Origin of the sequence: Gimesia maris (assembly GCF_008298035.1) — a bacterium.
GTDB lineage: Bacteria > Planctomycetota > Planctomycetia > Planctomycetales > Planctomycetaceae > Gimesia > Gimesia maris.
This window is the reverse complement of the sequence record NZ_CP042910.1, coordinates 5,760,626-5,818,296: the sequence shown is the minus strand read 5'-3', so window position 1 is coordinate 5,818,296 and position 57,671 is coordinate 5,760,626. Positions and strand designations below refer to the sequence as shown.

Below are 57,671 nucleotides of genomic sequence, written 5' to 3'. Positions count from 1 at the left end.
TGGATTCTGCGATTCCCTGCTGAAGTTTGCCATTCCGGAAAGAAGTCCAGTTTCCTGCTTCTCTGGAGTCATCCGTTGCTGGCGAGCCCGGCTTGTCTGAAACATCTGATTTTTCAGCAGCGGTGACGCTATGGATTGAGCAGACCAGGAGGAGCAGGATCGAAACGTACCAGCAGTGTGTGAATCGGGAAGCAGTTAAAACGCGCATTCGTACAAATCCCTAAGTGAGGATTGATCGACGGGCCGAGGGTTAAAGTTGCCGGTCCATTGTCGGGATGCTTCTTCCGCCAGCTGGTCGACCAGATTCAGGTCGACTTCACACTCTGAAAGAGTGGTTGGCGCACCGGCCAGCGAAACCAGTGATTGAAAGTGTTCGGCCAACAGGCCTGCGCCAGCGGGGTCCTGTGGATCGCAGAGACCAATGTCGGATGCCAGCAGCGAATACTGTGAACCTACCAGTTCTGCATTAAAACGAATGACATGGGGCAACATAATCCCGATGGCAATGCCATGCGTGAGGCCGAAATGCGCAGAAAGCGGGTTGGCCAGGGCATGCGTGGCGCCCAGCATCGAGTTTTCAATCGCGGCGCCGGCGAAGTGGGCCCCCAGTTGCATGTTTCCCCGGGCGGTCAGGTCATTGGGGGAGTTGAGTACCTGGGGAAAGCTGTTGGCGAGCAGAGTCCAGGCGCGACGGCTGAAAAGCTGGGAGATTTCGTTGCGCGGTTTCGTCACGAAAGTTTCCAGTGCGTGACTTAGTGCATCGATGCCGGTGACATGTGTGACCGAGCGGGGCATGGTCAATGTGAGTTCGGGATCAAGAATCGCGACGCGGCAGGCTGCTTTTTTATCGCCGCAGGCCATTTTCATGTGAGTTTCAGGATGGGCGATGACAGCGAACGACTGTGCTTCACTGCCCGTTCCTGCGGTTGTGGGGACAGCGATTAAGGGAAGCATCGGTTTGCTCGCTTTACCGACGCCCCAGTAATCTTCCATTTTACCGCCATTGGTCAGCAGGAAATTGATGCCTTTGGCGCAGTCCATACTGCTGCCTCCCCCCAGACCGACGATCAGGTCGATCTGATGTTGTCGGGCGACCTGCAGACCTCGTTCGACGTCTACTGTTGTGGGGTTGGCATGGACGTCATCAAAGATCGTGATCTCAATTCCGCTATCCTCAAGCGATGCGACGGCCCGGGCTTCGTGGCCGGCGGCCGCCAGTCCTTTGTCGGTGACCAGCAGGACGCGCCTGGCATTTTCTGCAACAGCGAGTGCTCCCAGTCGGTTCAGTGAACCACTGCCGAACACAATGCGTGTTCGGGGTTCGTAATCAAAGGCTGAAAGCGAGGCTCCTTCTTCCAGTTCTGTATTGAGTTTTGTTGTAGATTTCGAATCCATGACAACCATATTTTCCTTACGATTTCTGTCAGGTTGGTCAGGCCGAGTGATGAGTCACACTGACAGGTATATTTTTTAATCCGATTCTCTGATGGTGTCGCTGTTGAACAGGATCAAAGTTGTCTCAATAATATCTGGTGAGATTTTCAGGCAGGTTTCAGTGGGTAGTCAATTTCTACAGGCGGGTGATCCATTCCCGGATTGTCTCCATTTAACACCGACATCTTACAGCAGGCATCGAATTAAATGCTCAATCGCGATCCTGCTTCCTAATTCTGATCAAAACCGACGGGAATTTCCAGTAGTCAGCACTATTTATAAGAGTTCCTCTCTCATAAACGAAGTGAAATTATTAGTTTAGAGAAATCTTACTCTAAATATAGTCTGTTATTGTGGATATAAACTTCGACGGAACGGGGCGTCATATAGCGGACACTTCTATTTTCATGAATTCGCTGCCGGAGATCGGTGGATGAGATCTCGATACCCGGCATGGTGACCCAGAAGATTTTCCGGTCGATGGCTGCACCGAATTTCTGCTTCAGCTCGGTCAGGTCTGGTAGACTAATGTTAGGGCGATTGACGCCGATCAGGCTGGCCAGTTCCAGAATGGCTTCCGGTTCGCGCCAGGTATGCAGGTCTCTGACCGAATCCGCACCGATAATCAGAAAGAACTCGTCCTGCGGGTGCAGAGCCTGCAGTTCCTGCAGTGTGACGACTGTATAGCTGGGACCTTCGCGGTGCAGTTCCAGATCTTTGATCAGAAACGCGGGGTGGCCGGCGATCGCGAAATCGAGCATTTCCCGGCGCTGTTTGCCGGAAGTGACATTTTTGCCTTCTTTGTGCGGCGGGTTTCCGGCGGGGATGAACCAGATCTGATCCAGTTCACATTGCTCGCGGCACTGTTCTGCCATCAGGAGATGCGCATTGTGCACAGGGTCAAACGTTCCGCCTAGTATTCCAATACGCATTGATTGATCGTTTCTATCCCGAATTCTGCTTCAGGCGGCGGTTCCGGTTCGCCATGAAGGAGGTCGAGGAATCTTTTGTCGCGAAAACTCGATAGTCGAGTTTGTTTGTTGAGTTCAGCAGGGGAAAGAGTTACAAAACAAAAGAACCCTTTCCCCTAGTATATCCAGCTGGCGTGATGAGTAAACCGAAGCAACAGAGCCTGTTTGAAGAAGAGGAACTTCCCGAAAACCCGATGCCCTGGGAGCGGGAGTCGGCCCAGGATCTGTATCTGGCGGAAATCGTCCTGAATCGCCCGGTGGATCGCGTCTTTCATTACAAAGTACCGGAAGAGCTGAGACCGCTGTTGCGGGCGGGACATCGCGTACAGGTTCCCTTTGGCAGAGGAAACCAGCTGGCGCCCGGGTATTGTGTGGGGGTGGGACCTGGCGATGAGAATCTGCCCAGTGTGCGTTTGAAGTCGGTCGAAGCCATTCTGGACAGTCGCCCGCTGTTCAATGCCAAAATGCTGAAACTCACGCGCTGGATTGCTGACCGGTATCTGTGCAGTTGGGGACAGGTCCTGGATTGCGTGGTTCCCGCGGGAGTCAAAAATCAGGCCGGGACCCGGATGGTGACAGTGTTTGAAGTGGTGCCTGTGCCTGGGGAAGCAGAACAGAACGAAATCATCGAGAAACTGCCAGCGAAACAGCGTGCCGTTTATGATGCACTCAAGTCTGCTGCCCGTCCGCTGACGTTGGATGAACTGACGCAGGCGGCAGAATGCGGGTCCGGCCCGGTGAATTCGCTGAAAAAGAAAGCGGTAATCAGCAGTCATCAAAAACGGATGCAATATTTTGAAAATGACGATGACGTCGTGCATGCACATATTCAGAAACAGGATGACCTGAAGCTGAATCGGGATCAGCGACTGGCTTTGGATCAGATTCTGACTGCCATTCGTGGTCAGCAGAGTGAGACATTTGTGTTGCACGGCGTGACCGGGAGTGGCAAAACCGAAGTTTATATTCAGGCGATTCGCGAAGTGGTGAGTTATGGACAGCAGGCGATTGTGCTCGTTCCGGAAATCAGCCTGACGCCCCAGGCGATTCAGCGGTTTCGTTCCCGCTTTGATTCGGTCGCGGTATTGCACAGCCATTTAACGGACAGTGACCGACACTATCACTGGCAGAATATCGCCGCCGGCAAGGTGCAGGTGATTGTCGGTGCCCGCAGTGCTGTCTTTGCGCCGGCACCGCATCTGGGTTTGATTATTATTGATGAAGAACACGAAACATCCTTCAAGCAGGAGACCGCGCCCCGCTATCATGCACGCGAGGTGGCCCGCAAGCGATCTGAACTGGAACGGGTTCCCCTGATTCTGGGCTCCGCGACTCCGACGTTGAATTCCTGGTTACGGGTGATCGAGAAAAAAGACACTTTGATTTCCATGCCGCGACGCGTGAATGATCTCCCGATGCCAAATGTGAATATTATCGATGTGCGGAACGATGTGCAGATCAGGCGGAATGAATCGATCGGCCGGGTGTTATTTACCGGTATGCAACATGCGCTGGGAGCGGGGGGGCAGGTGATCCTGTTTCTGAATCTGCGAGGTTACTCTCCCGCGCTATGGTGTAAGGGATGCGGGAACTCGGTGAAGTGCCCGCACTGTGAAATTTCGTTGACGTGGCATCGCGATAAGAATCTGGCAGTTTGTCACAGTTGTGATTTTTCTGCCAAGCCACCGACGAACTGCCCGGGCTGCGGCGCGCCGGGACTTCGTTTTGTGGGGGCAGGAACGCAGCGACTGGAAGAAGAGGTCAAAGCCAAGTTTCCCGGTTATTCCTGTCAGCGAATGGACAGTGATACGATGCGCGGGGTGGGCAGTCATGCGCGTGTGTTGAATGCCTTTGCCGGCGGTGAAGTGGATATTCTGCTGGGAACCCAGATGATCGCCAAGGGCCTCGACTTTCCGAATGTGACGCTGGTGGGAGTCGTGGATGCGGATACGATGCTGCATCAGCCCGATCTGTTCGCTTCCGAACGCACGTTTCAACTGATTGCGCAGGTGGCAGGTCGCACGGGGCGGGGGATGCAGGGGGGGCGTGTGTTTGTGCAGTCTGCTTCTCCCACCGAACCTGCGATTGTGAAAGCAGCGGACCATGATTTTCTCGGGTTTGCCCGGCTGGAGCTGGGACATCGCAAAGAGATGCTGGCACCACCCTTTTCCCATTATGCACGCGTGATTTTACGCGGTCCCCAGGAAGAACACGTGGAGCACTTTGCCCGTCAACTGGCAACAATTTTAAGTGATGCAGCAAGCGAAAAACAGTTGCAGGTGCAGATTCTGGGACCAGCGCCGGCTCCCATCATCCGGCTGAAAAAGTATTTCCGTTATCATTTTCAACTGGCGGCCCTTGAGGTCGACCAGATTCTGCAGCTCTGGCATGAGGTGGAAGGAAAACTGCCTCGCGAAAAAGGAATTGAGTACATCATTGATGTCGATCCGGTTAACATGCGATAACCGGTTTGATCAATATAGATTCCGTTTCCGCAGTGAATGCGGGAGTTTCGCAATTGCATTTGCCAGTCCCGCAAGGTTGAATAGTAGCAGTGTATTATAAGCCCTCGAATCCTGCGAAACGTCCTGACGAACGACGAATGAGGAAATTCTGAAATGTCAGCCCCTGAGAATAAGAATCGTTTGGATGTCTGGTTCCTTTTTTCTGCGGTGCTCGCCTGTTTTGTGATCCAGGTTACAGCGATACACGCAGAGGATTCCCGTTTTGGTCTGGAAAAGCGAGTCCCCTGGACCACGTCGCGTGTCAAAGGCACTCCCGACCCGGCGTTGCCTTACGAAACGGAGCGAGCCTTTCCCCAACTGAAATTCAATCAGCCCCTGGCGATTGCGACGGCTCCGGGAGAGAAACGGTTCTTCGTAGCGGAGCGCAAGGGGAAAATCTTTTCGTTCCACTATGAAGATCAACAGCGTTCAGAGGCCGATCTGTTTTTGGATCTGAAACTCAAAGAACCGGGATTGAATGAAATTTACGGGATCACATTCCATCCCCGGTTTGCCGAGAATCGCTATGTCTATATCTGTTATGTGCTGAAACCCGAACTGCCGGAAGGGACCCGCGTTTCGAGATTTAAAGTGCTGGATACCGATCCGCCACGTTGTGATCCCGATTCGGAAGAGATTCTGATCGACTGGTTATCGGGGGGACACAATGGGGGCTGTCTGAGATTTGGTCCGGATGGTTATCTATATATTTCGACGGGTGATGGCGGACCGGCTTCCCCTCCGGATATCCATAATGCGGGCCAGGATGTCAGCAATCTGCTCTCCTGTATCTTGCGCATTGACGTGGATCATGCCGGGAAAGAGAAGCCTTATTCGATCCCAGCCGACAACCCGTTTGTGAATCAGCAGAACGTGCGACCTGAGATCTGGGCGTTCGGATTTCGTAATCCCTGGAAGATGTGCTTTCATCCTGAGAACGGTGATTTGTGGGTGGGGGATGTGGGCTGGGAGTTGTGGGAACTCGTTTATCGTGTGGAAAAAGGAGGCAATTACGGCTGGAGTATTCGGGAAGGAATGCAACCGGTTAAACCGGGTTTGAAGCCGGGACCTACGCCGATCCTGCCGCCAACCGTGGCACATTCGCATCGGGAAGCACGTTCGATCACGGGCGGCTATTTCTATCAGAGTCCGCGTCTGAAAGAGTTAAACGATACCTATATCTACGGCGATTACTCGACGGGAAAACTCTGGGGACTGAGGTATTCCGACAAGCGGGTGAACTGGCATGAAGAGCTGGCTAACTCCACCTTGAAAGTGACGGCGTTTGCCGTCGATGATACGGGGGAAGTTTATATTGTCGATATTGAAGGGGGCGGTTTTCATCGCCTGGTGCCGATTAAGGAATCGGAACACAATCCCGAGTTCCCGACTTTGCTGAGCCAGACCGGTCTGTTCCAGGATACTGCAAAACATGAGGTGGCTCCCGGCGTCATTCCCTACAGCATCAATGCGCCGGCCTGGGCTGACTATGCCACCGCAGAACGATTTGTGGCGCTCCCTGATGAGACGACTATTGATGTCGTCAAGAAAAAAATCTGGAACTTCCCCAAAGACAGTGTGCTGGTGAAAACGATTTCCATTGAAACCGAACGGGGAAATCCCGCAAGCGCGTATCGTCTGGAAACTCAGTTAATGCATTTTAACGGGGCCCGCTGGCTGGGTTATTCTTATCGCTGGAATGAAGACCAGACCGATGCGACACTGGTTCCAGCGTCAGGAGACCAGATCAAACTGGCGATCGCTACTGGTGAGCCTGCAGAGAAAACGATTTCTTATGAGTGGCCGATTCCCAGTCGGGCTGAGTGTGCGGTCTGTCATACGCCTTACCAGAACTATCTGTCGATCCTGTCATTTGAAGAACCCCAGTTAAATCGAAGTCAGAAGTACGGTGCGACGGTCGATCATCAACTGAGATCACTGGCACATATTAAAGTACTGCCGGAATCGGTGTGGACCGATTCGAAAGGGGCCAATGCCAATTACCTGGTCGATCCTTATGATACGGGCGAAGCCTTGAATTCCCGGGCACGTTCGTATCTGCATACCAACTGTCGACACTGTCATCGGAGTAATGGGGGAGGCGGGGCGACAATTGAACTGGGTGCGACATTGGACATTGATGCCATGAAAGTCATGGGGGTGAAACCGACTCAGGGAACGTTTGGAATTCACGATGCGCAGGTGATTGCTCCCAGCGATCCCTATCGTTCGGTGCTCCTGTATCGCATGAGCAAGCTGGGAAAAGGTCGCATGCCTTATTCCGGTTCCTCCTGTGTCGATACCCGGGGGACACGACTGGTACGTGACTGGATCGAAAGTCTGCCGGGAATATCCGGAGACTCTACCTTTGAAGTCTCTCGCTTGAGAAATCGCCAGGGACAACTGTTGTCAGATGCCGTCCAGATTGAGGATCAGGAATTTGTAAGCCAGAAAATTCAGGAAGTCCTGGGTACTACCAGCGGCGGTCTGATGATACTCAGGTCATTGGATGATACGCCGATTTCCGATCAGATGCGAAGACTGATGATTCAACTGGGGACCGAACATCCCAGCGCACAGATAAGGGATCTGTTCGAACGATTTCTGCCTGAGGAGCAACGGGTGAAACGCCTGGGCGTGAAGATCGATTCTGCTGCACTGGTTTCGATTCCAGGAGATTCGCGTGAGGGAAAAAAACTGTTTTTCGAAATGGCAGGACTGCAATGTCGCAATTGTCATCGCGTGCATCAGCATGGGAAAGAACTGGGGCCCGATCTGACACAGATCGGCAAGAAGCTTTCCCGTCAGGAACTGCTGGAAAATATTATTGAGCCTTCTCGAAAGATTGACGAAAAGTATTTCACCTGTGTTGTCGTGTTGCGTTCCGGCAAGGTGATCAGCGGGCTGTTACTGAAAAAAGATGAGACAGTCGTACGACTGAAAGACGCGAAAAACGAGGTACAGGAAATCGCTCCGACTGAGATCGAGAGTCTCACCATGCAGAAAAAGTCGATCATGCCCGACCAGTTATTACGGGATCTGACTGCCGAACAGGCCGCGCATCTGCTGGCATATCTGGAATCATTAAAATAACTGGTCCTGAAATCTGAGTGATCCGGACAGAGAGGACGAAAACTCTCTGGTTTTTCGTAGTCAAATCCTTATAATTCCGTTCAGTCGCGCACTAGTTCCCTACCGAAGCTGCCACAGCTGATTTCCGGATGATTGAACTCTTTCTTTCAGGCTCAATCCGTTTTTCAATAATTTATTATTCACTGAGTTAAACAATGGCGATTCAGTTTGATTGTCCTTTTTGTACGTCCACATTAAAAGTTCCTGATTCGACCGCAGGAAAGCAGGGAGACTGTCCCCGGTGTGGCACAAAACTGGTGATTCCCAATCCGTTTGCAGCGGAGGGCGGCACGCCGTCTGCTGATCCTGCTGCTGCTCCTGACTCTGCGGTTTCACCTTCACAAGATACACCCACTCCGCCTCCTGCCAGCCAGACTCCGGAATCAAGCCCTGTCATGCCGCCCGTGAATGTGGTGGCTCCACAACCTCGATCGAGTGCCACGGCCCAGTATTTAAGGAAGCGACGAAAATCGAATGCCGGGGGAGTGATTCTGTTTCTGTTTTTCTTTGCGGTGATGGTGGGAGTCGCCGGGTACTTTTACTGGAATTTTGGACTGCGTCTTGAAGGTAATCTGGTCGCGGCGCGGATTTCGTCTGAAGCTGCCAAGGTGGAACAGCGACTCAATCCTGCGAATGCGGGAGTGTCGGAAGATGTGATCAAGGCGGTCAATCAGAATCTGCTGGAAACGCCCCGGCGAGTGCAGAGTGATCTGATGGATGTGCTGTTTTACGGTCTTGAAAAGGGGGGATTGGAAGTCCGCTTGAAACCGGGAGCAAAAACCGAACTGGTGCGTGTCGATCTGACAGGCGATCCGGCGCTGATGGATTATATCAGCAAACAGGGTGCACAACTCGATCAACCACGTGTTGCCGAACTGCAGAGTTCGTTGAAGAATTTTTACACCGACTGGAATGCATTTTTGCAGACACAAGGCGTGATGCCCGACCTGCTGCATTACCGGAATACCGTCTGTCTGAATTCAATGCTGGGTGGATTAGGTTATTTCATGGAAGCCCGCGTGAATAACAAAATCTATCCCTGCGTGCATGAAGATTTTAAAGGGGGGCTCTATTTTCTGGTACCGAAAGGAACGTTGCAGTTCAACATTCTGGGACGGGAAATGGAAAATGGCTGGAAGACATTTCCGGGAAAATATGAAGTCCAGGTGACCCAGGTCTATGAATCGCAACCCTGAAGTTCCGGTTCATAAAAAATCGACAACGATGGAATCGGCGAGCAGACAACCAGCCGAGGTCAGTTTCAGATGGGTGTCCGTCTCTTCCAGTAAACCGGCTTCGAGGTTTGTGCGGATAGCCGTTTCCGCCAGCTGATGCAGATCAAATCCGTAGCGTTCCTGAAACTCACGTCGATTGATTCCTGCGCGGCGTCTTAAGCCGAAGATGATCGCTTCGCGTGCGCGTGCTTCGGGTTCCAGTTCTTCCTGATCCACAATCGGAGATTCTCCGGCTTGAACTCTTTTTAACCAGGTGATCACGCTGCGATGGTTCTGGCGTCGAATACCATCCAGGTAACTGGCGGCACCGGGACCAAAGCCAAAATAAGGATAGCCGGTCCAGTAGACCTCGTTGTGACGACATTCGTAACCGGGGCGGGCGAAATTGGAAATTTCATAATGCTGCAGGCCCGCTTGATCCAGAAACTCCAAAGCGTATTCATACATGTCTCCGGCTAGATCATCTTGAGGTAGATCGAAGAGACCGGCTTTCTCCCGGCTCCAGAACGAAGTCCCCTTTTCAATCGTCAGACCATAAGTTGAAATGTGGGGGATGTTGAGTTGTACGGCATTCTGCAGTGTCTGTTTCCAGCCTGCCAGGCTCTGGCCGGGAACGGCAAAGATCAGGTCGAGGCTGGTGTTGCTGATCCGGGACTGCAGTGACTTCACGATTTCAAAAATCTGATCTGGCTGATGGTCGCGTTCCAGAAACGTGAGGATCTCTGAATCGAACGACTGGACTCCCAGGCTGACCCGGTTGACTCCCGACTGCTTGAGAAACTCAATTTTTTCACTGGTCAGATTCAACGGGTTGGCTTCGATACTGAATTCATAATCTGCGGCCAGTCGAAAATGAGAAAAAATGCTCTCGAACAAATGGGAAAGCTGTTCAATACTGAGATGCGTCGGCGTGCCACCCCCCAGAAAGAGTGTTTTTAGTTCGATTCCCTCGCCCAGTTCAGACATCTGTTTCGCCATCGCATCAAGATACGCTTCGATGAGATGATCTTTTTGCGCGACAAGCGTGAAGTCACAGTAGCCGCACCGGTGCTGACAGAAGGGGACATGAAAATAAGCAGAGCTGGGAAAACTCGGGTTTAGCACAATCAGGAATCCGCTGGCTGAGTCAGCTTGTTTCCGGGAGTGATTCAGCATCTCGACAAGAGTATTGAGAGACCACTTCGCTGAACGGGGCATCACTGAAACTCAAGGCAGCCAGTATATGAGCCAGTGTCAGGATTGCATCACAGGTGGGAACTGCATCCCTGAACCAATGATATCCGGATTGGCCACCTGCGTAAACGGCCTGCTGCTGCATCATCTGAAAATAGCTGTCTGCCAGGGTGCCTGCGTGTGTGGAGATGTTCCAGCCGGCGGGAACATCATTCCACTCTGCCTGACATGTCTGATCGAGCAGGAAGTTGCGGGAAGACTGTTCCCGGGAAAGTGCCTGCATCAGAAAGCGGGATACTTTTGCATTCGACAGGAGTGTGCCGCTTTCCGTGAAAAAAGCACAGCGACGACTGTCATCATCAATAATCAGTCCGAGATCAGCAGAATCTGCCTGCAGCTGTTTCTGCATTTTTTGCACATCGTTGTCTGGGGGATTGAGCAGATCCCGTCTCTGATGTGGAATGTCGACCCAGGTGAGTTCGCAGGGCAGTTTTTCAAAGAGTGCATTCAGGGTTTCCCTGACCAGCCTCAGCGAGCAGGCGATTTTGATTTTGAGCGGTCGCAGGGCATGAAAGTATTTCTGGAACTGGGCCCGATAGGCTTCCATGGGATGAAAGGTTCGCTGCGATCCCGGTTGCCGGGAAGCGCGACCAAAGCCGCGCAGTGAAATCTGTTCGATGTTTTCCAGACCCCGTCCTGCTGAGACCGGCTGCGAATGTTCCAGCAGGAAATCAAGTCCGGTATAAGAGGGACCAAATTGAGCGCCGGTGACCATGATTGCGCCGTGCGCCTGCAGGTGGTTTGTTGCAAACGAGAGGATGGAGGGCACCGTCAATCCCAGGTCGATGACCCGACAGCCGTTGCGGCGGAGTGCACTGGCCACACCGGTAATGATGTCTGGAGAGGCAGGACGTTCATCAAAACCGATGACCACACTTGGTCCTCGACTTTGTTCCTGGCTGGCAGAGGATACAGCAGTTGCAGACTCGGGAGTGCCGTAGGAAATCGATTTTTTGGGTGCAACACCTTTCAACGGGAGCGCTTCCCAGAGGATCGTGGAAAAGGCCCCGGCGATATGAGCGGCCTGGGTCCGGTTGATCTGATTCAGATAGACGCCGCGAACGCCTTCCGTTGTATACGGGTGTTGTTCAGAGGCACGGCTGCGTTGTGTCTGCTTTAAGCGTTCGATGATCTCAGGGGACAGGTTTCCGGTATGTCCCTTATGCGGACACTCGCGACATTTGGGGTAAAAAGCGGCCAGCCGGGACAGGTGGATGGCTTTCGAGATCGGGTAGTCTTCACCTGGACACTGAAAAAAGACTTCTGACGACTCCAGCAGTGCAGGTTGTAAAATTCGGGGGAGCGGGGGCAGAATCTCAGCTTTGATCTCAGGCAGAGGTTTCACTTGTGATTCTGGTTTCGATGAAATGGGAATGTGCTCCATGAGGATTTTTAGTTTTTACGGGATCCGCGGGTAGCATCTCTCGAAATCAAAGCATAAATCGATTGTAATGAGAGACAGGAAAGTTCCCTGAATTTTCATGTCATCTCAAATCTGAGGGAGTCAATGTACGTCATCCCACTGATTTTGGTCAATAAGAGTTATCTATGAGCCAGCACGTTACCGAATTTCTGCTGAATCCTGCCGCCAGTGAGTTTGGGCCGGTTGTGGTCCTGTATGGCGACGATCGTTATATGAAGCAGGAAGCGATCAAGGCGATCGAACCGCTTGTCCTGGGTGAAGAGGAGGACACCAGTATCACCCGCTACGACGGTAAACGACTCGAAAAAGAGCTGCCCCCCTCGACCCTGTTTGATGAATTGAAAACAGTCTCCATGTGGGGAGATAAACGCCTGGTCATCGTGGATGATGCGGAGAAGTTTGTGAGCGCCTTTCGTGGGAAACTGGAGAAATATCTGGAGGCCCCTTCGAAAAGCTCATTTCTGATCCTGGATGTAAAAAGCTGGAGTAAATCAACGCGACTGGCCAAGCTGGTCTCAAAAATCGGGCTGGACCTGGAGTGTAAAGAGCTCAAAGGGGGGGCTTTAGCAAAATGGATTTGTGATACCGCCGGTCAACTGCATCAGAAGCAGATTTCCAGGGAAGCCGCTGCTTTGCTGGTCGAACTGGTGGGCACGCATTGTGGACAGATCCATCAGGAACTGGAAAAGCTGACGACTTTTGTGGGAGATCAGCCCCGGATCAGTCCAGATGATATACGTGCGGTTGTGGGGGGCTGGAAAGCGGAAACAACCTGGGCGATGACGGATGCGGTCCGCGATGGCAATATCGGGGATGCCTTGCATTACCTGGATAATCTGCTGGTGGCGGGTGAAGCGCCGCAGAAGATCCTGGGGGGGCTGAACTTCGTCTGGCGAAAATACTTTAAGGCGACACAGCAGGCAGTGCAGGGAACCCCATTAAAACAGGCGATTAAGCAAGCGGGTGTATTTCCACGTGATATCGATTCAACTGAACGCTATCTCAGGCGACTGACCCGAAAAAGGGCGGAAAAAATCTGTCACTGGCTGTTAGAAACCGATCTGAATCTGAAAGGAAAGAGTCGTTTGACGCCTCGCCTGGAACTGGAGCGATTATTGTTTCTGTTGAGTGGTTGTATCTGATCTTTTAATAAATATATTCCGATTCACCACTTAAAGCGTGCACGTATCTTCATAAACTTCCTTTCAAAATTATCGAAATCTGCGTGAAATGAATCTTGCCTTGGATTTCGGGGAGGGGTATAAATCAGAGTTGATAAGGTTTATACGAAACTCATTGACGCTGTTTGAACCTTGCAGCGATTGGCAAAGTTTCGTGCTCTATTGGGATCTCAGACGCACATTGAGGTGAAGCATGTCGTCGGAACTCTTGGATCCAGAGGAAGTCGCCAGCATCTATGAGGAAGCCCCTCTGGAAGCGGATCGGCACAAATGGATCGAAAGCCAAAAGAATGGCTGTGATCTGGGCAAGCTTGCTATCTCTGACTGGTATGCAAATCACTGGTATTATTTTTGCATCGGTAAGAAGATAGAGCATCTGTTAGGAAACAGGTGCTGGCAGGAATTCAGTGACACTCGATTTGGTTTTTTGAAGTCACTGCAGCTTGAACATGATCTGTTAGCAGACCGGATTCTCGATCGGATTTTCTGGCTGCGAATGGAGAATCTGGATATTATCATCTGGGCGCGCGAGTGGAGTTTGCCACTTGACCGTGTGCTGGAAATTCTCGAATTGATCGACATTAATTCCGCACGCCTCGAACCCGTATTATCCTGATTCAATTAGTGTTTCATGGATGAATCTGCTCCACCTGAAAATGCCTCAATCAAACAATCACAGGTGGCTGCTGCAGAGAATACGCGCAAACTGTTCTCGGGACTCCGGGTTGTCAGTCTGCTGACTTTGCTGAGTCGCATTCTGGGGATGGTCCGCGATATCGGCATGGCGACTCTGTTCGGCAACGGACCGATCATGGACTCTTTCTCGGTCGCCTTCAAGCTGCCGAACCTGATGCGTCGACTCCTGGGAGAAGGCGCGCTTTCGACCGCTTTTCTGCCTACTTTTATCCGGGAACTGGAAAATCAGGGCCGCGAATCTGCGTGGAAGCTGGTCACCGCTGTTTTATTCTGGCTGATGCTCTTCTCTGTGATGATCGTAGGAGCCGGAGAGATTCTGCTGATCTTTCTGAGCAGCCTGGAGTCGGCCAGCCCGGAAGCCCGTCTGCTCTACTGGCTGACAGGTTTACTGTTACCCTATCTGATTCTGGTCTGCATGGCGGCACAGGTGAATGCCACGTTGCATGCCTTGAATCATTTTTCGATTCCCGCGTTGCTGCCTACGATTCTCAATCTGTTCTGGATGGGGGGGATCTGGTTGATCGCTCCTTTTTATCCAGATGCCTCTGCCAAGATTACCATCGTCTGTCTTGCGATTCTGGCCGGTGGCGTTTTGCAACTGATTTTACCCTGTCTGAAATTGTTTTCGCTGGGTTATCGCCCCCGTCTGGACTGGCAGGGAGGATTGACACAGATTCAGACGATTGCGGCGAGTATGGCACCGATTGTTGTGGGCCTGTCGATTACTCAGTTCAATACCCTGATCGACAGCGTACTGGCATGGGGACTGGCACGACCGGAAGATATCGCAAGGACAGGGGAGGTTCCGATCTGGGAAATCTTTGAATCCGGGACGGCCTCCGCGCTCTATTTTGGTCAGCGGATGTATCAGTTTCCCTTGGGAGTATTTGGGGTCGCATTGGGGACGGTGCTTTATCCCCGACTCTCGCGGCATGCGGAACGCCAGGATGGTGAACTGTTAAGGCAGGATCTGCTGTTGGGATTACAACTGGTGATTGGAGTGGGATTACCGGCCAGTCTGGGGCTGTTTCTGATGGCTGAACCGTTAGCGACGCTGTTGTTTCAATATGGAGACTTTGATGTCTTCGATGCACGCCAGACAGCAGAGATGATACGTTATTACGGGGTCGGGGTCGTTGCTTTTATGGCAGTCTTGATTCTGAATCGAGGATTTTACGCCGTGGGAGATACCAGGACCCCCGTCAGGATCGGGGTGGTGATTGTATTCTGCAATCTGCTGTTAAACCTCGCCTTGATCTGGTGGATGAAGGGGAAGGGACTGGCTCTGGCAACTTCCTTAGCAGCGATGATCCAGTCTGCCCTCAGTCTGTGGCTGATTCGGGAAAAGACAGGAGCATTGAATCTCAGGCAGTTGGCCAGTACATCGCTGCGTGCTGGGATGGCCACCCTGGTGATGTCTGTTCTCATTGGGGTTGAGCTATCTCTGCTGCCTGTCTCAGACCAGTTTCTTGCTCGGCTGATTCGCGTGCTGGTGCCCGTTATTTCTGCTGTGCTCAGCTATTTACTGCTGGCACGGTTGCTGGGATTGAATGAAATCATGACCTTGATGAAATCGGGTAGAAAACCGCCGGAGAACACAGAGTCTTGATCGCGTTCAAAACGGGAAAAACAGACAGGCCCTCCGGAGATCCCGCAGGGCCTGTGTTTATCCTGACGATGCGAAACGCCTTTTAAAATTCGCCGATCACTTCACCGCCACTGCGGGTGCTGAGTGCACGATAGGTGTTCAGATCGATGTTTTCGCTGAGCGAGCGAACAGATCCGTCCATCAGCAGGGCATGTACGATCCCGGTGTGATAGCTGCGTGCGGTGACGGCGGCATAGGTCGGGCCAGTACAGCTCTGGGCTTCCCGGCAGGATGTGTAATCGCCGGCATCGATGGCTCCGGTGGCTCCGGGTACGACGACTTTGGTATTAGGAGGCAATGTCGTCGTAAAACCGGTTTGATGCACGCGTCCGTCCACCCATTCCGTGTGTCCGCTGTTTGGTTTATCAGAACCACCGCCAGCGATTAAAGCTTCTACTCCCCCGGCAGTACTGGGGATAGATGAAGTACCCGCATCGCCGTCCCGGTTATAAGCGGTAAACGCTTTGACTTCTGCGAAGCAGAGTGTATTCGTTGTCCCGTCAGTAAAATCGCGTGGTCTGGTTTTACTGTTCGGATAAAAAGCTCCATCGCCTCCACTCAGGCTGGAGTTGGTGAAAACACGCCAGGTGCCTCCATTGTAACCGTAGCTGACTGGATAATGTTCAGGGGCTCCGGAAGAGTCAGTTCGCATTTTATCGTTCACTTCGCTGGGGCACATGAAGAACGGGATACGGGTATAAGCGATACTGGGATCAGTCTGGCCTGAGTAATTTTTCGTGAAATCAATATTGTTGAACAGGTTGGCCGCGTCTCCAAAAGGAAGAATGCGAGCATGAATGGACCATTGCCCGCCTGGGGTATAGCCACTGCTGCCGTTTGGGCTCACACAGAAAGCAGGAGGAAAGGCAGTGTAGGCGGAAAGGTAATTGTGTAGTGCCAGTCCAAATTGCTTGAGGTTGTTCTTGCATTGACTGCGGCGGGCTGCTTCACGTGCCTGTTGTACTGCAGGCAGCAGTAATGCAATCAGGATGGCGATGATGGCGATCACAACCAAAAGTTCAATCAGTGTGAACCCTCGTTTGTGCTGACCGTGGGTTTGGCGGGAATCTGAGTGTTGCCCCATTTCTCTTCTTTCTGGTGAAAAGGTGAAGTGGCAACGTGCTCTCAGGTATGCATTCTTGCAACGTGCATACAGATTCCGGCGGGTATCTGAAAATAAGCCGTCTTGCCGATAATTCAGGAAAATCTAAGAGACTTGGTGTCAGGTCTTAGTTGACACTGAGTCTCAGGATCATTATGTTATCGGTCAGTCGAGCGAGTTGCAAGGTTCCCTTAATCGTTTTTTCGCATTTCCAATGCAAACAGATCATTGGGGAACTGCTGTTCAAGCGGCAGCCCTTTCGGCTATGCGGAAATAAATTTAGAGCATTTCAATAGGTAATGGTGGGTTTTCACGATTGCCTGGGGCGTATTGACATGCGATTTTTGAAATCTCTTAATTTTGGTACGTATTTTACTATGAGCGAACAAGAAAACATGGAACGCCCGTCTCCAGCATCTATCCCTTCCACTGAGCTTCCAGCAGAGGTGATCGGTTCAGACACGATCCTGCAAGGCAAACAGGAAGTATTGATTCAGCATGGGGAGACCACATACCGTTTGAGAATTACTCAGAACGGGAAACTGATTCTCTGCAAATAGCACTGAGTGGGGACCCGGCAGAGAATTGAGCACAGGACAGCAGAAATGTCTGCATGATCACGTTATTTGGAAAATGCGATCTGCAGACTTTCCAGCATATCCTGTTCCAGGGCAGGGTCTCTTCCCAGTGGGATCCAGCCGACCGGGTTGCTGTGATCCTGGACCAGATTCAAGTCGCGACGCAAACTCAGATCCTGTTGAAATGTTGCTCCGCCTGGCGCAGTGGAGAGATTTGTGTTTACGTCTTCAATTTCTTTGAAGGCTTCGACTCCCAGCAGATAACCCCCTTCCACAGGTGTTACGCTGATAAAGGCGCGGCGGCGGATCGATTGCAGACTGCTTTCCAGTCGATTATCAAATCCGACCGTATCTCCATGCCAGGGTTCGAGGAAGTTCGCACCAACTTTGTACTCGGTCTCTATGCGACCATCCAGCTTGTTTTCGCGCGCGATGCCAAATTTGTAGTTGTGAATCGTATCGACCACGCGTTCCCAGACGACATCCTGATTGGTTCCCGAAATCTGAATCGGATTGCTCACGGCGACAGGCGCAGGTTGATTCCCGCCTGTGACACAGCTTGTGAACAGGATGCATAACATCAGCAATTTGATAAGGTTACAAGTCATTTACGGATGCCGTCAGTCAGACTGCATTTTGATCATTTTGTAATAGACAGGCACGATGAGAGTGGTTTCTCAGTGGTCAAATTTGATGGGACGGGGATAGGGATTGCCTTGAGGTTTCCTCAAACAGCTGCCAAGTTTCCCAGATTAATAAATCTGAGGCAAGATCACTTTGAAAATCCATTTGTAATGTTTGTTCAATAACTTCTGCAGGCTACTCTCCCTATTGGTTTCTGTTTAGAATCGTCGTTTGAAGTGATTGATTTACAACGTTTTAACCTCAATACAGGTAGCACCATGGAATACTTTGCAGACGTCCCGAAAATTGAGTACGAAGGTCCCCAAAGCAAAAATCCACTCGCCTTCAAGCATTATTGTCCCGAAGAAGAAATCGAAGGCCAGACGATGCGGGATTTATTCCGCTTCAGTATCTGTTACTGGCATACGTTTCGGGGAACCGGCAGTGATCCCTTTGGTGCCGGCACGCTGCAGCGTCCCTGGGATGATGGTACCGATTCCGTCGAAAACGCGCTCAAACGTGTCGACGTGGCTTTCGAATTTTTTGAAAAACTTCAGGCTCCCTACTACTGCTTCCACGATAAAGACGTCTCCCCCGATGGTGCGACCCTGAAGGAGGCCAACGAACATTTCGATCGGATCGCCGACAAACTGCTGGAAGCCCAGGAACGAACGGGTATCAAGCTGTTATGGGGGACTGCGAACATGTTCTCCCATCCACGTTTCATGCACGGCGCAGCGACCAGCCCGAATGCAGATGTTTTTGCTTACGCAGCCGCCCAGGTCAAAAAAGCAATGGAAGTAACACATAAACTGGGGGGAGAAAATTATGTGTTCTGGGGGGGACGCGAAGGGTATATGAATCTCTTCAATACGGACATGAAACGGGAACTCGATCACCTGGCCCGTTTCATGCATATGGCGGTTGAGCATGCTCAGAAGATCGGCTTTAAAGGACAGTTCCTGTTCGAACCCAAACCCAAAGAGCCCACCAAGCATCAGTACGATTTCGATGCGGCTGCCTGTCTGAATTTCCTGCGGGCCTATGATCTGCTGGACCATGTCAAACTGAATATTGAAACCAATCACGCAACACTCGCCGGTCATACGATGATGCACGAACTGGTTTACTCTTCGATTCAGGGTTCACTCGGCAGTATTGATGCGAACACAGGCGATCTGCTTCTGGGCTGGGATACCGATCAATTCCCGACCGATATTTATCTGACCACGCAGTGCATGCTGGCAATTCTGGAGCAGGGTGGACTGGCGCCGGGGGGAGTCAACTTCGATGCCAAGGTCCGTCGCGAAAGCTTTGAACCGATCGATCTGTTCTATGCACATGTCGGCGGCATGGATGCGTTTGCCCGGGGCGCAAAAATCGCTGCCCGGATTCGCAAAGATGGCGTCCTCTCCGATTTCGTAGCCAAACGTTATGCCAGCTATGATGAAGGCATCGGGAAACAGATCGAAGCAGGGAACGTTTCTTTTGCTGATCTGGAAACCTATATGCTGGAAAAAGGAGATTCCGCTGCGAATATGAGTGGCCGTCAGGAGTGGATCGAAAATGTGATCAACGATTACATTTAAAACGGTGACCAGATTCAATTTCGAACTGAGGGCCCCCTGTGTTTCTGAGGCACAGGCGGCCCTCTGCATTTCGTCCCGAAGATTGGGAAAATTCAGAAAAATTCTCCCCGGCTGTCATCCATGAAGTATGCTTGATGCGGGACTCTCTTTCATAAAGCGACAGTTCGTTTTTTTGATTGCTGCTGAAAGTCTGCGCGACAATCGCGGAAGTTCCCATTGTCAAAAGATCACTGGTTGATGATTTTCAAGAGAGGTGCACAATGGTGGAAACAATTCAGGATACCTGGCGTGAATATTCCACTTTTTATATCAGCTATTTGAATAAACGGTGGGATAATATCTCGCCCATGGAATACGGGATTGTGCTGGTTTCCATCGCAGTGGTTGGCTGGCTGTTGATGCGAAGTGGTGCCAGAAAAGCCTGAGCATCCGGCTGTGCCCGCGATGCAGAAACCCCGCTGACAGTTTTTGTCACACCCCCAACGCGTGAAAATTCTTTCCCGTGGATTCCTCTTGCCCCCATTCCGGAAATGATTAAGATCTCCCCTCCTGCTGCGGGGGACCCGTTCTCCGGCAGATCACAAGACCGGCTGTTTTTCCTTTTTTTTGAAAAACGAGGCAAACAGTCAGGCCTGTGAATGCCGATGAATTTTACAACCTGCGTCAGGCAGTGATTATTTTAGCTTCAATACCCGTGTCATCGTGAATTTTTTGTTTTGATTTAATTCACCCATCGACGAGTGTATTGACGATGCATACAATGAAATCAGTATTCTGTCGTATCAAATTCCGTCGGAGGATCCTAAACCTTAGCATGGACCGGAATCATTAGTGGTGAGTGCCAGGCACTACCCGATTCGCCGTCCTTCTTGCAGCGACCCCACCGTCGCAATGTTATGACAGCAATACGATGAAAGTCGTGACCTCTACAGAGGCGCGGCTTTTTTTATTGCGCGGACCGGAATAAAATCGTTGTTCACTGCAACGGAAGGTCAGTGTTGAATTTTGAATAAATCGGCTTCAATTCTTGCTGCCAGGCGGTTTTCATGTCACACTTTAGTATTCTTTGAATTAATCGCACCACTCCAGATTCTGATACTGTTTCATGAATATCTCGAAAAGCTCACTGGGCCGCTCATTTTCTCATTCAATTCTGAAATCGTTTTCGCGCTCCCGACTGTTTTCCAAGGGGAGCATGTGGATCTGGCCGATTGCCGGCACAATCCTGCTGCTGATTCTGGGGTTCATCGTGCGCTCTGTTGTGGAAGAATCCGCCAGAGAAACGGTTGCAAATAACCTGCAGACCATTCTGGATGCAGATGTTGCGGCCCTTGAGATCTGGCTGGAGCGGGAAGAATCCCTGGCAGAAGTGATGGCGGAAGAACCGCGGGTGCAGAAGCTGACCGCAGAACTCGTTGCCTTGAATCAGCAGAAACCCGATGACCGCGAGGCATTACTGCATTCCAGGGCGCTTGTGGAACTGCGACAGGAATTCGAATCGGAACTCGAACATCTGAACTACCTGGATATCGGGCTGTTCAGCCTGGAAGGCCGGGTATTAGCGTCTGCCCGCGATGAACCGATCGGCCGTGCAGATTTACCGATTCAGGAGTCGGCGCTGGAAGCAGTGAGACAGGGTAAGGCCACCGTGACGCGTCCCTTCGAAAGTGTGTTCGTCCGCAAAGATCAATCGGGGGAAATCAAGTCTGGATTACCTACGATGCTGGCAATGGCGCCGGTGAATAATGCCGACGGGAAACCGATCGCCGCGCTTTCCTTGTTGATTCGTCCGGAAGTTAATTTTACACGAATTCTCTCGATCGCCCGTGCCGGGAAAACCGGGGAAACCTATGCGTTCGATAAAGCAGGCGCGATGTTATCCCAGAGCCGTTTCGACGATGACCTGAAAATGATCGGACTGATTCCTGATCGTGCCGATGCACAATCGATTCTCAATGTGCAGATCCGTGACCCGCAGGTCAATATGACGGAGGGCAAGCGCCCCGCATTAAGACTGGCGGATCGCCCTTTAACCCGCATGGCAGCCTCGGCGGTGCAGGGAGAAGCCGGCATTGATGCGAACGGTTATCGCGATTATCGAGGCGTGCCCGTAGTCGGTGCCTGGGTCTGGCTGCCTGAATACGATTTAGGAGTCGCCACTGAGATGAACGCAGCAGAAGCATATCGACCACTCTATCTGTTGCGATACAGTTTCTGGGGACTGTTCGCGCTGCTGGTTCTGGGGGCGATCGTGATTTTTGTCTTCACGATCATCGTTGCCCGCAAAGAACAGGATACCCGCCGTGCGGTGATCAAAGCCAAACAGCTCGGGCAGTATGCACTCGAAGAAAAACTGGGAGAAGGGGGGATGGGCGTTGTCTATCGAGGACAGCACGCCATGCTCAGACGGCCGACGGCGATCAAGTTACTTGATATCGAGAAAACCACTGATGAAGCCGTTGCCCGCTTTGAACGCGAAGTGCAGTTGACCAGCCAGTTGAATCATCCGAATACGATTGCCATTTATGATTATGGCCGCACCCCGGAAGGTGTATTCTATTATGCGATGGAACTGCTGGAGGGCATCAACCTGGATGATCTGGTGAAGCGGTATGGCCCGCAGCCGGAAGGTCGGGTGATCCATCTACTGAAACAGATCGCAGGTTCGCTGGCAGAAGCGCATCAACTGGGCGTCATCCATCGTGACGTGAAACCGGCGAATATTTTTCTGACGCATCGTGGCGGCGTTTACGACTTTGTCAAGCTGCTCGATTTCGGTCTGGTCAAAGCCGTCGATGGCAGAGAGCAGGCCTCGTTAACCTCTACCAATTCGATGGCGGGCACGCCGATGTACCTCTCTCCGGAAGGCATCAATCATCCGGACGTCGTGGATGGTCGCAGCGATCTCTATGCGTTGGGAGCGGTGGGCTATTATCTGCTGACGGGAACGACGGTATTTGACGGGGAGTCAATTATCGAGATCTGCATGAAGCACGTGCAGGAACAGCCGCAAAGTCTCTCGGAACGCTTGGGGAAACCGGTCTCAGCGGATCTGGAACAGATCGTGATGCAGTGTCTGGAGAAGGACCCGGAGAAACGACCGCAGACTGCGCATGACGTGATTCTGGAACTGTCGAAATGCCAGTCCGACGGCAAGTGGTCCATCTTCGATGCCAGCCAGTGGTGGGATGAACGGATGCCAGGCCAGACCACTCAAGGTCAGGCGACTCAGATCCAGTCCGGCGTTCAAGGCAAGACATCATCCAGCTCCGTCGCCGATGCGACACTGATTGTGAATCTGTCGCAGGACGAGTGACCGTAATTTCGTTTGACATGGATCTCTGGCCTGCCTGGATGTTGGACCGCTATTTTCCTGAAAAGCGATTTGCTTTTCGTTTTTTCTGTAAGTCCTCCTCTGTTCAAGTTACTAATACTTGTGGAAAGGAGAGTCGACTTGCTGAACGAAGAACAGAAGACGCTGTTCATGCAGTGGCTGGACGAGCATGGCTCGGCGGTCATGAAGGTAGCACGCGCCTACACTCGCACCAGTGAAGAGACGCAGGACCTGGCACAGGAAATATTGCTGCAGGCCTGGAAATCCTTACCCCGGTTCGAACAGAAGTCGAGTGCCGCGACGTGGTTTTATCGCGTGGCACTGCAGACCGCGATGAACTGGCAACGCAAAGAGAAGCCGCGGCGGATCATTCAGAAGCCGCTGCTCGAAGTTCATACCGTCATCACAGCAGGTGCGAATTCAGCCGAAGCGGCACAGCAGCGGGATACCGTCGAACAGCTGTACCGCGCGATTCGTCAGTTACCGCAGGCGGACGCCGCTCTGGTGCTGCTGTACCTGGATGAATTGAGTTACCGCGAGATGTCCGACGTTCTGGGGATCTCGGAAAATAATGTGGGTGTGAAACTGAACCGGGCGAAACAACGACTGAATGAACTGATGAAAGGGGAATCCGATGGCTCCTGATGAATTTCAGCAAGCCTGGCAGGCACAGGCATCACAGACACGCGTCACCATCGATGCAGATCTGCTGCGTCAGGAAGTCCGCCGCGATCAGCAGGCGTTCCGCACGGTGATTCTGTATCGCGATTACGGCGAAGTCGCTGTCGCACTGCTGCTGATTCCCTTCTGGTTCATTCTGGGGGCGGTGACAGAGTCGCCGTGGACATGGTATCTGACCGTGCCGGTCCTGATCTGGATGGCCGGGTTCATGCTCGTCTATCGTCGACGCCATCGACAGGAACCGGGGGAACCCGACGAACCGCTGCTGCAGTGCGTGCAGCGTTCGATTACCGAGGTGGAAGATCAGATCTGGCTGTTGCGGAATGTCTTCTGGTGGTACCTGCTGCCCCCCAGCATTTCGATTCTCATCTTCTTTGCGCATGTGTCCTGGCAGTCGCGTGCGGGAGGCTGGGTGTTTGCCCTCATTTTCTTTCTGTTTCTGGCCGGGTTTTTAGTGGGCGTTTATACCTGGGTCTACTTTTTAAATCAGCGGGCCGTGCGTCTGCAGTTGATCCCGAAACGCGAAGAGCTGTTAACACTGCAGGCCAGTCTGCAGGAGGAAGGGACCGGGGAAGGGACGCAGGATCAGATCGCTCTGCCGGGTCTCCCGTTTTCCAAACAGGAGCTCTCCACATCGTGTCATTCACCGGTGCGGATCATTCTCGGCCTGATCGGGCTCTTCCTCATCATGCTGCTCGCGGTATTTCTGATCGAGACGGCTCGGAATTCAGACGACGAACCAGCGCATGGCCAGAAGTCCCCCTTCGCGGCGGTACGCTGGCAGGAATCCCAGCCGGAAGTCAAAGTACAGGAGGAATGGTATCAACTCGTGTCGTTGAACGGCATCTCTGCCTCTGAGATCGTGGATTTCAGCAAGCAGACCTACGACGACAAGTGGCAGAAACGGTTCGAAGAGGACCTCGTCGAACTCCTGACCCGCATGGGCCATCCCCCTGAAGACCGGGTGACGCTGGAAATCCAGTCGCTGGATTCAGCCGAAAAAAAGACGCTGAAAGAGGTCCCCATGACCTACGAAAACCGCCGGACCATCCGCAACGCAGCGCGAGAGCGGGAGGGATCGAAGCCGTGAGATTTGCGCCGGCTACGATCAGCAAACGATGCAAAACGTAAAAAAGATTGTTCGTGGTCGATTGGAACGGGTATTATCAACAGAGCCGAATTGGATAAAGGCAGGAAGCTGAAATAAAGAGACCTGTGTTTTCCTTTAGTCCAGACACAAAACACGCCGGGTGCCACAGTTGGCTTGGCCCACTCATCAATCGCTCCTTTTTATTGAGATTTAGATTCGACCATGATTCAACAAACCAGATGGAAACGTGTCCCCGCATTATGGATTCTATCTCTGATCGTTGTCTTTTTTGATTGCTCGCTGCTCCCTGCGGAATGGAAGCAGGCCCGTTGTCTGGTTGCTGAGAACGGTCATGCCAACATTCCGATCGTGGTCTCAGAAACCGCCTCTGCGCAGACGCGAGGCGCTGCCGATGATCTGGCTCACTATCTTTCAGAAATCACGGGCGCTCCCTTTTCAGTGAAAACCGGTAACGGCTCAATGGGCCTGGCAGTGGGATTACTCAACGATTATCCCCAGCAGAACGCCGCCCCTGACTTGGATGGGAGCAACTTCACAATTAAAGATCGTGAAAAGTATTGTATTCGCTCCCATGAAAAGGGCATTTACCTGCTCGGCCTTACAGACCTGGCCGTTGAACATGCGGTCTGGGACTTCCTCCATCGACTTGGATATCGCCAGTATTTTCCTGGTTCGCACTGGGAAGTGATTCCACGTCAGAACACGTTACAAATTAATCTCAATGTGATCGAGGCTCCCGATTATCAGAATCGAGTCATCTGGTATGGATTTGGGCCCTGGGATTATGCAGCCGAACCGTACCGGCGCTGGTGTCAGCGGAACCGTGCTACTTCAGGAATGGCACTGAAGACCGGCCATTCCTATGGACAATTCATCCGCAACAATCAGGCGGAATTTGACGCGCACCCTGAATATTATGCATACGTTGATGGCCGCCGCGATGTTCGTGCCCAGGCAAAGTTTTGTATCAGCAATGCGGGATTGCAAAAACTGATTGTGGACTCGTCATTACGCTACTTTGCAGAAAATCCAGAGGCCGACAGCATTTCACTCGACCCCAGTGATGGCGGCGGCTGGTGTGAATGCGAGGCATGTCAAAAGATGGGCAGCATCAGTGATCGCGCATTAACCCTGGCCAATCAGGTTGCAGCAGCCATCAATCAGCCGCAGGCAGACGGTGATACGCGGCAACGATATGTGGGGATGTACGCGTACGCGTATCATTCTCCGCCGCCTGCCATCAAAGTCCATCCCAATGTCATTATCAGCGTGGCCACCGGATTTATACGTGGTGGCAACACACTTGACGAAATTATCAGCGGCTGGTCAGAACAGGGAGCCCGGATCGGTATCCGTGAATACTACAGTGTCTATACCTGGGATCACGATCTGCCCGGTCTTGCCCGTGGTAGCAGAATTGATTATCTGAAATCGACGATACCTCAATTTCATCGACAAGGTGCCCAATACATGTCAGCCGAGTCGAGCGATAACTGGGGGCCCAATGGTCTGGGGTATTATCTGGCAGCACGCATGTTATGGAACCTTGACGAAGCCCGGCAGACAGATCAGCTGACAGACGATTTTTTAACACGTTGCTTTGGTAAAGCCAAACCGCCTATGGCTCAATTCTACGAGCAGCTGGACGGCTCGCATTCCCACCTGGTGGTCAGCGATCAATATGGTCGCATGTTTCGCTCCCTCGCGGCAGCAAAAAAACTGGCTGAGTCACCTGAAGTCCATGCGCGGCTGGATGATCTGATTCTATATTGTCATTATGTAGATCTGTATGAGCGCTATCGCCAGGCATCCGGCGCACAACGGCAGCAGGCATTTGAACAACTGATTCGCCACGCTTACCGCATGCGAAAAACGATGCTCGTTCACAGTAAGGCCGTCTATCGCGACGCCGTCAATCGGGATAAACAGGTGAGCATTCCGGAAAATGCGCAATGGCATATCCCCGAACCGCAAAATCCCTGGAAGGAAAGCACGCCGTTTTCAAAAAGTGAATTACAGCAGTTTCTTGAGGAAGGGATCGCAGCATACCCACTCACAGAACTTGATTTCAAGCCTGTCACTTACTCTGACGAACTGGTTCCCGCTGGAAAGCTCATTTCTCCTGATCAGCAACCGGGGGTTTTACAAAGTGGCCGTGGTGTGCAGACTTTTTATACATACGTGTCAGACACGGCAACGCCCATCGAATTAGAGGTGACGGGAGGGTTGATCGCCCATTATCGGGACCGGGGTAACGTGAAAATCGAACTCTGGAAAATTGGCGGGGCCAGTCAGACGGGAGAACGGGAGACGTTCGTGATGAAAGATCAATCGGTCCCGCCCGATGGAAAAACACGTACGGTTCGATTGCCAACCAGAGAGACGGGCATGTATCGCATTACGGTATCTGATGGAGGTGATAGAACGAGCGTGAATTGGAAAGCCGGGCAACTGATGGTAATGCCTTCCAGCCTGGACGAACCAATTGTGACATCGGGACGCTGGTCACTTTATTTTTACGTCCCTCACGGTACGAAAGTGATTGGCGTTCACGGAGGAGATCGCGGCAGTATTCAGGATCCGACGGGTAAAGAACAGTTCTCGTTCAAGGATCGCAAAGCGAATTATTACAGCATCCCCGTCCCAGCCGGATCGGACGGCAAATTGTGGAAAGTAAACCAGGCATCCGGCCCCATTCGTTTATTAACGGTCCCCCCATACTTTATCAGGTCTGCAACGGAGTTATTGCTACCGCGTGAAGTACTGCAGGCAGACAGCGGTTTGGATGAGTAATAAGGGGGACAGGGGGCATGTAATCGACTCCTGACCCATTCAATGAACACCTTGTTTACGTCCAACTTAAAACGGACCAGGCAGATTCAGCAAACTGATCGTTTTTAGAAATATCAAGACAGTCTTTCAGGCAAGAGACAATCCACGCTCCTGAATCAAGATCGAATTCATCTAAGGGTTTCGTAACATTGTAAATAACCTTTGCCACATTTTCTGCTAGATAAAGAAGATTTAAAAGTTCTTTTTGCTTATGTGAAATACAATCTGATTGTTCTAATTCTAAGGAAGAAAAAAGGGGTCAGCGACTGTCTTGGATTATGTCAAGAAGCAAGAAGATTTTGATCCCACGTCTGATTGTTTTTCATCATGGAATTCAGGATGGTGATAAACTTTCTCATGCAGGCTGTGATGGCCAGCTTCTTCGGTTTACCTCTTTCCAATAAGGACAAGTAAAATGCTTTGATGCGACTGTTCCAGCGCGTGGCTACTAAGGTCGCCATATAAAGGATCCGCCGTATCTGGCTTCTGCCGGCATATGTTCTGCGCTGCCCTTTGAATTTGCCACTGTCCCGAACGAGAGGAGCCAGGCCGACGAGCTTGGCGATCTGCTGCCGATTCAGTTGCCCGAGTTCAGGCAGCCCGGCAATCAGGTTAGCGGTTGTTGCCGGGCCGACACCTTTCGCAGAGAGCAGAATTTCGGACTTCTGTTTCATGGTCTGGTCGGCTTCAATGACCTTCAGCATTTCATTGTCCAGTTTTTTAAGCTGTTTCTGATAGAGTTGGATCGCCCGTTGAATGAAGGCCCGAATTTGCCGATCCTCAATTTGCTGCTGACGATTGGATTCCTGGGTAATCATACTTTGAACCTGTTCTCGACGAGTTGCCAGCAACTTGAGTTTCTCCCTGTTTCGATCGATTTTTCCCATCGTCCTCGGTTGCATCATCTGTCCAAAAGAGGCGATGATCCTGGCGTCGATGGCATCGTTTTTCTCAAGCTTCCCACAGGCTCTGGCAAAGTCACGAATCAGCTTCGGATTCACCACGGCACATGCAATTCCCTGGCTCTGTAAATATTTGACCAGTTTCTTTTCGTAGCCACCCGTGGCTTCCATGACGACGGTTGCGTTGAGCTTGATGATCTGCCGGGCAAGCAGCTTGAGGGAATCCTGCTGATAAGCGATCTTCTGCTGCTGGCCATTAATCGTATGGAAGAGATCGAGTGAATCTTTAGAAACATCAATGCCAACCACAGAAATTGAAGAGGAGTCTTTCATCGTGTGTCCCATCCTAGTAAAATACGAGCTCACCTGAGTGGCTCTAGCGACTGTTCGGGTTGAAAACGATGCGGCTCTGCGATCCAACTGACCCACGGTGTCTATCAGCACCCAGGACTCGACGATCTACAAAGTCGCAGCTCATCCCTGATGGCCATCAGGGATGAGCTCTTATCAATATAACCAGCCACATCAATTCTGTAAGCCTGGTCCAATGCCGCTCGTACCCGAGATACTAGGAGTCAAATAAACGACTCCTGACCCCTTATTATATTCCCTTATTATATTTATTTCTAAGTGAAATCGGGCATCGATTCATCTCTGATTTCTTCGTGGCCTCTCGGTTTCTCGCGTTCTCTCTGTCGTACGATATGGCTGGTCAAATTAAAGGTTGTGACATGGTTGACGTGTCGTACTCCCTGGATTATCCAGAGCGTGCATGTGATAGCGAGGACACCAGCCAGAGCTTTGATTCCCTTTGTGCCAAGCGATCTGGCAATAGCGATAAAAGTTCTGGATTTAGCGCGATGGCGAAAGCTATTCATCGGCTTTACTTGGCGCCCTGCTTCAAGGTCAACAGCGGGAAACCAGCAAGCAAGAAGAACACCGCCCAGAAACATTGCGACAAAAACAGGGCCGTATAAAGCATCGAAGAAGTGTTTTTCTGTCTTAATTACCCAGTTGTCTGGCGATTCCTGTTCGATCAGTTTAGTGACTGTATGAATGGCAGATACTTCATGTGAGTCATACCGCATCAGCGGCTGGGATTCATCTCGAATAATCAGATGTTTCTTGGCAGTGTTTGTTACAATCTGACGCACATCTATTATGGAAATTTCGCGGGGAGTAATGGAGTGTTCGTCTATCTGTTGCGCGGGAAGCTGATAAGCATCGTCGGGAGAATTGATGAGTTGCGCTGCGTGTCGATCCACAGACTTCATAAAGTAGACCGATTGGTTTTGGCCAAAAACTTTGCCATCACGATCTATAACTGCGAATCCCGTTTCGTCGCTGAACGATATTGTCACAAGCCTGATCTCCTTGGTTTAGATTCCTGGATGAACATAGAATGTCAGTGTACGATTGCTGTGCTGGGATTCAAAGGTTTTTTCACAAAATGGTACAAAACCATTACCAGGCGATTCGTATCGGGAGGATGATGTCTCAAGCGTTGAGATGATTCCACAGCCAGAGCAGGTTGTAGTAACAGAGGATAAAAGGTTCCAGGAACGAATGGCACTGCCTGTTGTTGTGAAAGAGTTTGCGTTCATACAGTTGCCCTTCTTTGTTGATGGTAATGGTATCTCGGTTGCTTCAGCAAAGCCAGCACTTTGGTGCGGCGTTTATTGGCTCTGGGTTCTGTTCGGCCGGTGCGATGCCCTACACGTTCGCTGCTGGGGACCTGCTGTCCGAGTGTGGCTAATTCCTCGGTCGTCTGCGTGACGGCTCCCAGCAACCAGCTTGCAGCCAGCATCTGCTGAGTGGTGGTAAACGAGAGCGAGCGTGGATCTCGGCCTGTCGCCATGCCACTCTGCAGCATTTTCAACCGAATCAGATTGTACGCCAGCAGGCATGACCAGAGTTCGGTGAGCACCATGGCCGGAGACTTCGCCCGCAGGATATCCATCCCCAGCGAGCACTTGATACTGCGAATGTCCAGTTCGATCAGCCAGCGGCTCTGATACACGGCGGCGATCCAGCGTGCCGGGCATGCTTTCCGATCTGTGATGGTGGTGGCAATCGTAAAAGTTTTGGTGCGACACCCCGGCTGACTGACCTGCACATCGACCAGGCGCAGAGTGAGTGTCAGCGGCTGTCGCCGGTATTCCTGACGGGCCATCCAGGCAGGACGGACGGGGGGACGTAACCATGTCACCAGGCGCTCTCGCTTGTTCAGTCGGCGTGCGGTTTGCGGATGATCGTCTCGCAGGTGATGATTTTTCATCAGGATCTGCACGCCCCGGGTACGGCAAGCACTCACCAGCCAGTACGTGCAGTAATACGAGTCAGCTACCAGAATATCGCCCGGCTGGAGTACATCCAGCATTTGCCAGAATAGGGCTGTTTCACCACTCCCTTTACCGCTGTAAGGTCCGCTCACCAGGTCAACCAGTAGTCCGGTGGTCATCGAGATCAGAGAAACGCAGCGGAGAACGGGGAACCCGAGCCCTGGCTTCTGTGCCGGATTCTGCGGATAGGACCGCTGATTCTCAGGCGTATCGGCGGCCGTGATGGTGAAGCCGTCGACAAGCAGAATGCGACCGCCGGTGCTCCGTGATTTCACATCGGCGACGCTGGAAGGACTGAGGCGCGCCGCCGACTGTTCTCGGGACAGGACACTGTTCTGGTCACAGGCCGCTTCGGCATCAGCGGCAAGTTGCCGGACGATCTCACGGATGGCGGTAAAGGACAGTTTGAGTCGCGCCCGACAGTAAGCACCAGTATTCGTGCTGCAGACTCGCCGGCCCAGTGCCGCCCAGAAGCTGGCAACACGGATGACGGCTGCTTTACAGCTGCGCTGCTCGCCGGAAAAGAAGACCTGAGAGATTAACGTCCAGAGCGTGATCGCCGGTGTGTAGATGGCATCGGGGTCATTGCCAAAATCGATTTCGTGTTCGTCAAACACCTGCTGCCAGCGTTGATCGTCAAGGACGTCGGCTAGCGGCAGGCTGCTCTCCTGCATCATCGAACGTTTGAAAAGAGAAAATGATGCTGCATTCACTCGGGAAGATGATATAAATGGCATAGGACCTTCCTTGGTCAAATGTTTTGCCCACACCAACCCAAGGAAGGCCCTGCCAGAACGCAGCATAATGCCAGGAGAGGTTTTGCCAAACTCAATTTCCAGCGAACTGGCAAAAAAATCAGAAAATCAAGCATGTGACGATGTCACATGGGAACCGTTGCGCATACTCAAAGCAAAAAAACACCGGCAGTGCCATTCGTTCCTGACACCTTTTTCTACTGTCTGTGATCAAATTTCACTCTTCAAACCAGTATCCGCTCAAACGGGGCAATGCATTCGAGGGTCGAGAAAACGTAAATGATGTCGTTTACCGCAGGATGTTTCTGATGAGCAGTGGTTTTCCTTAGCTCATTGTTAACCGCGGCTAACGCCGTGCGGCTGATGGGGGGCGTAGTGCGGAGGCTTACGCTTTGTCTGTTTGCTGTGGTGTGGGTTCTTCATCTCACTCGGAAGGTCGTGTTGCAGCGGTGTATTTTTCAAAATCAGGCACAGGGGTCGGGTTAATCGTGAAGCCGATGACACTGAAGTCCCCCTTCGCCTGATAGACTTTTTCCCATTCGGGAAGGCCGAATTTGAGATCGCGTGCAAATGAGGCACCAGCACCCTCGCCTGTGGGCGAAACGCTGACATCGCTGACTTCATGAAGATGAAACCGGGGCTCGCCAATCATTGAGCCGGATGATGCTGATTTGATCTCTACCGGAACCTGCATGGTGAGCTCGTACCGACCGCCGAAGTAGGCAACAGAATTGAATTCGGGACGGAAATTCCCATCGTAGGTGATATAACGACGGCAGTCATCGTACAGTTCATCCATTTGCCGGGCGGGTGTAATTTGAGAAACCCCATTCGCGGCAAAAGACTGATGATGACGGTTCCCAAGGCCTTGGGCGATCACACATGTAATGAGCAGCACAGAGGCAAGGGAGAATGCCAGCGGAGGCGCCACGATGGCTGCAATCAAAGCGATGCTAGGACGAAAAAACCAGAGGGCAATGGCAAATGCGCTGAGTGAAACGCCCACACCCAGAATGAGCCAGGCAAAGTCATCTTCCGCATTCGTGCGGGGATTTTGTGTTTCGAGAGACAAGCCCCAGAGGAAGAGTACCAGACCTGCGACGAACGCCGGCACGGCAATCGACCGGCTGATTGTCCGGTTGGTTGCCGGTGGTTTACAATCGGAGTGTGTTGTCTGTGGATCGGGCATGGTTCAAAAGGCCTCAAACGAGAGAACAACCGAGGCAAACTGACTATACTGAATTAGATCAATTTCACGCCGCAGAGTCAACTTTTTTCCGGCTGCCCCATGGGGGGACTGTCCGCTTTGGGGGCTCTCGGTAAGTAAATCGAAGGTTTAGCGGCTGACTTATGATTTTGACAGAAACCCAGATCGATCAACTGCTGCATCAGGAAGCCATCACTGAGGAATGGCCCTGGTCAACCAATGACGAACAGGTGATCGACAGGAATGTGAAGGACATTGTTGCCGAAATCTGTCGCCGGGCACGATTGAAAGACAAAACGGAGTATGGTCACTACGGTTCGGGCTATGCGAGCTATGTGGACTGCTGGCTCTACCGTCCCGACGACGATTTCAGAATCAGTCCCGGAAATCATTATCATGGACTGGTAATTCTCTTCAGTCGGCTTTCGCCGTTTTATGTGCTTGGTCAGGGGGACAAAAGTTGGGACAGGAATGGCGGGACCTTTTATCTTCCGGATTATGAATTCGTCGATGTGATCGAGCAGCCGGTATTGAAAGAACTGGTTCCGCTCGTGACGACAATCTTGACTGAACGGGGGCTGACACGACTCCACAAGGCCGATCTGGACACAATCTTACCCGCGGGAGTGCAGGTTCCGACCATCCTGGCTCAGCACGTGCTTCGGCACTTTGACGCTTTGTTTTACTGGGAAGATTGAAACGGGTGGAAGGACAGGTTCCAGGAACTGGTACTACTGTCGTTTACCGCAGGATGGTTCTGATGAGCACTGGTTTACTGTAGATCACAGTTAACCGCGGCTAACGCCGTGCGGCTGATTTTTCTTTCGTGTCTGTTCGTGATTTTTCGTGGTAGAAAAATCCAGTTCAAGAATTTCATCGGTACCCATGACGGGGTGAAACTGGTGCGGAGCGTGGCGGGTGGGCACCTGGAGACCGTTCGTACGGCGGGGCAGGTTGGTGATGTGTCACCTGGTGGTACGGTTTCGCTGACGGTTTCCTGTTGTCTGCGACAACCCCGGATTGCATCCGGGGCTACCCGCTTTGGGGGCTGGTTGCTCGGGCACAGTTTGGCCAGTGAACTGTGGCATCCAGCGATTTACTTTCGATCACAGTTAACCGCGGCTCACGCCGTGCGGCTGATTTTGCTTTCTGTTTTTGATTGGTTTTCAGTGGTGCGGGATTTTCATCTCAGTTGGCTGTAGTGAGATCGGGTAGAATCTGTGGATGGGGCGGGCTTTGATTGTGAAATTGATATTGGCACTTCAGGCTGACTCAGGGAGCAGCCCCTGCAATTTCGCAGGTGGGTCGGTGACTGGTGATTACTTTTGAAAGTTGATCTGTCAGTTTCCTGCTCGCTACGCTCGGGCCGGATGTGCATCCGGGCTTACCCGCCATTTTATTTTTCTACCACGAAAAACACGAAACGACACGAAAGGAGGGAGTCATGCTTGGGGTTGGGGGAATCGGGTTTGTTTTCCTGTGTGAGGATCATCTTAGGGAATGGGCTGAAGGGAGCAAGAGGATATTCAGAATGATGTGGCGATGTTTGTTGATAAGGACGCGATATAGGACGTTACCGGGGCGGTGCCGGGATGATGGGGTGCGAAGTGCGGCGACCCGCAGGCATACATTGCGAACATGTGTGGTTTCAGGCAGTGCAAATCTGGAAAAAACAGGCTTATTTTTAGTGAAGACGGCGAACAAGTGGCTCGTGTTTCAGTGCACTGTAAACTGAGCACGCGCGCGACACAGGTCAACGTTTATCGTCGTCGGCGCGCAGGCGTCAAGGGGAGTTTATTCAGCGTGGGTGCTCAAAAGGGTGTGAGTGATCAAAAGGGGCATGCAGAAATATCAGGAGTCAATCATGAAGACAGTTGCTTTATCAGACATCACTCTTGATGGCTTCGAGCGGAATGAAGTTGGGCGGATCGTCGTTCGAGGAAACAGAAGCAGTCTCACGGGCTGCGAGGATGCCTGGAGCGGAGGTCTGGCTGTGATCGGTGCCGGCATAGACGCCGAAATCGTTGAAGAAGAATTTTTTGGCGATGCGATATACCCAGCTTTTCTCGGGGACTTCGTTTCCGGGGGAATATTGCGATGTGCGTGTTTCCAGGTTCTGCAGTTCCTGCATCGCCTGTTTGCGGAAGGTGGAATCTTTCGCGCCATGTTTTTTCATCAGGTCTTCGAGCAGATCGGGGCGTTCGAGAATGATACAGCCGCGGGTGTTTTGTTGTACAACGTGCCTGAAGTCCTGAAGGAACTCAGAGCCGATGAATTTTTCTTTGAGCGTTTTGGACCGATCGTGAATGGAGTCGGTGGCGAACTGAATGACCGGGCAGGGTTCGATATCTCCCCAGGGGTTTATGTGGTGACTGAGTCCGGTGGCGGCAGGGCAAAGGGCGGTGCCGTCGTGGTCGAAGTAGGCATCGATGACGCCGATTGGTTTACGGGCACGGATATCGACGACGAACTTGCGAGCCCGCAACTGTTCTTCGGGAGAGAGTGCGAGTTCGGGATTGGGTTCCGGGCCGGCGACACGATAGATATGGTACCAGCAATACATCACACCCATGTCGATGAGTTTGTCGACCCATTCTTCGGTGAGCAGGTCATCGATATTGGTTTTACAGAGACTGGTGCAGACGCCTGTGAGCAGTTTGTTGTTGAGGCAGTTCTGAATGCCCTGCATGGTTTTGGCGTAGACGTCGTTTCGTCCACGGCGCTCGTTGCTGATGATTTCATTGCCTTCAACGCTGATCAGGGGAGTCGCATTTCCCAGTTTACGAAGTTTTTTGGCGATTTCATCTGTTATAAATTGCCCATTCGTGAAAATTTGAAAGTAGCAGTCGGGATGCCGCTCGAGAATTTCCAGGAGCTGGGGGTGCATGAAGGGTTCGCCGCCGAGAATCCCGAAGAAGGAGTTGCCCATCTCTTTGGCTTCCTGAATGAGCCGGGACATGGCTTCGACGTCGATTTTTTCCTGTTTGGCGGCGACATCAACCCAGCAGCCCTGACAGCGCAGGTTGCAGCTGTTGATGACCGAAACATAGAGGAAGGGAGGGAAGAATTCACCCCGTTTGAGGCGTTTTTTATGTTTGTGAACGGAAAGAGCGCCTTTGAAGCCAAAATTGTAAGCCAGTTTCCAGACAAGTCTTTTGTCCGTCTCCATCAGAACGCGTTTGGCCATTTTCAGATACATGAATTATCTCAATTCCGTGGGAGCAGCGGATTTAGTGAACAAAATTGTGTTACTCTTAATTTTACTCGTTCTATCTTCCGAAAACACCCGATTCCTCAAAAAATACCGGGAATTTTTTCATAGTACACAAACATTTAATCTCACACTGTAAATTGCATGAAATTCATGGTATAAAGCAGTGTTCTCAAATTTCTTTTTTTGACTTTGGAGTATGATTCTTATACTTTCTAAGTTTAAATAAACCTGTAATAGTTGCTCATTTTATTTACAGGCTTTCTGATTCAAATTGTTTAAGAGCTCGAGGCAATTGATGGAGTTAGTTGGACGAAGATACGATACCTATGAAGCAGTCTGTATCAAGATCAAGGGAGAGAAAATCTCTTCGATTGAACTGCTCCCGGATTCGGAAGCAGCCGGACTGCCCTTTATTGCGCCTGCGATGTTTGATTTGCAGATAAACGGGTATGGTGGAATCTGGTTTAACAAACCAGGGTTGACGTCTGATGAAGTCTGTCAGGTGCTGGAAAAGCATTATCAGTATGGTATTACGAGGCTCTGTCCCACTTTAATCACCAGTTCTTTCGAAGATTATATCAGTGGGTTTACTGCCATTCGCGAAGCGTGTGAAGAGAACTCCTGGGCACAGCAGATGGTACCTGGTTGTCATCTGGAAGGTCCTTACATATCACCTATACAGGGTCCCCGTGGTGCACATCCACTGGATCAGGTGCGAGCTGCCGACTGGGATGAGTTCTGTCGGCTTCAGGAACTTTCCGGAAATCGGATTCGGTTGATCACACTGGCCCCCGAAGTCGATAACGCGATTCCTTTTATCAAAAAAGCAGTTGCTTCCGGTGTTGTCGTCTCGATTGGTCATACGGCAGCAGAACCGGAACACATCATGGAGGCTGTTGAAGCCGGGGCTCAATTGAGTACTCACCTGGGGAATGGGGCGCATGGGACACTGCGTCGGCATCCTAATTACATCTGGGAGCAGTTAGGCGAGTCACGTCTGATGGCCAGTATTATTACTGATGGACATCACCTCCCTGCCAGCGTCGTGCGGACGATTATCAAGACCAAAGGTGTCGAGAATACCATTATTACCTGTGATGCCTCCGGTCTGGCAGGATCTCCTCCAGGAATTTATGGAGAAGGTTCAGTCAAAATGGAAGTACTGGAAGACGGCCCGATTGTGATCGCAGGGCAGCGTCAGTTGCTGGCCGGTTCTGGTGACGAAACCGATACATGCGTGACGACCGCGATTGACATGGCAGGGATTTCCCTGCAGGAGTCTCTGGATATGGCAGGCCTCAATCCGGCCCGTTTGCTGGGATTTGAGGAAATCAGCCTGGAAGCTGGTTCACGGGCCGATCTGATTCTCTTCCACTATGAAGGAACGGGCTCCCGGATGAATATTCAGACGACGCTCGCGTGTGGAGCGGTCAAATACGGGACACTCCTGGTGAATTCCTGAATCTGTTCTGTTTAGAACGAATGTGCTCATTCAGTCCCTGAAATTGGAAAATAATATTTCTGCGCGCGTGTTCACTGATTCCCTTGCATCAATTTGGATGCTATAATTTGCTATTCTCCATACCTACATCAAAATTTCATATCAGGAATTTTGTATCTATTTCAGGGCCGTTGTTTTATTATATTTTTAAGCTCTCATTCATTTCATAGATGGCATCTGGCAACTGGATTTCATGTAAACGAGGCACTCATATTTTTCTTTTTCGCGAAAGAGAACAGCTAAATCAGATTTGAACTCTCTGTTCTGTTTCCATTTGGTTTACAGCAAATCTAGTATACTGTCTGGTGTGCATCTGCAGATCATGGACCGCGAATGATTTTTTTTAATAAGAAGTCACGAAAGAAGAAGCTCAGTGTGGAATTAGTCAGCATGCGACTGGTTTCACAGGAGGATATGGATTCCTGTCTGCAGGAGCTTCAAGAAAAATCATCTGATGATGATCAGCTCATTCGACTGTTAGAGCGTAAGAATCTCATCACTTCTTTCCAGGCCGGCCGACTTAAAAGCAACGAGTTTGATGGTCTCGTGCTCGGTGATAACAAGCTGATGTATCAGAATGCTTCGGGGAGTTTTGCGCGTGTTTACCGGGCAGCTTCACTGCAGGATGGTCGCATGGTTGGCGTTAAGGTCCTCAGACAGCGCTGGGCTCAAGATCCCGAAACGGTGAAAATGTTCCGTCGGGAAGCCGAAGTCTGTAAACAGTTTCAACACAAAAATATCGTCCCGATCTATGATGTAGGATTTCAGGACGATACGCACTATTTCACTATGGAATTTGTCGAAGGCGGGAACCTGCGCGACTTCATTACGATTCGTAAAAAGCTGTCTCCTGTCGAAGCGATCAACTATACCGTGGATATCTGTGAAGGCCTGGAGTATGCCAATCGCCTGGGATACACACATCGAGATATGAAACCTACCAACGTTCTGATGTCGATTCAGGGGGTCGCCAAACTGATTGACTTTGGACTGGCAGGGGAAGATGATGCCAGCGGAGCCGGCGAGGCACATCAGCGGGCAGTAGAATATGGAACACTGGAAAAATCAACCGGCGCACCTCGTAACGATCCTCGCAGCGACCTGTATTTTGTCGGCACCATCTTTTATGAACTGCTGAGCGGTAAGCCACCTTTCCCCAGAACGAAAGATATCGAAGAGAGAAAGCGGCCCTCACGTTATTCACAGGTACCATCAATTACGACGATCGAACCTGATTTGCCTGAATCAGTTGTCAACGTTCTGGAAAAGCTGATGGCTTACCAGCCTGTTCAACGTTATCAGTCAGCAACAGATGCGATTCAGGATCTGCTGGAAGTTCGTGCCCAACTGGATGATGCAGGCACAGTTGTGAAGCCGGCCGCAGTGAATCCGTCTGCCGAACAGGAATTAAAGATGGTAATCGCTCCGCCCACGATTTTGTGCGTGGAGAACCGCCCGAAACATCAGGATGTACTCAGGGAATATCTTACCAAGCATGGTTATCGGGTGCTGATTCTCAGCGATGTTGAACGGGCCATGAACCGCATCAAGGAAAATGCTCCTGACTGCGTGGTCTTCATGGAAGATTCGATCGGAGCGGGTGCAGTAGAAGCATTTAATCAATCGCTGGAAATGGATGCCAATCTGGCTGCCGTGCTTGTTCTCTCCGAGAAAAATGCCGAGGTGAAGAAATCTCTGCAGAAAACAGATCGTTCCCGTATCCTGGTTCAGCCAATCAAGATTCGGAATCTGCGCGCTAAAATTCAGAAAGTGCTTCAACATCAGCTTAACGACTCTGCAGAACTGACTGCGCATTGAGAAGTCGGCTCTGGTGCTCGACCTTTGAATCAAATTCGATCATTCATACTTGGGAATATTGGGTTCCGGAATCTCTTCCAGTAAGCGGGCAATAATATCTTCCGTCACCATACCCTCTGCCTGGGCCTGGAAGTTAGTTGAGATGCGGTGTCTGAGCACGGGGACCGCGACCCGTCTGATGTCGTTCAATGAAACACTCGCCCGGCCAGACATGGCGGCAATCGCTTTACCGCCTGCAATCAGGTATTGGCCTGCACGTGGTCCTGCGCCCCAGTCAACCATCTGCTTTACAAAAGCAGGCGCCGATCCATCAGAGGGTCTGGTTGCTCTTACCAGTCGAGTGACATAGTTGATCGTCATTGGACCTACTTCAATCATATTGATCTGACGTTGCAGATAGACGATGGACTTTGCTGAGAGGACTTTACGGATTTCCGGTTTCTCGCTCTGGCTGGTCGATGCCAGAATTTTTTCTTCCTCTTCGAGGTTGGGGTATTCCACTTTGATATTAAACATAAAGCGGTCCAGTTGGGCTTCGGGGAGCGGGTATGTCCCTTCCTGTTCAATCGGGTTCTGAGTGGCGATGACAAAGAACGGGTCAGGCAAATCGTATGTAGACTGACCTACTGTGACTTCGCGTTCCTGCATCGACTGCAACAGGGCCGCCTGGGTTTTGGGGGGCGTGCGGTTAATTTCGTCTGCCAGGAGAATATTGGTAAATACCGGGCCTTGAACAAAGCGAAAAGAACGCCGCCCGGAATCCTCTTCCTCCAGGACATTCGTCCCGGTGATATCGGAGGGCATCAGGTCGGGGGTAAACTGAATTCGCTTGAATTCACAGTCAAGAATCCGGGCAATCGTACTGACCAGCAACGTTTTGGCCAGCCCGGGAACCCCTACCAGCAGGCAGTGTCCACCGGTGAAAATCGCAGCCAGAATCTGCTCAATGACGGCGTCCTGTCCAATGACGACTTTATGCAGTTCTTCCACCATGACATCGTGATGACGTTTCAGTTTCTCCAGAAAATCATCGAAATCGCGTTTTTCGTTAGCCAAGGTTATTCCATTCTCTCTAGTGATTGAATCTCGACTGATTGCACCGATATCGTCCAGAAACTGGTTTGGGCAACCAGAGGTCAGTTCGTATGGATGTGGAAACAGAATTCCAGGGACCCTGATTATAGTCTTCTTAAATGACAAGAGAAACAGAGACCCCTGACTTGCTCAGGCAATTCTGCTACAATCTGTAAAACGGCTGAAAAAGTCCAGGTTTTAATAAAAAACGGACAAAATTGATAAGCAGGGAGATTTCTTAAACTATAATATCAATCAAATCATCTCTACCAGATACTGAAAGGCAGGGGGCAGAGTTTGCGCAACAGCTTCAAAGACATGAAATGAAGCGACTTCAGGATGGAATCCGGGGCACCTGCCTTTTTCTGTTAAATATATAAAGAGCATCGAAAGAGAAATGCCATGGGATGTTTGCAATCTCTAATAGCGCATCGGGCGTTGCGCTGGACGATGACAGGTGCCATCTGCATTTCTGTCTTTTTCCTGTTTTGCGCGCCCTTGACTGCACAGGAACTGACAGCTCAGGCGGTCGTCGACTCGATTGACCGGGGACGAGACTTCCTGTTGAAACAACAGAATGAAGATGGTTCTTGGCCTTCTCGGGGAGGAACTCATGTCGTTGGAGTCAGTTGTCTGGCATTGATGGCTATCATCAATAGTGGCATGACAGCCAAAGATGAGCCAGTGCAACGTGGCCTCAAATATCTGCGAACCTTACGTGCCCCCGATCCGCGAGGAACTTATCAGACTGGTCTGATGATCATGGCACTGGCTGCAGCCAAAGATGGAAAACGTGATCACACCCTGATTCAGTCACTGGTTCTGAAGCTGGAGAAGAGCCAGGTAAAAACAGGCCCTGATGCCGGTGGTTGGGGATACGGACCTGGCATGGCCATCGGTGGAGCCGGATCAGCGGATCGCAGCAACAGCCAATATGCAGTACTGGCGCTCAGGGATGCAGTGCATGCCGGTGTTCCAGTCAGCATCAATACCTGGAAACTGATCAAACAATACTGGGGAACTCAGCAGAGCGCCGATGGTGGCTGGGGGTATCAGTCGAAAGTCGGAGCCAGTCGAGGCAGCATGACCGTTGCGGGAATCGCGACCATGGTAATTGTGAATTCCATGCTGGGTGATGAGTTGGAGATCAATCCGGATGGAACTCCCAATTGTTGCGTCAATAAAGACGACGATGAATCGATCGAACGGGCCATCCGCTGGATGTCAAACCACTTTTCGGTGGGCAGTAATCCCGGCGTCAACTCCTGGTTATTGTATTATCTGTACGGTCTCGAGCGTGCTGGCCGACTGAGCGGGACGCGTTTTTTTGGTAAACACGACTGGTACCGTGAAGGTGCTGCATTTCTTACTGAACGTCAATCTGTCAGAGATGGTTCCTGGAAAGGGGCTGGCCAGGAAAGTGATCCGATATTGGGAACCAGTTTCGTACTGCTCTTTCTATCAAAAGGTTTAGCGCCGGTTCTTATAAATAAACTGGAATATAATTCTGATGCTCAAGTCAACCAGAAGCCGGATACGCTTCCGAACTGGAATCATCATCAGAATGATATTCTGAATCTGACCGATTCCCTGTCTGGCCGCCCCGATTGGCCGAAGCTGCTGACCTGGCAAACGGTCAATCTGGATCTGGCCATCAAAGGGACCGGCGTTTCAGTACTCAGGCAGGCGCCGGTGCTGTTTCTCAGTGGTCAGGATGATCCGGAATTCGATGAAAAAGAAGTCGCTCTACTCAAGCAGTATGTTGAACAGGGGGGCTTCATTTTCGCCGTAGATAACTGTAATGGAGCAGGGTTTGACAGGGGGTTCCGCGCGCTTATAAAAAAGATGTATCCGCAGGGTGAAGTGCAGCTGAAACGACTGACTGCCGAACATCCCGTTTTCCGTTGTGAATACCTGCTGGATGCTGAAAGTGTTGAATTGTACGGAGTCGACGTTGGTTGCCGCACTTCCATTATTTACTGTCCTGACGATCTGGCCTGTCTGTGGGATAAATGGATGCGATTTCCGACTAAAAATCGTTCGCCCAATGTCAACTCGATGATTACCCGGGCTGTTCGCATCGGGACCAATGTGATTGCATACGCCACAGGTCGTGAACCTCCTAATAAGCTGGACCAGGAAGAGCTGGCGAATTCAGAAGGCATGCAGAATCAGATCGAGCGTGGATTCCTGCAGATTGCCAAGATCCGCCACACAGGAACCTGGGACGCTGCGCCGCGGGCTTTGACTAACTTATTGAAAGCGCTGAATCAGAAGGCGGGCATGATTGCCTCCACGAAAACTCCCAGCCTGCCAGCCAGCGATCCGAATCTGATGCAGTATCCCCTGATTTATATGCACGGGAGAAGCCAGTTCAGCCTGTCGAAATCAGAGCAGGCGAATATCAGACAGGCGCTGGAAAATGGCGCCGTGCTGTTTGCCGATGCCTGTTGCGGTTCACTGCCGTTTGATCAGAGTTTTCGTCAGATGATTCGAGAAATGTTTCCGACGCGCGAGTTGAAGCGAATCTCCATCGATCATCCTTTATTTTCAGAGCAGACGGGCTATGATGTCCGCCGCGTCAGGCGTCGACAAATGGAAGTTGATGATGTGAATCAACCTCTGAAGGCGCAGACTCTGGTGGTGGAACCATTACTTGAGGGGATCGAGATCGATGGGCACCTGGCGGTCATCTACAGCAAGTACGACATCAGTTGTGCGCTGGAACAACAGGCATCGGTGGCGTGTGCAGGTTATGTTCCACAAGATGCGGTCAATCTGGCATTGAATATTGTTCGCTATGCCTTACTTCAGGATATTGCCTTCAAAAATAAGGTCAAAGGCATTAAAGTCGACTAACGTGAGACCGATATACTCATTCGTCGAAACCGGATTGGGACTCAGATGAACGAATTCGATAACCAGCAGAAAAATATTGCAGCAGGAGCCCGGTTAGTGGGAGCAGTGATAGGCTGCGTCTTTGCTGGAATTGGCCTGACAGTACTTGGGTTTATGTGGGTACAACCTTTCGGTGGTTTCCATTCACCGCCACTATTCTTTCGCGTCTTTGCTTCCTTCATCGCAATCCCGTTCGTCATGATTGGTGGCTTCACCGCCTATTGTGCTTTGACAGGCAAGGGGCTCAGGAAAGGGATGTCGAAATCAGTACATTCCGCAATGCAGAATTCCAGTCAGGGATCGTATACCTGTCCTAAATGCAATGCACCACTTTCCGATAATATCGATGTCTCTCCGCACGGTGATGTGAAGTGCGGATACTGCAACAGCTGGTTCAACATTCACCATGTCTGAGAGGCCTCGGAAAGTCGGGAGACGCCCCTCTTTCAAAATTGTTGTCCCGGTCATTCTGTTCTGTACTTATTACCCGTATTCATGGTTGATATTGAGTAAAGGTGCCTGGACATCCTATCGCTGGACCTGGATTAAAATATGGCCTGCCTTGCCTGGTATTCTGCCACGTGCTTTGTGGTTTCATGATCTCTCTGATGGTCTGGCTCTGGCAGGTATGTACCTGATTTCCTGCCTGTTAATCGCGCTGATGATTTATCTGGCAGGATTACGTAGCTGGATGCTGGTGACCGTCGCTGTTCTGGTATTCGTATTGTCTGCAGTAAACTCGATGATTGCGTATGCGTTTTATCGCGCTTAACCCGGTGAGCAGACTGAGCCAGCATCAACTTAAGCAGCCTTACGGATTTTATCTGGATTCGAACCAACAGCCAGAGTGGCAAAGGGCTTGTTTAATGAGGGCCGCAGGTAGTTCCAGTAGATGGAACAGAGTTCGATAAATGCTTTCAGAAAATCATGTGGTTTGACTTTAGATCCTGCGACATCCTGCCAGCGTTTCAGAGGCAATTCATATACCGTTGCCTCCAGTGAATCACACTGATAAAACTTTTCCAGTTGTCGGGCACGCGCCAGCAACTCCACATCAAATATCCAGTTGGTTAAAAAACGTTTTGAAAACAGGGTCCGGCTTTCCTGGCTGACACGAAAGAGTTTGGCACCACACTGGGTATCGTAAATAGGCAGCTGTAATACTGTTGAGGCGGCTGTGGCAAAAATTCGTCCCAGATAATGTCTCAGTTTTTTTCGCTCAATCTGCCTGCCCAGCAGCTTCACGCGGGCGCCAATCACCAGGGTAAGTTGAGTGGTCTGATCCAGTTGTTCTGTGAATTCGGGGATCATATCCAGAGGGGTTGCCAGGTCGGCGTCCCAGTAGCCTGCATAATCGACGTCTGTCTCAAAGGCGCGCAACATCCCCTGTCGGACCGCTTCCGCCTTTCCCTGATTTTGGGACAGATGCAGCACGTCGAATGACTCGGGGACTGATTCCTTCAGGTCATCAAGAATCAACGCGGTGCGATCACTGCTGCCATCATTCACAAATAGAAACTGATGCTCCGGGTGTGACAAAGCATATTTCCGAAACTGGAGCACTTCCAGTCGTTTTTCTTCATTGAAACAGGGAATGACAATAATAGCAGAAGACATAAGGAACTTGTTATCCGTCACATACAAGAGGCAGTCGATGAGACCTGCTTTGGGCAGGCAGGTAGAATGGTGTAGCGGGGTGTATCAAAAAACCGGATTTGTGTCAAAAGCGGATTCTGAGCGCACAAAAAAACCGAAGTCTGCTGAGAACAGACTTCGGTGAAAATTTACAGAATGAAAAGCTGTAACCTGTTGTTAGTCAGTTACTTTGATCGAATAGAGCTGTGATCGATCAGAGACAAACATTTTGCCGTTGGCAATGGTGGGGGTACTGTAGATTGAAGAGTTGAATGTTTTCTCTTCCAGTAGTTTCTTTTCCTTACCTGCCTTGAGGATGATCAGCATTCCGTCTTCATTTCCAACCAGAACCTTGCCATCGACAACCATGGGGGATCCCCAGCAGGCGGCAAACATATCATATTCCCAGTAACGTTTGCCGGTTTCGAAGTCGAGACAATGCACGAATCCACTCAAGTCAGGAGCGTAGACCAGACCATCAGCTACGGCGACAGTCGACATCGTTCGACGGAACAGCAGATCACCTTTTTTACCGGTCAGCTTGCCATCCACATCTTCACCGCCGTAATGCCAGATCTTTCCAGAATTCGGATTGTCTTTCCAGCCATCTTTGCCGTCAGAAATCTGAGGACTGATGTCGCCGGTTTTCGTCGCGTCAATTCGATAGATATGACCAACGCCTTCACCATGTTCGGGGTCTTGACCTACGCCCAGAATCACGCTGTTGTTATGGAAAACAGGAGTACTGATGATGGCGTTCCGGGTTCCTCGACCACCGAGTTCCCATTTGGAATCCTTGGGGTTCAGGTCAAACTTCCAGATCAGTTTGCCGTTACCGTCTCCGTCACCTTCGGGGGTGAAAGCATATAACCAGCCATCTCCACCAGGGAAGTAAACCTGCGTTTTGCCGTTTACGACACCGATGGCAGGAGAAGACCATTGACCGTGGAGAATATTATCGAAGGGAGTATTATCTTCCCAGATGATTTCTCCTGTATTTTTATTGACAGCCAGGAAGCAGGGAGCACGGGGAGCAGGTACCTCAAGGTGAGCTTCATCGACCCCGTTGGATGTCAGCAGGAAGACCGTGTCTCCATGCACGACAGGGGAACTGGTAGCCAGGTTATGAGGAAAGACACCCAGGTCTTCAATCATATCCAGAGACCAGATGATATCGGCGTCTTCTTTATCAGTCTCTTTTTCATCTTTGTAAGGACCATCATTTTCGTTGTCATAAAAGCCTTTGGCATCCAGGCACATCAGCTCACAACGGTTTGTGACAACCCATAATCGCTCACCTTCGACACAGGGAGCAGAACAGATTCCCTGTTCCGGCCAGTCGTTCACGCGACCCTGAGGCAACTTCTCACGAGATAACTGCCACTTGAATTCACCTGTCTTTTCATCAAAGCAGAGTACGACACCCAGGTCATCTTCATACTTGGGACGATACTTTCCGCCGTTGTTGGTTCCGACATAAACCTGTCCGCCAGCTACAACCGGGTTTCCATACGTCTGTGATCCCAGTTTGGAAACCCAGAGAACGTTTTCGCCTTTTTCATCACCTTCACCAGGTTTGAAATTCAAATTGAGGCCCGTGGTTTTATTAACCATGTTGCGAGTCGGATCACCACCCCACATCGGCCAGTCACCGGTAACAACTGATTTACCAGTTGCTTTCGGTTTCGCCTCTGAAGTCTTTTCAGGCTTAGGTTCAGCCTTGGGTTTCTCTTCGGTCTTCGGCGCTGGTTTGGGTTTTGCTTCGGGAGCGGGTTTTGATTCCGGCTTGGGTTCTGCTTTCGGTTTTTCCGGTTCAGGAGTTTCCGACTTGGGAGTTACCGGATTTCCATCAGTGTCCAGTTTGGGTTCCGATTTTTTCATATCGGGTTCTGCTTCAGGTACATCTACTCCTGCGTCAACCGTAGTAGAACCTGCTTCTTCCAATGGAGCAGATCCGCCCAGTTCGGTTTTTGCCTGGGGAGATGGTTTCGTCGAGTCGCTGGATTCACAACCTGTTGCCATGACTGCGAAGCAGGCAAGTGAGTTCAACAGGGCAAATCGAATTAAAGACTTTTTCATTATTTATCCTCAGAGACAATGATGTTATCGATGTAGCCATCGGCGAGACGGTAGAGATAAATTCCGGGGCTGCCCTCGGTATTTGCATGGGGGTCAGTGGCTTCAATGGTCCACTCTTCGGGTTCCGGTTTATCGCGCGGCCAGGCTTTCCCTTTGACGACTGCCTGACCATCCTTGATATCGACTTTCAGCTTCATAGTGTACCAGGTATCCGGGTCTGCACGAAATTTAACTTCTTTTGCCATTCGTTTGTGGGGAGCCCAACTCTGAATCGCCAGTTTACTGGAATTCCCTTTCAGAATCAGGTCATATCGATTCACAGTCACACCCAGGCTGGCCAGCTTACGTTTCTGTTCTTTGAGATACACATCAGCCTGGACGGTATATCCCTTGGGAGCCAGTTCACTCATATCTGATGGTCCGAGCCAGATGTTGGCACTGGGACGACCTTTACCGGGGCTGGATTTGAACGCCGTCGTTCCATCCACCTCGTTGGGTTGCAGTTTCAAAAATGCATTGATCCAGGCTGGGGGAACCTGCTTGCCTTTTAATCCCTCGGCATCAAATTTCCAGGGGAGTGGCGGGAACACGCGAATCCGTGCTTCGGAAGTTACATCCCCTACCTTGACAGAAACGGTACCTGCAGCAGGTGCTTTCAGATCGGAGGGAGTTGTAACGCTCATGCCGTCCACTTTCACCGCTTCCATTCCAGGACCTGGAGTCAGTTTGCCATCGACCTTTTTAATAAAGCGGCCATTCGCATCATACGCCAGAATCTCATAGTCAATCTTTTCCCCTTGTGTCACAGCGACCTCGTAAGGGACCAGTTGTATGGAAGCGATTTTGTCCTGCATCGGCTTTTCTTCAGCCAGTGGAGGCACTGGGTCACTGCTCGGTTTTCTGTTCTTATCACCAATGCAGATCGTTCTGTCTCGAGTGACAAAATAGATGCGACCGTCGGCAATGGCGGGCGAGGCATAAATTTCATCCATCCCTTTATCAACACGTGCCAGCAGTTGGACGTGCGAAAGTTCTTCACATTTCTCCCGACTGGGTTTCAGAATGTGAATGTTCCCATTCACTTCCATGACGTACAGTTTTCCGTCCGCCCAGACCGGAGATCCTTTGCCGACAGTACCCAGGTTGTAGGTCCAGAGTTCTTTGCCGTTCTTGCTGTCGTAGGCATACATCCGACCGGTGTCAGCCACCACGTACAGGATGCCATCTTTCACCAGCAGGCTGGTATAACCGGCTTTGATGCCATCGACACGCCAGACACTGCCTGTTTTGGTAATGTCACCTCGCAAAGATCCATCAATACATTGAACACGTCCAAAGTCGACGGTATCAATATTGTCTTCTCCATGTGAGATGTAAACGTATTTGCCATCAGCTACGGGTGAAGTATTCAAACCACGCTTGGACATCTGGAAGCCCCAGAGTGTTTCACCGGTTCTGGCATTCATCGCATAGCAGCCACCATCGGCATTTCCAGCGATCAGCATACGAGTGCCATCAATCACGGTGACGATTGGTACTGAATAATTTGTGTCTAATGGAGCGCCACCGGGAGCGGCCGTCCAGAGAAGTTTGCCGGTCTTTTTATCGAACGCGTAGTAAGCCTGCTTTGGAGGAGGAGACGCTGTTTTGCCCCAGTTCAGTTGCAGAAAGCTGACGATCACGCGATTTTCGTCAACGATGGGAGTCTGTGTACGACCACCATAGCCGGAGATCTTTCCGTAATCTTCAGCCAGTGAAGTTTCCCAGAGCACTTTGCCTTCCGGAGAATAGCAGCGAAACAGACCACTGACGGAGTGGACGAAAACATTTCCTGTTTCCGTATCACCGGCCATACTGGCCCAGCCAACGCGCGGTGAGGGAATGTCAGTCTGGAAAACATTGAACTCATCTTTCCAGAGGAGATCACCGTTTTTGGCATCCCAGCAGACGACCTGTTCCCGGGCATGGATTTTATCAACCGGGTCGGTGACATCATGGTGGGTTCGACAGTTCAGATAAACACGACCATCTAAAATGATCGGGGCGGAACGACCGCCGATATCCGATTTCCACAAAATATTTTTGCCGTCCAGGTTCCAGTCGGCAACGAGATTTGTTTCACGAGAAATCCCGTTGTGTTCCGGGCCACGCCAATGTGCCCAGTCGCCTGCAGTTGCAAGAGAGGCGGTAAGAAACAGCACAACGGAGCCGACGAGCACCATGTTTATTCTTCGCATAGAAGATCCTCACTGTTCGTTTATGAATTGTGGTATCACTGATGTAGGATTGCAGACTCAGCTTTTGAAGTCTGTGATCTCAGCTCTTCAGGTGGGAGGGTTCATACCCTACTAAATAATACAGTATTGAACTTGCCTGCCTATTGCAATGGTCTAATCTCAAGTCTCAAGCAGATTTAAAAATCGTATTTAGCTTTATAATTAACCGGAAATCGACCATAATCTGAAATCCCGCGCGTATAATTTATATGCCGATCAATGTAATTTGTCTGAGCAAGGGTTGATTTTTTTATGTTTCCTCATACACGTATGCGTCGAAATCGCCGTACAGACTGGTCTAGACGCTTGGTTTCTGAAAATCAGCTTTCGGTAAATGATCTGATCTGGCCGGTTTTTATCCAGGATGGTACGAAACAGAAAACGGATATTCCCTCGATGCCGGGCGTACAACGTTTGACCATCGACCATCTGGTTGAAGCAGCCAAGGCGGCGGCTGATCTGGGAATTCCCGCTCTCGCGATCTTTCCCGCGACCGATCCGTCAAAAAAAACAGAGAGCGGCGAAGAAGCGTTTAACCCTGAAAATCTGGTCTGTCGAGCGGTTCGGGCCCTGAAAGAACAGGATCTGAATCTGGGAATTCTTTGTGATGTGGCTCTGGATCCTTATACCAGTCACGGTCAGGACGGGCTGGTCAAAGACGGATATGTCATCAATGATGAATCTGTGGAAGTCCTCTGTAAGCAGTCTGTCGCACAGGCAGAGGCTGGTTGTGATATCATTGCCCCCTCTGACATGATGGATGGTCGGATCGGTGCCATTCGGGAAGCCCTGGATGATGCCGGCTATCAGCACGTGCAGATTATGGCATACGCCGCGAAATATGCGTCTGCCTTTTATGGGCCGTTCCGCGATGCCGTCGGGTCCGGAACAAATCTGGGAAGCGGTGATAAACGCACATATCAGATGGATCCTGCTAACTCCGATGAAGCGATGCGCGAAGTCGGCCTGGATATCAGTGAAGGCGCTGACATGGTCATGGTCAAACCGGGGATGCCTTATCTGGATATCGTGCGGCGCGTGAAAGCGGAGTACGAAGTTCCCACCTTCGCCTACCAGGTGAGCGGGGAATACGCCATGATCTCCGCTGCCGCTCAAAATGGCTGGCTCGACCGGCAAAAGTCGATGCTGGAGAGCCTGGTCTGTTTTAAAAGGGCAGGCGCTGATGGCATCCTGACCTATTTTGCAAAAGAGGTTGCAGAATTACTTCAGCAGAAATAAGGCAGATTCATCGAGCTGGAAAGTCAAAAGGTCTATCCTGACAACAGTTTGCGGTCGAATGAAAATTTGGTGAGGAATCGGATTCTTGCCCTTGGAGTACTGCGAAATACCGGAGGATTTGCTATAATCTCCGGCTTCTTTCTACCTGACTTCTGTCCCTCATTTGCCGGACAGAACGATTGCGATTGGAACGGTTTACAAGAACTATGATCTTTTTTCGAACTTGAGTTCTGGAATTAGTGTCAGAATTCCTTTCCATTCAACCGATATTGTGAATTTGTGATTTATCCAGAATGAACGAGGTACAACAGTGCAAGTAACGGGTCATGCCAGCAGTCAGGAAACGATTGCGCTATTCGACAAGTATGTGATCCCCAATTACGGTCGCTATCCGATCAGCCTCGTACGTGGCGAAGGCTCGTATGTCTGGGATGCGGAAGGCAAACGTTATCTCGACCTGTTTCCCGGCTGGGGCTGTAATATTCTGGGGTACTGTCCCGAACCGGTTGTGGCTGCGATTCAGGATCAGGTTTCGCGTTTAATTCACGTACCCAACACCTGGTACACCGAAGCACAGGGGCGGTTTGCTGAATTTCTCTGCACGCGAAGTTTCGGAAAAGCCTTCTTCTGTAACAGTGGAGCAGAAGCCATCGAAGGCGCCATTAAACTGGCGCGGCTGCACTTTGATGGGAAACGTCCTAAAATCATTACCTGTGAAAACGGCTTTCATGGTCGAACCTACGCCGCCGTCACAGCGACGGCCCAGCCCAAGTATCACGCGGGGCTCGGACCACTAGTCGCCGGATTTCGTTATGCTCCGTTTAACGATCTGGAAGCGATCTCCAGCCTGGTTGATGATGAAACCTGTGCGATTCTCGTCGAGCCTGTCCAGGGAGAAGGGGGCGTCAATATCCCCGACGATGGTTATCTCGCCGGTTTACGGAAAATCGCTGACGAAGCCAACTGCCTGCTGATCTTTGATGAAGTACAAACCAGCATGGGACGAACCGGGACCTGGTTTGGCTACCAGCAATGGGGCGTGCAACCAGACATCATGACCATGGCCAAAGGGATTGCCGGCGGCGTTGCCGCGGGGGCATTCATCGCCACCGAGGAAGTCGCTCCCAGTCTCCGGCCCGGCATGCACGCCAGTACGTTTGGTGGGAACCCCCTCGCGATGGCAGCGGGTCTCGCCACCGGTCAGATGATTGAAGAGCAGAACCTGCTGGAAAACTGCCAGTCCATGTCCGATCTCTTCCGTCAGTTCTTTGAACAACTGCAGACCGAACTCCCTATCATTCGTGAATTGCGCGTCAAGGGGATGATGATCGGCGTCGATTTGAATATTCCATCTGGACCCGCCGTCGGAAAATGTATGGAGCGTGGCCTGTTGATCAATTCCACCCATGATACGGTGCTTCGTCTGCTGCCGCCGTTGAATGTGACCGTGGAACAGGTGGAAGAAGGTTGTGAAATCATCGCAACCGTCTTACGCGAAATGGCAGAGGAAGAATAACACCCGCCAGCCCGTTCCAGGATATTATTAACCTTATCACTGATTCCTGTTCGAATCTTAATTCAAGAAGCGAACAGGAATTCCTGTTTTTAACCAGTCATTGATTGAGAAATCCAATGAGACATTTAGTTACTTTACACGACTTGGATTCGTCAGAAATACTCGAAATATTTGCCCTGGTCCAGGAGCTCAAAGATAAAAGAGCCCGAGGTGAACGCCCGCAATTACTGCAGGGCAGAACCATGACTCAGGTCTTCGAGAAGCCTTCTCTACGTACGCGACTCAGTTTTGAATCGGCGATGTGGGAACTGGGGGGCGGCGCGAGTTTCTTCTCGTGCAAGGAGGCGGGCCTCGATGGTCGCGAGTCTGTCGAAGATGTCGCGCGGGTTATTGGTCGCTATTCAGATGTCATCACGCTGCGAACCTTCTCGCATGAACTGATCGAACAGTTCGCTGCCAACTCACAGGCGTCGGTCATCAATGCTCTGTCCGATTTAAGCCATCCCTGCCAGGCGCTGACCGATCTGTTTACGATGCAGGAAATCGCCGGCGACCTGTCTCAACAGAAACTGGTGTATGTGGGAGATGGAAATAACGTTGCGTATTCGCTGGCCAACTGTTGTGCAAAGCTGAATGTTCCGTTTGTGGTTTCTTCTCCCGCGGGATTTGAACTCTGCTCAAAACTCGTCAACACATTGAAAGAGAAGTTCCCCAACGTTCAACTCGAACTGGAATCCGATCCCCGTAAAGCGGTCGCGGATGCGACTGTGATTTACACCGATGTCTGGGCCAGTATGGGACAGGAAGCCGAAACCGAAAAACGCAAACAGATCTTTGCCGATTACCAGATCAACGACAGCCTGCTGTCCGCAGCCGGGAAGAATTGTCGCTTCATGCACTGCCTGCCCGCCAAGCGGGGGTTGGAAGTCACCGATAGTGTCCTCGACAGCGAACACAGTATCGTTTTTGATCAGGCTGAAAATCGCAAGCATCTCGCCAAAGGATTAATCGTCTGGTTAATGCAGCAGTCATAATCAGACACTCCTGATCATCACACACCACCCCGGCGTTCCAGGTCGGGGTGTTTTTTTACGTATGCAAAAATTCGACTTGACTGCGCCACGCCCCTCTCGAAACTCTCTGCTATGCGTCGCGCGCGTTAGGCGTTTTTCTCGCATGCTGCATGCATGGCTCCCTGCGAATATAATCAGTATGAAACCTGCTTGTTTGACGCATGATTACAATAGTTTCTACGAAATGACTGCATGATCAACACCATTATTCCCGTCAAAAGGAGCAATAAAATGACCGCAACTACGACAGACCCACACCTGATTCACGCCTGGGGTGAACCAGAGTGAAACCAATCCTGCGCATCGAGTGAAGTACCCGTTGTTTCCGCTTTCGCATGACATTCCGGTGATGTCAGAATCAGACTGGGTATCGTTAAATTAAGAATTCCAGCGCAGGCACACAAGTTGAAAACGCAGCCCGCAGCCCGTTGACAGGTGTGGACACCGTTTCGCTCTGCGGAAGCTATTATAAACCAACCTCATCAATCCCCGGAGATAAACAGCGGGCACTGCTGCCGTCTGTCTACTTGCTGAAGGCTTCTTTCACGACGTCAGCATAAAAGACCGAGAACATCAGCCAGGCCATCAGCAGTGTCAGCAACAGGTTCAGTGACTGCCCGCAGACATACAGAATCAACGGCTTGCCCCCTTTGAGGAATTTGGCCAGCTCTCGGAAATTGGTTTCCAGGCCGATACTCACAAACGCCAGGCAGAAGAACCAGCCTCGGAAGACTTTTGACGATTCTTTCACCATCGCTGGAACAATCAGATCACCGCCCGGCAGCGTTGTATACAGCAGAGAAAATAAAGCAGAAGCGACAATAAAACCCAGCACAAATTTGGGGAAGCGATACCAGATCTCCCACGCGTCGGGCTTGATCTGGGAATCTTCCTTTTTACTCTCCACACAGGTGACCCAGTACACGGCGACTCCAAAGGCGGTCACCCCGATCAGGATATTCTGAATCATCTTGATCGTGACGGCGACCTGCCCGGCTTCCTCTCCCAGAATTTCACCGGCAGCAGCCACGGCACCGGTCGAATCAATCGTTCCACCCATCCAGGCGCCACCCAGAATCGGGTCAATCCCCAATGCTTCGATGACGATGGGCATGAGAATCATCATCAGCACCGTAAAGCTGAGTGACAGGCCAATCGCAAATGACAGCTCTTCTTTTTTCGCTTTACAGGATGCAGCAGTCGCAATCGCCGCTGATACCCCGCAGACCGACATGTCAGCAGAGATCACCATATTCAGCGATTTGGATTCTATTTTCAGCACTTTCTGGCCGAATAGATATGTGCTGATCAAAACCACGGGCGTGACCACCCAGGCAACATAAATTCCCGGCAGACCCAGTGTCAGTAGACGACTGAATAAAACACTGGCGCCCATGACGACCAGTCCGGTTTTGATATACAGCTCTGTCTTCAAGGCCGGCTTCATCCATTGAGGAGTTCCGATCGTATTGCTGATGATCAGCCCCAGCATCAGCGCCCACAAGGCATATTCCAGGTTAAAACGTTTGACGACGACCTGCCCGGTCAGGACATAGGCCAGTATCGCCAGAAGAAAGACTCCCAGAAATCCAACAGCAAATTTGACGACGGTATGTCCCATTGCTTTGACTGCCAGGGAAAAACCTGCCAGGCTGATCAGGAATACGACACATAACGGCAGAATTAAATTGCTTTTCTCAGCAGGAAACAGCGAGTCCAGCGGGTTCTGGTTCCACGAACCCGGTTTGCCCAGCCACGATTTCAACGGGCTGTGCACGCTTACTTTTTCACCGGTCGTTTCAGCGGCCTTCAACTGCTCTGCAAAGTCAGCAGGCAGGGAAAGATAGACTGCCAGAAAACAGATCAGCAAAAGTCCCCCACCGATCCAGATTGCCCACCAGTCCTCCGCGGTCTTCATTTCCGACCAGGTCGACCTGCGTGGCGCTGCGACAACGATCTCGTCATTCTCTTCCGGAGCAGGGGCAGGTGCGTCGTCTTGCATGATTCTTCTCAATGCCAGTTAGGAATGTACGCCGGTCAGGATCGTCTCAGATCACCAAGGCAGGGGCAGGTTTAAATTATAAGAATCATACCATACTAAAAACAGCGGCACTCGAAAAGAGTGCCGCCCAGGATAGAGTCACTTATTTGAATCCGATTTAATGTGCTGTCGTAGAAACCATTTCCCGCTTTGCCGATTTCTCAGCAGGGGGAGCATCGACGGCTTCCTGGAGTGCACTCAGCAGTGTTGATTGAGTATACAGGTCCCGAATGATAATGGGTTCGTTGGGACGGTTGGCCGGAAAGATGACCGTCAGGGGAATACTCACACTCTGGAATTTATCCAGCCACTCTTTAATGGTGGGAGAGTAGTCCGTGTAGTCTGCATACATGGGCACAACGTTGTGCTTTTTGATCATCTCCAGTGTTTCCGAAGTATTCAATGCGAACTTTTCATTTGTTTTACAGGTCAGACACCATTCCGCAGAAAAGTCGATCAATACGGTTTTGTTTTCCGTTCTCAGCTTTTTCAGTTCAGCCACGTTGAACGGCACCCAGGGGAGATCATTGGTTGATTTCTGACTCATGCTGTAACCAAACAGTCCGATCCCCACAGTCAGCGCCAATGCAGCCACGCGTACCGTCATTTTCTTCTGGATGGAAGAATTGTGAGTGTAGAGGCTGCCAATCATCCACAGACCGGTTGTAATACCCAGCAGTATGATCAGCACGGGGATTGTCAGCGATTCATCCAGGAATGAAATGATAAAGATGACAGCGCCCATCAAAATGATTCCCGAAAATTCTTTAAACCGCACCATCCACATCCCCGGTTTAGGCAGGTAGTTGATCGCTTTGGGGAACACGCTGAAGATAATATAGGGTGAGGCCATCCCCAGCCCCATCACCAGCCACACCAGATAGGTGATACCAGGAGTCTGCATCACTGACCATGCGAGGACTGGTCCCAGGAAAGGTCCACTGCACGGAGTTGCCAGCAGCGTTGCCAGGATGCCCGTGAGAAACGCGCCTGTCAGACCCTCTTTCTGCTGACCACTGGCGGCGGATCCCACCATCCCGGGAACGGGAATCTCAAACACACCCAGCATACTCAGACCCATGGCATACACGATACAGGCCATGATGATATTAAACTTGGTACTCTGGAACAGACCGCCCCAGCCGAGTCCTGCAAAGACTGCCAGCGACGCGAGGCCCAGAAAGACCGTGAGCACACCCAGTGAATAAAAGATGTTTAAGGCAAAAATCCGTGTGCGGCTCTCTCCCGCCTGCTGCACAAAACTCATGACTTTAATCGCGACGACAGGCAGCACACAGGGCATCACGTTCAGAATCAATCCACCCAGGAACGCAAAAAACAGGTAAGAGGCAAGTGACTGATTATCTCCTGTAGAAGCGATAATCAGGTCATCATCACTGTCTGATGATTTGAGCTCTTCCAGTGAAGACATCGCCACCGGCTGGGCATTGGTCAGACTACCCAGTTGAAATTCGACAGGCAGCGGTGGACGACAGCTGCCTTCGTTGCAGATCTGGTACTTGACTTTTCCTTCAACGCCAATCGCCTTCGCGTCAGGTAACCGTTCAAAATCACGCGTCCAGGTTACTTCGTCGTAATGGGTTCGCTGGTCGTACTCTCCGTGAGTTTCCTGTGTCGGTTCCGGATTGACAGAAAACTGTTTCGAGACCGGTTTCAAACCTTCCAGTTTAAACAGCTCAATATGGGTCGGCAGCCCGGCTTGCGTTTTATCCTGGTCGAGCGCGAATGTATGGAAGCTTTTATCCAGCTTCATTGTGATTTTGAGCTGCACCAGTTTCTCGGGATTGGAACTGGCAGGTGTCAGGGCAAAACTCAGTTCGACCGGATCAGGCTTTGAACGTCGTTCTGGGACGACAGTCAAAGACAGCGGCGCGGTTTTCTGTTTACCAGTCAGCATGGCGCTGAAGGGGTGCTGTAATGCGACACAGCGATCTGCGTTGCAAACCTGGTAGTCCATCTCTCCGTTGATGATCACTTGGGACGGACTGGTCACATCCTGGTTGACTTTATAGCGACGGCTCCAGATAACATGCTTCGAATATTTTTCGACTTCCTTCATGAACAGTGGTTCAAACACCGTTTTGGGGGGATGGTCTGCGTTGAAATGCTGATCGATGGCCGTCAGGCCTTTGGCATCCTCAATCTTGAATCTGGTCGCACCGCCGAAGGTCGGGTTGGTGGAGTAAGTGTACGCGCCTTCCGGAAGAATCACAGCGATGGAAAGGGTGACGGTATCACCGGCTTTCGCATCCTGAGGCAGCAGGCTGACATTGATTTCTGTCTTGACGCCGGCCTCAGTCGCGGCGGCTTTCTTCTGATCGAAAAAATCAGCCAGATTGTTATTCTGAGCCTGCAAAGCGAACGGGACGCAGGCGAGGGCAGCGAAGAGGGTGAGTACAGTGACAGAGGCAGTTAAAAAGCGGCGGGGAGTTTTCAAAATGAAACCCTTCCAAAAACTCAGATTTAAGACTAACGGGCCCGTGAGCCTACTTGTATCATTATATCGGATGCAGGATTGTTTCCTTCTGTGAAGTAAGTTACAAATCCTGACAGATTCATAGGGATTTTAGATACGAGAGTCAACACCGGCAATTCTTTTCTACCGTTGACCGCAGTCTGATCTTTCTCAGATTTATATCGTTAACCTGTTGACTGCAAACAGATTCTGGTATCATGGAGATCAGGCTTTATCGCCCTGCATGGGGGAAACTTGTGATAACACAACATTGCCTATTTTAACCCATCAAAGTTGTTTGATCAATTGAAGATCCT

General features: G+C 51.1%; 41 protein-coding genes (1 of these 41 cut by a window edge). 23 read left to right on the top strand and 18 right to left on the bottom strand.

The window, feature by feature from the left end:
- From GmarT_RS21575 to nadD, 3 genes are all read right to left on the bottom strand, one after another.
- On the bottom strand, positions 1–208 hold the 5' portion of the coding sequence (locus tag GmarT_RS21575; RefSeq protein WP_002643808.1) for an outer membrane protein assembly factor BamB family protein. The gene continues 1,019 nt to the left of window position 1, outside the view; the window shows 208 of its 1,227 coding nt (coding positions 1–208); the start codon lies at positions 206–208; its stop codon lies off the left edge, out of view.
- Complete coding sequence (locus GmarT_RS21570; RefSeq protein WP_002643809.1) at positions 196–1,404, bottom strand: iron-containing alcohol dehydrogenase; 1,209 nt, start codon at positions 1,402–1,404, stop codon at positions 196–198. Before GmarT_RS21570 ends, GmarT_RS21575 begins: the two co-directional genes overlap by 13 nt.
- Positions 1,405–1,763: 359 nt before the next feature.
- Entirely contained in the window at positions 1,764–2,366 is a 603-nt protein-coding gene (nadD, locus tag GmarT_RS21565; RefSeq protein ID WP_002643810.1) for a nicotinate-nucleotide adenylyltransferase, read from the bottom strand.
- 176 nt (positions 2,367–2,542) lie between these two features.
- Here nadD and priA point away from each other — a divergent pair, with 176 nt between their 5' ends.
- The 3 genes from priA (at position 2,543) to GmarT_RS21550 (ending at position 9,237) form a co-directional block, all read left to right on the top strand.
- Positions 2,543–4,870, top strand: coding sequence for a replication restart helicase PriA (gene priA / locus GmarT_RS21560; protein WP_052301196.1), 2,328 nt, complete (start codon positions 2,543–2,545; stop codon positions 4,868–4,870).
- Positions 4,871–5,023: 153 nt separating this feature from the next.
- On the top strand, positions 5,024–8,002 hold the full coding sequence (locus tag GmarT_RS21555; protein WP_002643812.1) for a PQQ-dependent sugar dehydrogenase: 2,979 nt from the start codon (positions 5,024–5,026) through the stop codon (positions 8,000–8,002).
- A 194-nt stretch (positions 8,003–8,196) separates the two neighbouring features.
- Positions 8,197–9,237 carry a hypothetical protein gene (locus tag GmarT_RS21550; RefSeq protein ID WP_002643813.1) on the top strand — a complete coding sequence of 347 codons (1,041 nt, stop codon included), beginning with the start codon at positions 8,197–8,199 and terminating at the stop codon, positions 9,235–9,237.
- Between the two features lie 9 nt (positions 9,238–9,246).
- On the opposite strand, the gene hemW is transcribed toward GmarT_RS21550, so the two are convergent.
- Complete coding sequence (gene hemW / locus GmarT_RS21545) at positions 9,247–10,380, bottom strand: radical SAM family heme chaperone HemW (protein WP_230682444.1); 1,134 nt, start codon at positions 10,378–10,380, stop codon at positions 9,247–9,249.
- Between the two features lie 22 nt (positions 10,381–10,402).
- Positions 10,403–11,854: a phosphohexomutase domain-containing protein gene (locus tag GmarT_RS21540; RefSeq protein ID WP_157158891.1), complete on the bottom strand. Its 1,452-nt coding sequence runs from the start codon at positions 11,852–11,854 to the stop codon at positions 10,403–10,405.
- 203 nt (positions 11,855–12,057) lie between these two features.
- Here GmarT_RS21540 and holA point away from each other — a divergent pair, with 203 nt between their 5' ends.
- The 3 genes from holA (at position 12,058) to murJ (ending at position 15,418) form a co-directional block, all read left to right on the top strand.
- Positions 12,058–13,074: a DNA polymerase III subunit delta gene (gene holA, locus GmarT_RS21535; protein ID WP_002643816.1), complete on the top strand. Its 1,017-nt coding sequence runs from the start codon at positions 12,058–12,060 to the stop codon at positions 13,072–13,074.
- Between the two features lie 232 nt (positions 13,075–13,306).
- Entirely contained in the window at positions 13,307–13,729 is a 423-nt protein-coding gene (locus GmarT_RS21530) for a hypothetical protein (RefSeq protein ID WP_002643817.1), read from the top strand.
- A gap of 15 nt (positions 13,730–13,744) precedes the next feature.
- On the top strand, positions 13,745–15,418 hold the full coding sequence (gene murJ / locus GmarT_RS21525; protein ID WP_002643818.1) for a murein biosynthesis integral membrane protein MurJ: 1,674 nt from the start codon (positions 13,745–13,747) through the stop codon (positions 15,416–15,418).
- An 82-nt stretch (positions 15,419–15,500) separates the two neighbouring features.
- On the opposite strand, the gene GmarT_RS21520 is transcribed toward murJ, so the two are convergent.
- The gene (locus GmarT_RS21520) at positions 15,501–16,541 is read right to left on the bottom strand and encodes a DUF1559 domain-containing protein (RefSeq protein ID WP_002643819.1); all 1,041 of its coding nucleotides are present in this window, start codon (positions 16,539–16,541) and stop codon (positions 15,501–15,503) included.
- Between the two features lie 395 nt (positions 16,542–16,936).
- Here GmarT_RS21520 and hemP point away from each other — a divergent pair, with 395 nt between their 5' ends.
- Positions 16,937–17,119, top strand: a complete 183-nt coding sequence (gene hemP, locus GmarT_RS21515) for a hemin uptake protein HemP (protein ID WP_044236109.1) — start codon at positions 16,937–16,939, stop codon at positions 17,117–17,119.
- 62 nt (positions 17,120–17,181) lie between these two features.
- Here hemP and GmarT_RS21510 read toward each other — a convergent pair whose 3' ends face one another.
- Positions 17,182–17,745 (bottom strand): hypothetical protein, encoded by a 564-nt coding sequence (locus GmarT_RS21510; protein WP_002643821.1) that lies wholly within the window; start codon positions 17,743–17,745, stop codon positions 17,182–17,184.
- Between the two features lie 294 nt (positions 17,746–18,039).
- On the opposite strand from GmarT_RS21510, the gene xylA reads away from it, so the two are divergent.
- The 6 genes from xylA to GmarT_RS21485 all read left to right on the top strand — a co-directional run bounded on the left by xylA (position 18,040) and on the right by GmarT_RS21485 (position 27,269).
- The gene (gene xylA, locus GmarT_RS21505; RefSeq protein WP_002643822.1) at positions 18,040–19,350 is read left to right on the top strand and encodes a xylose isomerase; all 1,311 of its coding nucleotides are present in this window, start codon (positions 18,040–18,042) and stop codon (positions 19,348–19,350) included.
- A gap of 260 nt (positions 19,351–19,610) precedes the next feature.
- Positions 19,611–19,775 (top strand): hypothetical protein, encoded by a 165-nt coding sequence (locus tag GmarT_RS29585; protein WP_002643824.1) that lies wholly within the window; start codon positions 19,611–19,613, stop codon positions 19,773–19,775.
- Positions 19,776–20,455: 680 nt separating this feature from the next.
- Complete coding sequence (locus tag GmarT_RS21500; RefSeq protein ID WP_002643826.1) at positions 20,456–22,666, top strand: serine/threonine protein kinase; 2,211 nt, start codon at positions 20,456–20,458, stop codon at positions 22,664–22,666.
- A gap of 138 nt (positions 22,667–22,804) precedes the next feature.
- Positions 22,805–23,329, top strand: coding sequence for an RNA polymerase sigma factor (locus tag GmarT_RS21495; RefSeq protein WP_002643827.1), 525 nt, complete (start codon positions 22,805–22,807; stop codon positions 23,327–23,329).
- Complete coding sequence (locus GmarT_RS21490; protein WP_002643828.1) at positions 23,319–24,455, top strand: hypothetical protein; 1,137 nt, start codon at positions 23,319–23,321, stop codon at positions 24,453–24,455. The genes GmarT_RS21495 and GmarT_RS21490 overlap by 11 nt, the downstream gene beginning before the upstream one ends.
- A gap of 222 nt (positions 24,456–24,677) precedes the next feature.
- Entirely contained in the window at positions 24,678–27,269 is a 2,592-nt protein-coding gene (locus tag GmarT_RS21485) for a DUF4838 domain-containing protein (RefSeq protein ID WP_002643829.1), read from the top strand.
- 320 nt (positions 27,270–27,589) lie between these two features.
- Here GmarT_RS21485 and GmarT_RS21480 read toward each other — a convergent pair whose 3' ends face one another.
- From GmarT_RS21480 to GmarT_RS21465, 4 genes are all read right to left on the bottom strand, one after another.
- Positions 27,590–28,543, bottom strand: a complete 954-nt coding sequence (locus GmarT_RS21480; RefSeq protein WP_002643830.1) for an IS110 family RNA-guided transposase — start codon at positions 28,541–28,543, stop codon at positions 27,590–27,592.
- Positions 28,544–28,836: 293 nt separating this feature from the next.
- Positions 28,837–29,571 carry a hypothetical protein gene (locus tag GmarT_RS21475; RefSeq protein ID WP_002643831.1) on the bottom strand — a complete coding sequence of 245 codons (735 nt, stop codon included), beginning with the start codon at positions 29,569–29,571 and terminating at the stop codon, positions 28,837–28,839.
- Between the two features lie 239 nt (positions 29,572–29,810).
- Positions 29,811–31,289 carry an IS4 family transposase gene (locus GmarT_RS21470; protein WP_157158892.1) on the bottom strand — a complete coding sequence of 493 codons (1,479 nt, stop codon included), beginning with the start codon at positions 31,287–31,289 and terminating at the stop codon, positions 29,811–29,813.
- Between the two features lie 442 nt (positions 31,290–31,731).
- Positions 31,732–32,496: a hypothetical protein gene (locus tag GmarT_RS21465; RefSeq protein ID WP_002643834.1), complete on the bottom strand. Its 765-nt coding sequence runs from the start codon at positions 32,494–32,496 to the stop codon at positions 31,732–31,734.
- 161 nt (positions 32,497–32,657) lie between these two features.
- On the opposite strand from GmarT_RS21465, the gene GmarT_RS21460 reads away from it, so the two are divergent.
- Both GmarT_RS21460 and GmarT_RS21455 read left to right on the top strand, forming a co-directional pair.
- The gene (locus GmarT_RS21460) at positions 32,658–33,212 is read left to right on the top strand and encodes a hypothetical protein (protein WP_002643835.1); all 555 of its coding nucleotides are present in this window, start codon (positions 32,658–32,660) and stop codon (positions 33,210–33,212) included.
- Positions 33,213–33,320: 108 nt separating this feature from the next.
- Positions 33,321–33,716: a hypothetical protein gene (locus tag GmarT_RS21455; RefSeq protein ID WP_002643836.1), complete on the top strand. Its 396-nt coding sequence runs from the start codon at positions 33,321–33,323 to the stop codon at positions 33,714–33,716.
- A 680-nt stretch (positions 33,717–34,396) separates the two neighbouring features.
- On the opposite strand, the gene GmarT_RS21450 is transcribed toward GmarT_RS21455, so the two are convergent.
- Positions 34,397–35,713, bottom strand: coding sequence for a radical SAM/SPASM domain-containing protein (locus tag GmarT_RS21450; protein ID WP_002643837.1), 1,317 nt, complete (start codon positions 35,711–35,713; stop codon positions 34,397–34,399).
- Positions 35,714–36,023: 310 nt separating this feature from the next.
- Between GmarT_RS21450 and GmarT_RS21445 the strand changes: the two genes are divergently transcribed.
- Both GmarT_RS21445 and GmarT_RS21440 read left to right on the top strand, forming a co-directional pair.
- Positions 36,024–37,190 (top strand): N-acetylglucosamine-6-phosphate deacetylase, encoded by a 1,167-nt coding sequence (locus tag GmarT_RS21445; RefSeq protein ID WP_002643839.1) that lies wholly within the window; start codon positions 36,024–36,026, stop codon positions 37,188–37,190.
- 372 nt (positions 37,191–37,562) lie between these two features.
- A complete protein-coding gene (locus GmarT_RS21440) occupies positions 37,563–39,047 on the top strand; it encodes a protein kinase domain-containing protein (protein ID WP_002643840.1) in 1,485 nt (494 codons plus the stop codon).
- A gap of 39 nt (positions 39,048–39,086) precedes the next feature.
- Here the strand turns inward: GmarT_RS21440 and GmarT_RS21435 are convergent, their stop codons facing one another.
- Positions 39,087–40,103 (bottom strand): AAA family ATPase, encoded by a 1,017-nt coding sequence (locus tag GmarT_RS21435; protein WP_002643841.1) that lies wholly within the window; start codon positions 40,101–40,103, stop codon positions 39,087–39,089.
- Positions 40,104–40,523: 420 nt separating this feature from the next.
- On the opposite strand from GmarT_RS21435, the gene GmarT_RS21430 reads away from it, so the two are divergent.
- Genes GmarT_RS21430 through GmarT_RS21420 form a run of 3 tightly spaced genes read left to right on the top strand, consistent with a single transcriptional unit; the run spans position 40,524 to position 43,791 of the window.
- Positions 40,524–42,980, top strand: coding sequence for a DUF4159 domain-containing protein (locus GmarT_RS21430; RefSeq protein WP_230682447.1), 2,457 nt, complete (start codon positions 40,524–40,526; stop codon positions 42,978–42,980).
- Positions 42,981–43,025: 45 nt separating this feature from the next.
- A complete protein-coding gene (locus tag GmarT_RS21425; RefSeq protein WP_002643843.1) occupies positions 43,026–43,433 on the top strand; it encodes a hypothetical protein in 408 nt (135 codons plus the stop codon).
- Entirely contained in the window at positions 43,426–43,791 is a 366-nt protein-coding gene (locus tag GmarT_RS21420; RefSeq protein WP_002643844.1) for a hypothetical protein, read from the top strand. Before GmarT_RS21425 ends, GmarT_RS21420 begins: the two co-directional genes overlap by 8 nt.
- Before the next feature lie 29 nt (positions 43,792–43,820).
- Here GmarT_RS21420 and GmarT_RS21415 read toward each other — a convergent pair whose 3' ends face one another.
- The 3 genes from GmarT_RS21415 to GmarT_RS21405 form a co-directional block, all read right to left on the bottom strand.
- Positions 43,821–44,636 (bottom strand): dolichyl-phosphate beta-glucosyltransferase, encoded by an 816-nt coding sequence (locus GmarT_RS21415; protein WP_002643845.1) that lies wholly within the window; start codon positions 44,634–44,636, stop codon positions 43,821–43,823.
- A gap of 195 nt (positions 44,637–44,831) precedes the next feature.
- Entirely contained in the window at positions 44,832–46,733 is a 1,902-nt protein-coding gene (locus GmarT_RS21410; RefSeq protein WP_002643846.1) for an outer membrane protein assembly factor BamB family protein, read from the bottom strand.
- A complete protein-coding gene (locus GmarT_RS21405; protein ID WP_230682448.1) occupies positions 46,733–48,970 on the bottom strand; it encodes an outer membrane protein assembly factor BamB family protein in 2,238 nt (745 codons plus the stop codon). Before GmarT_RS21405 ends, GmarT_RS21410 begins: the two co-directional genes overlap by 1 nt.
- Positions 48,971–49,261: 291 nt before the next feature.
- Here GmarT_RS21405 and hemB point away from each other — a divergent pair, with 291 nt between their 5' ends.
- From hemB to argF, 3 genes are all read left to right on the top strand, one after another.
- Positions 49,262–50,248, top strand: a complete 987-nt coding sequence (gene hemB / locus GmarT_RS21400; RefSeq protein ID WP_044236115.1) for a porphobilinogen synthase — start codon at positions 49,262–49,264, stop codon at positions 50,246–50,248.
- Positions 50,249–50,558: 310 nt separating this feature from the next.
- Entirely contained in the window at positions 50,559–51,764 is a 1,206-nt protein-coding gene (locus tag GmarT_RS21395) for an aspartate aminotransferase family protein (RefSeq protein ID WP_002643849.1), read from the top strand.
- A gap of 116 nt (positions 51,765–51,880) precedes the next feature.
- A complete protein-coding gene (gene argF, locus GmarT_RS21390) occupies positions 51,881–52,798 on the top strand; it encodes an ornithine carbamoyltransferase (RefSeq protein WP_044236118.1) in 918 nt (305 codons plus the stop codon).
- Between the two features lie 562 nt (positions 52,799–53,360).
- Here argF and GmarT_RS21385 read toward each other — a convergent pair.
- Both GmarT_RS21385 and GmarT_RS21380 read right to left on the bottom strand, forming a co-directional pair.
- Positions 53,361–54,839, bottom strand: a complete 1,479-nt coding sequence (locus tag GmarT_RS21385) for a YeiH family protein (protein ID WP_002643851.1) — start codon at positions 54,837–54,839, stop codon at positions 53,361–53,363.
- A gap of 157 nt (positions 54,840–54,996) precedes the next feature.
- A complete protein-coding gene (locus GmarT_RS21380; protein ID WP_002643852.1) occupies positions 54,997–57,336 on the bottom strand; it encodes a protein-disulfide reductase DsbD family protein in 2,340 nt (779 codons plus the stop codon).
- Between the last annotated feature and the right edge of the window lie 335 nt (positions 57,337–57,671).

What these genes read in the sequence shown, in the direction of transcription:
- GmarT_RS21570 (WP_002643809.1), bottom strand. Translation starts at nt 1,404, where the DNA reads ATGGTTGTCATGGATTCGAAATCTACAACAAAACTCAATACAGAACTG.
- nadD (WP_002643810.1), bottom strand. Translation starts at nt 2,366, where the DNA reads ATGCGTATTGGAATACTAGGCGGAACGTTTGACCCTGTGCACAATGCG.
- priA (WP_052301196.1), top strand. Translation starts at nt 2,543, where the DNA reads ATGAGTAAACCGAAGCAACAGAGCCTGTTTGAAGAAGAGGAACTTCCC.
- GmarT_RS21555 (WP_002643812.1), top strand. Translation starts at nt 5,024, where the DNA reads ATGTCAGCCCCTGAGAATAAGAATCGTTTGGATGTCTGGTTCCTTTTT.
- GmarT_RS21550 (WP_002643813.1), top strand. Translation starts at nt 8,197, where the DNA reads ATGGCGATTCAGTTTGATTGTCCTTTTTGTACGTCCACATTAAAAGTT.
- holA (WP_002643816.1), top strand. Translation starts at nt 12,058, where the DNA reads ATGAGCCAGCACGTTACCGAATTTCTGCTGAATCCTGCCGCCAGTGAG.
- GmarT_RS21530 (WP_002643817.1), top strand. Translation starts at nt 13,307, where the DNA reads ATGTCGTCGGAACTCTTGGATCCAGAGGAAGTCGCCAGCATCTATGAG.
- murJ (WP_002643818.1), top strand. Translation starts at nt 13,745, where the DNA reads ATGGATGAATCTGCTCCACCTGAAAATGCCTCAATCAAACAATCACAG.
- GmarT_RS21520 (WP_002643819.1), bottom strand. Translation starts at nt 16,541, where the DNA reads ATGGGGCAACACTCAGATTCCCGCCAAACCCACGGTCAGCACAAACGA.
- hemP (WP_044236109.1), top strand. Translation starts at nt 16,937, where the DNA reads ATGAGCGAACAAGAAAACATGGAACGCCCGTCTCCAGCATCTATCCCT.
- GmarT_RS21510 (WP_002643821.1), bottom strand. Translation starts at nt 17,745, where the DNA reads ATGACTTGTAACCTTATCAAATTGCTGATGTTATGCATCCTGTTCACA.
- xylA (WP_002643822.1), top strand. Translation starts at nt 18,040, where the DNA reads ATGGAATACTTTGCAGACGTCCCGAAAATTGAGTACGAAGGTCCCCAA.
- GmarT_RS29585 (WP_002643824.1), top strand. Translation starts at nt 19,611, where the DNA reads ATGGTGGAAACAATTCAGGATACCTGGCGTGAATATTCCACTTTTTAT.
- GmarT_RS21500 (WP_002643826.1), top strand. Translation starts at nt 20,456, where the DNA reads ATGAATATCTCGAAAAGCTCACTGGGCCGCTCATTTTCTCATTCAATT.
- GmarT_RS21490 (WP_002643828.1), top strand. Translation starts at nt 23,319, where the DNA reads ATGGCTCCTGATGAATTTCAGCAAGCCTGGCAGGCACAGGCATCACAG.
- GmarT_RS21485 (WP_002643829.1), top strand. Translation starts at nt 24,678, where the DNA reads ATGATTCAACAAACCAGATGGAAACGTGTCCCCGCATTATGGATTCTA.
- GmarT_RS21480 (WP_002643830.1), bottom strand. Translation starts at nt 28,543, where the DNA reads ATGAAAGACTCCTCTTCAATTTCTGTGGTTGGCATTGATGTTTCTAAA.
- GmarT_RS21470 (WP_157158892.1), bottom strand. Translation starts at nt 31,289, where the DNA reads ATGCCATTTATATCATCTTCCCGAGTGAATGCAGCATCATTTTCTCTT.
- GmarT_RS21465 (WP_002643834.1), bottom strand. Translation starts at nt 32,496, where the DNA reads ATGCCCGATCCACAGACAACACACTCCGATTGTAAACCACCGGCAACC.
- GmarT_RS21460 (WP_002643835.1), top strand. Translation starts at nt 32,658, where the DNA reads ATGATTTTGACAGAAACCCAGATCGATCAACTGCTGCATCAGGAAGCC.
- GmarT_RS21450 (WP_002643837.1), bottom strand. Translation starts at nt 35,713, where the DNA reads ATGTATCTGAAAATGGCCAAACGCGTTCTGATGGAGACGGACAAAAGA.
- GmarT_RS21445 (WP_002643839.1), top strand. Translation starts at nt 36,024, where the DNA reads ATGGAGTTAGTTGGACGAAGATACGATACCTATGAAGCAGTCTGTATC.
- GmarT_RS21440 (WP_002643840.1), top strand. Translation starts at nt 37,563, where the DNA reads ATGATTTTTTTTAATAAGAAGTCACGAAAGAAGAAGCTCAGTGTGGAA.
- GmarT_RS21430 (WP_230682447.1), top strand. Translation starts at nt 40,524, where the DNA reads ATGGGATGTTTGCAATCTCTAATAGCGCATCGGGCGTTGCGCTGGACG.
- GmarT_RS21425 (WP_002643843.1), top strand. Translation starts at nt 43,026, where the DNA reads ATGAACGAATTCGATAACCAGCAGAAAAATATTGCAGCAGGAGCCCGG.
- GmarT_RS21420 (WP_002643844.1), top strand. Translation starts at nt 43,426, where the DNA reads ATGTCTGAGAGGCCTCGGAAAGTCGGGAGACGCCCCTCTTTCAAAATT.
- GmarT_RS21415 (WP_002643845.1), bottom strand. Translation starts at nt 44,636, where the DNA reads ATGTCTTCTGCTATTATTGTCATTCCCTGTTTCAATGAAGAAAAACGA.
- GmarT_RS21410 (WP_002643846.1), bottom strand. Translation starts at nt 46,733, where the DNA reads ATGAAAAAGTCTTTAATTCGATTTGCCCTGTTGAACTCACTTGCCTGC.
- GmarT_RS21405 (WP_230682448.1), bottom strand. Translation starts at nt 48,970, where the DNA reads ATGCGAAGAATAAACATGGTGCTCGTCGGCTCCGTTGTGCTGTTTCTT.
- hemB (WP_044236115.1), top strand. Translation starts at nt 49,262, where the DNA reads ATGTTTCCTCATACACGTATGCGTCGAAATCGCCGTACAGACTGGTCT.
- argF (WP_044236118.1), top strand. Translation starts at nt 51,881, where the DNA reads ATGAGACATTTAGTTACTTTACACGACTTGGATTCGTCAGAAATACTC.
- GmarT_RS21385 (WP_002643851.1), bottom strand. Translation starts at nt 54,839, where the DNA reads ATGCAAGACGACGCACCTGCCCCTGCTCCGGAAGAGAATGACGAGATC.